We start from the raw sequence: 56151 nt of genomic DNA, 5'->3' as shown, positions 1-56151 counted from the left end.
ACAGGCCGGCGTGCAGTGTTTTGGCAGGCCTCTCGAAGCCGCATGGCCTCCCTCTCGAGACGCTGGCACTCCTGCGCCAGCATGGCGATCTCTCGCTGCTGCTCCGCGATCGCGTCGACGGTACTGCTCTCCCTGATGTTCGACCGCCAGGCCTGCTCCGCTTCCTCTGTGACCAGCTCGCCGGCTCGCATGGGCTTGGACTTGGCGGTGATGCTGTGACCCGGTGTGCCCGGGACAAAGGCTATGCCGAACTGCTCATAGAATCGATCTCGCCTCTCCTTGTTGTTCCCTCCCCAGCAACCCTCTTTCTCGTCTTGCCAGGACAAGTCGATCCGCATGACCTCAGCGGTGGGCCATTGCTTGGCCCATGCCACGATCTCTGCCATGAGGTATGTGCCAACGCGGTGGCCGATAAGGTCGTGCATGCCGATGATGACGTTTCCACCGGGGCGAAGTTGCCCGTCAGTGAGCTTGATGCGCTCGGGCTCCCTGTTGTCACCCGGCGAGTAGCAGGCAGACCAGGAGAACTGGTTGGTGCCAAACAGGGGGTGATTGCCGATGCGCCTCACCTTGAGCGTGAGGCGTCGATCCTGACCCACCTGCTGCTCGGTGCGCTGGATGAGCAGTAGCGCTACAGGGTCGGGGCTATCAGGGTGCTGCGGGTGCCGGACCTCGATCACTCTGTCATCGCTGTGGCTGGCGCCCCTGAGGCCTTCAGAAGGAGGGTGCATGGTGTGTCGCTCTGTCTCCGATTTCGCATGCGAAACTGCACCCGCTACCTTACCACCACGCTCCCGGTCGAGTGTCAGTCCTGCCTCTACCTCCTCTTGAGACCTGCATCCGCAGGAATGTGAGAGAACCAAGAGAGAGAAGCAATCATGAAAACGATCGGCGATCGTCTGGAAACCGTTGTCTTCACCCGCAAGAACGGGAACCACGGAGAGTACCTGGGCACTGAGCCTGGCGTGTTCGCTGTGGTGCGAGTAGATGGCCAAACCTTCAAGGTGCGGTACGGCGTGGATCTTGATGCGCCGTGGTGCTGGGAGGTTGAGCATGTAGCGAGCGGCCTTGCCGCCCGCGGCTGCAAGCGTTGGGATCTTGGCATGGCGACTGAGCGACTGACGCGCCTTGTCATGCGCCAAGGTGCCTGGGAGCCTTCCTGGAGCATGACGGAAGTGCCGATGGAAGCCTTCCTTGCAGCTCAGTCCATGGGGGTGCGTGCTCATGTTTGAGGCTACTGACCTGATCCACTCGTATACCCGTAGCGATGCCATCGCAGATGGGGGTCTGATTGAAGTCAACGAAGCCGCCAAGGAAGCAGGGTTCAAGGTGCCTGTCGCCCTGACTACTGCTGCCTGGCATGAGCTGGTGGCTTGGGACCAAGCTGCTAGGCCACACGGCCCGCTTCAGGATGAGGCAGGCCGCTTGTGGGATGTTCTGTCGCTCGCGGTTCATGCCGCACGCAAGGAGCGAGACTCGCCCGTAGTCGAGTACACGGTGAGAGTCATGGAACCACGGGAGAACGGCCCACGGGTTGTTCCCAAGCGTGCTGTGATGCACATAGGCCCTGGAGACAACCATGAGCCGGTGATCACCATCATGCTCCCTGGGGAGGACTGACGCGCTCGCGTCATGCTCCATCCTCTTCCCTCAAACCCCTGTCAGCCTAGTGCTGTCAGGGGTTTTCTTGTGCGATCGTGGCGATGCGGCCGGGGCATACAGACCGTCGCCACCTTGGCCAGAGTGCAGCGTCAAGAATTCCGCATGCGAAACTGGCGCCATGGAGCAGGCGAGCGACGCTGATGCGATGCTGTTTACTTGGCGTGTGGTAGGGTTCACCTCAACATACGAAGGACACCAGGAGCGGCATTGCCGCGGAGCAGGGTTAGAACGGAACATGACGACAACCAAGCGAACAGAACTTCTTTCAAGACTTGACCAGCTGAGCGCTCAAGAGCTGAAGGCGTGGCTTGCGAAAGAGCTTACACAGAAGCGGCTAGGGCTTTCCTGGGAACGTGATGCCATCGAGCATGACAAGGCTCTGAATGGAAATATGGTTCTCCCAAGGGTTTCAGAAGAGCTGTCTCACTTCCCGAAGGGCGGCCTGACCGGGAATTTAATTATCGAAGGAGATAACTTCGATTCATTACGTCTCTTGCGAAGCACTCACGCAGGAAAGATTCGTGTTATTTATATTGACCCACCTTATAACACAGGGACCAAGGATTGGGTTTATAACGATTCATACGTGTCAAAGACTGACAGGTGGAAGCATTCCAAGTGGCTAGAATTTCTTTACCAAAGGCTACTAATCGCAAGCGAGCTGCTTACCCCTGATGGTGTGATGCTTGTCTCGATTAATGACGAAAATAGGTCTCGCCTCGAGCTGATGATGGATGAGGTAATGCCGGGTCGTCGACTGGGAAGCATGGTCTGGAGGACGCGCCAAGGTTCTAACGCCGACCAGGGTTGCTTCATGAGTTCTGACCATGAACACATATTAGTATATGGGAACCCAGGGTTTGCTTTTCATGGGTTTGAAAAGAGTTACGCCATGTATTCTAATGATGATGGTGACCCGAGAGGTCCATGGCGAACAAGTGACCTGACTCTGGGGTTTTCGTATAAAGAGAGGCCGAATTTATACTACCCGCTAGAAGACAGAAATACGGGTATATTCTATCCTCCCAACCCAGATCGTGTGTGGGTGTATGCGACGGAGAAAAGGCTCAAGCCAGGGCAGAGAGTACAGGCTAAGACAATGGAGGAATTCATTTCTCTTGGTCAAGTGATCTTTCCTGGAGACGGTCAACGGGTCGAAATATGGGAAACAATGGACGATCTGTTAAAGGCAATAGACAGCGGGGATGTTCCGAAGACAGGAAAAACGCCCCTGCTTCGCCGTGGTTTGCCTGACCTAGAGGATTGGGTTGGTGTTCCAGTCGGGTTTGGGAGGCCCCAATTTAAGCGATACAAGGCCGATCTCAAGAATCAGCGCCAACCTTTATCAAGCTGGATTGTCCCTCGGTTTGAGGAGGGCGAATATGAGGCGCCAGGCAGCTTCGTGTCTACAACGAACAAAGAAGGCGCTAATGGCATTGCCGACATATTTGGAAGTCGGATATTTAACTATGCCAAACCTCTAACGCTCATCCGCCATTTGCTGGATCAAGCCACGGCACCAAACGATATTGTGTTAGATTTTTTTGCCGGGAGTGGAACAACGGGCCATGCGGTCATGGATCTGAATGAAAAGGATGGGGGCAGTCGGAAATATATCCTCTGTTCAAGCACTGAGGCAACAAAGCGTGAGCCGGATAAAAATCTATGTCGCGACATTTGTGCCGAGCGTATACGCCGTGTCCTGAAAGCCAAAGAGCGTGATGGTGTAAATCGGACGGATGATGGCTTCGCTTACCTCACCATGGCTCTTGTGGAAGAAGCGGATCTCGACTTTGAAGGTGAGGCTGAGCACGCGCACGCCCTCGTGTCGCTTCGAGAAATGAGAGAAATTCACCAGCAAGCAGATGAGGATGATATTCTGGTTGCCGCAAACGACAACAGCGCATCCATACTGGTTTGTCGCCGTGTTACCGAGGATGTCTTATCCCGGCTCGCCTCGTGGCCTGCGGAGCGCATTGTGGTCTACTCTCCGCGCCCGGACTCAGTGCGCAGCGCAGTAGAAGAGACGCGCACGGTCGAATCCTATCCGCTGGATGATGCCTTCCGCCGCGCTCAAGGTGTTAGGAAAGCCGTTGAGGAGGTTGCCCAATGACCCTCCCCGCGGCGCGCTCACTTTCAGAGGAAATTACCACAGGGCAAGGTGCGTTGCTTGTCCCTGAGGAGTTTCAGACCACTCTTATCGACAACATTACTGATACCATTCAGGGTAGCGGTGAGCCGCCGTGTTTGCTCAGGGCGCCCACTGGATCAGGGAAGACCTTTATACTCTCGCGTGTCTTAGGGAATGTATCAACAAACCATGACGTGATCTGGCTATGGTTTGTTCCTTATGTGACGCTGTTGCAGCAAACACTGGATGCCCTGGCAACCAATGCTACAGAGCTGAGTGGTCAGCTTCTAAGCAATGGGCTCAACCAGCAACCATCTCCAGGTCAAGTGCTTTTGTCGACAACAAGTGGCGTTTCTCGCGCCAGCTGGCGTAAGGCAGGCTATGACATGGGGGGTGGTGAGAGCGCCCGAACGCCCGCGGAGTTCATAGGCCTGGCTCGCTCACTGGGCTATGAAATCGGCGTGATCATCGATGAAGCGCATATAGCTTTGGATGAAGCTACTGAGTTCGGTCATTTTATAAAGTGGCTGGCTCCCAGTTACCTTGCTATGGCGACCGCCACACCCAAAAGTCAGCGTATCAACCAATTTTTGTCGAGTGCCGGAAAATCTAGCTTTGAGTCCTTTGGCGTAAGTCGATCTGATGTGGTAAAGGCCAGGCTGAACAAGGCTTATATCGAGGCCGTAATGTATCAGCTTGGGCAAGCCACTCATGATGTAGCCGACTTGAAAGTTACCGTGATAAAGCAGGCCTGGCGTCGGAATTTGCTTCTTCAGCGTCAGCTGGATGAGATTGGCATCGTGATGGAGCCTTTGCTTCTGGTTCAGGTCGAGAACGGTGAAGGAACCATTGAGGCGGCAGAGAAGATCCTAATGCACGAGTGTGGAGTATCGCCTCATGCGATTGGGAAGCACTCTGCTGATGCGCCAGATCCTGTCATGATGTCTGCTATCGCAAATGATACCACCAAGAAAGTGTTGATATTTAAGCAGTCTGCTGGAACAGGTTTTGATGCTCCTCGCGCAGCTGTCTTGGCGACAACAAAATCTGTCAATGATCAAGACTTTGCTATGCAATATGTCGGCCGTGTCATGCGGGTGGCAAAGCCTATCCGGCAGGCGTTCACGGATGTCGATGACATTCCACCAGAACTCAATACGGCCTATATTTATTTGGCCAATGCTGAAGCTCAAGCGGGCTACCAGGCTGCGGTGAATAGCGCTATGGCCGTCAAGAGTCGGCTTGAAGGTGAAACAGAAAAAATGGTATTGAGGCACACCAAGTCGGGTGCCCAGGCCTTCACGAACCGCCCCACCAGGCAAAAGCCCCTCTCCTACGCTTTTGAAGCTCCCACTTCCCTTGGCCAGGGGGGCGGTGACTCAAGCGGGGACGCTTCAGGCAATGGGGCCGAAAGTCGCCATAGCAGTAGTACCAGCACTGGCAAGCAACCCCAGGGAGCCCTTTTTACTGATGATGAGTTGGACACCATCGTTGAGGGTGATCAAGAGGCAGCGCGGCCCTCGCCGCAAGATGCTTCTACTGAGAAAGAGCTTGAAGAATGTCTGCGGGCTTATGGTATTCGGCTTTACCATTGCCGCCGCCATCTCCCCCAGGTGCCAATTTCAATGAAGCGTGAGAATCGCCCCAGTGCGCTAGATATGGCGAAGATCACGGAACGAGCAGCGACCCAGGTTACGATTTCTCCAGGCCTGATGCGCGAAGCGCAGCTGGCAGCGAGAGACCGCCTCAAAGAAGTCGAGCGTCACGTCGAGCTAACTCAGCAGAAGGTATCAACTCAATCGGTTCGCATTACGATAGACCGTAATGCGCTGGCCAAGCAGGCAAATGCAGTCATGTCACGTCTGCCGAATGTCGAGCAGGAGGACCGCAAGATCCTAGTCAGCGTTATGGCCAGGCAAACTGAGCCGCACATTCGAGAGGCCCTTGAAGATGCCGATCAGGATGTTGATGATGCCACCATCAAGCGGATGTGCCGCTATGCGGCTCATTGGCTCATCCGCGCCAGCGAGTCGAGGCTGGCTGAGGCCTTTTGGTCCGCACTTGCTGAGCACGCTGAAACGGCAGAAGCGGAGCCATTGCCCGATGCTTTGCTATTTGCTGATGGCGTGCCGCTACTGGGCTCAGAAAAGCATCTATATGGCGTCCTGCCACCTGACTCACAGCAGCTCGGAGAGCTTGACCAGCACCTTGAGTACGATGCCCAGCGGCTGATGGATACTTCCAGCTGGAAGCTACAAGACCGGGAGTTTCGCACGGCCCGCTTTGATTTCACCTTCGCTCTCAATAGCGACGAGCTGCGCTTTGCAGAAGCGCTGGACCGTGCTGATTTCATATCGTGGTGGTTCCGTAACCCTGAAAAGAAACGATATGCGGTTCGCGTGGTCCGCGGGGATCACAAAAACTACTTTTACCCTGATTTTGTAGTCTGCCTCTCTCACATTCCTGGCGACGTGCCCATTCAGCGCCTTGTTGAGACGAAGCACGACATCAAGGATGCGATTCGGAAAGCCCGCCACACCCCTCCCCATTATGGAAAGGTCATGTTCTTGACCCAGGATGGAGGTCGATACCACATCATCAATCAGGATGGCAGTATCGGGGAAGAGGTTGATTTTGCAGACCTTGCGGCAATGCGCGAGGAGTTCAAGCGGACGATTGGAACGGTATCCTGAACAGCGCATGAGGCCCACCGAGACCGCCCCTGCTGTGCGCCCAGTTTCGCATGCGAAATCGAGGCTGGCGGTGTCAGGGCGCCCCCTATCTCCCTGTGAGACCTGCAATCCCGCAGGAATGAGAGAGGAGATAGATCATGGGTACTATGTGCATGCCGATGCCGGCCGACCGGAAAGCCTACCTGGATGACAACTACTCCAGCGGGAGTGGTTCCCATGTTGTGCTGAAGTCGAGCTTTGTGGGCTCTACCTACTACGCTGCGGTCCAGATCACCAAGCAAGGTGAGATGGAGGGCGAGTCCCCGGTGGTCTTCACGATCGCCGCGGTCGCCAAAACTAGCAGCGCCCAGGGAGAGTTCTGCTACAAGTCGATGGATGAGACCGTAGGGCCTGGGTTGTCCCAGTGTCCTCCAGGCATCCTGAAGCTGCTCACGCCGATTGACGAGCTGGAGCGCCTTGGGGTGGTGACGGGTGACTCTCTGAAGTGGGCCAGCGAGTGGCGCGAACGCTGCCGCAAGCATGCCGAGGGAAAGAAGCGTCGTGCTCGACTCAAAGAGGGCGATCGCATCAAGCTACCGTACAAGGTGCGGTTCGTTGGTGGCCTGGAAGCCGACACGTTCACCAAGGTGAACTTGCCTCGGCGCCGAAACGTCTTCAGGCCAGAAGGGGATTCCTCGTTCGTGAGGCTTACCTCGCAGCATCTCGACGATGCTGAATTGCTCGCATAACCCTTCCTGCCCCCTCTGCTGTTCGCAGCATGGGGCTTTTTCGTAATGGCCTGTGATAGGTCACCTCCACCCCTATCTCCTAGCGAGGCCGGCTATACAGCTGGTATGAAAAGGAGATATATCATGAGCGTACTTGCCCAACCTGTAAGCAATGCCAAGACAGACGATATTCTGAGCCTTTACCAAAGGCTTCATGATGGGCTATCGGATATGGTGGAGTCTGGGCGATTAACCCAAGCTGACATCCCCGATGATTATGACTGGTTGGTGAATGAAATGCTGGTTCCTCTCGCTAACCACCCTGGTCATAACCGTGGTGAGTCGAACTAGGCCCGGCCGTTTACAGCGGTCGGTGCAGCCGATTCTCACTGCTGCCAATTTACGCGCATAATCCTTCCAGCCCCCTCTGCTGTTCGCAGCATGGGGCTTTTTCATGCCCGCTCCCCGTCGCCGGTCGATCGGACACTGGCCGCCCTACCTCCTCTTGAGACCTGCAATCCCGCAGGAATGAGAGAGGAGAACGATCATGACTACCCAGACGAGCAAGACCACTTGCTGGATTCCCAAGTGCCACCTCCCCGCGCTGCGGGAGAAGGTGGAGAAGCTGGACCGCAAGGCCAAGAAGCTCGGTATGCAGCCCTTCGAGATCAGCGTCCTGGAAGAAGCGGTGAAACCGTGGACCCACGAGACGGTCGACCTCGAAGATCGCATGTCCTACATCCGTGAGGAGAAGATCCTCGCCGTAAAGGTCGCGATCACAGGCGAGCCCCCGAAGATCGACGGGTATCGCATGCTGGCGCGGATCGACATGGCAGCGGCGCAAGCCGTTCGGGTCACGCCCCTGGCCTGGGCTTACAACCGGCTCCCAGAGCCGTATCGCTCAGGTGATGCGACGGGGGACTGCGATCACTGCCACATGCAGCGTGAGCGGCGCTACCTCTTCCTCCTGGAGGAAGTGGAGACCGGCAAGATCCTGGAGGTGGGGAAAACCTGCCTGAAGGATTATGTCGGCCGTCAGGGAGCCGACGCGATGATGCGGCGAGCCCAGCTGTTGATGACCGTGATCAATATGGTCGAGGAAATCGATGAGGTTGGGTTCAGCAACGGTCGTCCGCCTGAGCCAGTGGTAGACCTTCGCTGGCTGATGGCCGCGGCAGTGCGCCAGATCCGCCAACGAGGCTTCGTGTCACGCGCTCGAGCTGAGGAGACAGGTGACCTCGCCACCGCTGAGATAGTGGGGGAGATGGCACGCTCCGGCCGCATGGCCAGCAAGGGCATGAAGGCCTTTTCCTCTGAGGATGTGGCTCGGGCAGACGCTGTGATCCACTGGGCGCGTAAGGTGCTCCCGGAGAAGTCTGACCTCGGCGAATTCGAGTCGATGATCATTCATCATGCTCGATTCGACATGGTTGGCTTGAGGCGTGGCGTCGGCGTCATGGTCGCTGCGGTAACCGCCTTTGACCGCTATGAGGAGCTTGAAGCTGGCGCTGAATCACTGAAGGCCCTCGGGTACGCCGGGGATCTTGGTGAGCGCCTTGAGACGAAAGTTGTGCGGAAACGGTCCTTTTCGTCGGAAACGCGATGGGGCCTGATGTGGAAGCATATCTTTCGAGATCCTGAAGGCCGCCAGATCGTCTGGAAGACTGGCAAGGCCCTCGAGGAGGATAAGGTCGTGTTGAAGGGGCGTGTGAAGGAGCACGGTGAGTACCGGGGGATTCCCCAGACCGTGGTGACACGCTGCTCGATTCGTCCAGCATCATGATTCACTGCCCCCTGCACGCTAAGCGTCAGGGGGCTTTTTCCTGCCCGCATACCCTCAACCCAGGCGATCGCCGATTTCGCATGCGAAATCCGTTTGCCAGCCTCTCGGCGCCAGCTGAGTGGCAGTCCCTGCCCTATCTCCCTCTGAGACCTGCATCACGCAGGAATGTGAGAGGAGAGAGCAATGAACATCGAGCTGATCGTGAACCAGGAAGACGCGCTGGCCTTTGGTCGTGAGTTTGGCGGGCTGCCCCAGGACAGCCTCGAGGAGGATCAGGTGGCATTCGTCATCGACCCTCAGCAAGGGTCGCGATTCGTCCTCCCTCGCCAAGCGGGACGGAGCTGGCGCCAGCCAACGCGGCGCGAGATGGCCAGCCTTGGCACTGATGCCAACGTGGCCTTCGAGGTGTTCTCGCTGAATGACCTGGAGGGCTTCGCGTTCTCCACCGAGGACGGGACTGTGATCCAGGTGCGCCGGCCTGACCGTGAGTTGCACCGGGAAAGCACCTTGCAGTCTATCGACAGCGATGAGGACGTGTTCGTGGTGAGCTTCACCAAGCGGTTCTTCCGCCGCATGTTCCTCAACAACCTGGCGCAATGGAAATTCCTCCAGCCCAGGGCAAAGATCGCACGTCACCTACAGCGGTGATGTTTCCCCGCCCCCTAACTCTTCGAGCTAGGGGGCTTTTCTCGGCCTATCGAAAAAAATCACCAGGAGGCGGCCATTAGTGTCAGTGGTGCCCCTATCCCCTACCGAGACCCATTCGGTGGGAATGTTGAGAGAGAGGAGATTGAACATGTGGGGCAAGACTATCCAGATCGGTCACATCGGTGAGCCTGAAGCACGCACCAACGACAAGGGAAACACCTACGTTCGGTTCGGCATCAACATGGCCAAGAAGTCGACTGATGAAGCCATGTGGCTCAACTGCATCATCGGTGGTCGCTTCGCTGAAGTGATGAAAGACCGCCTGATGCGAGGCCAACTGGTCTTTGTGGAAGGCGCCTTGTCTTTCCGCAAGGCACAAAATGGCACGGTGTACACCAACCTGATGGTCGACACATGCCGCATTCTGCGTGACCCGCGCTCTGCCAATGGCGGTGCAGGTGACGAGGAAGAAGACGGGGAGATTCCCTTCTAAATCATTCATTTACAGCCCCTGGGTAACTCCTGGGGCTTTTTCATGCGTAGACGACAGGGGCAGCCATGAGCGACACCGAACCGAATTCACAGAAGCCCAGAGAACAATCTCCCTTGGCAAGGGTGCTCCCCGTGGTGGGCGGGGCGCTGGGCATTGCCGCCTTCGCCTTGACCGCCATCCCGGTCCAGCTTCCCTGGGCATCGTCCGACGCAGAGACACCGCAGATCGTCACCTTCGATACCGCGAAATACGTGAATGCCCGCCGTGCCGCAGCCAGCAGCCTGCTGGGCGAGGACGGTGAGACACGAGACGCCGCGATCTCCACCCTATCCCGCATCGACAGTGGCGTGCGCCCCGCGATTGAAGAGGTGGCGGATGGCGCCGTGGTGATCGTGCGCCAGGCAGCCGTGCTCGATGGGTCACTCCCGGACATCACCGACACGGTGCTCAGTGACCTCGGCCTTCCGACAGACGCGCCAACGATTGAGACCAGCCTGGATCGCCATGGTGACACCTCTTACAGCTCCTCGGACCTTTATGAAGAGGCCCGTGAGCTTGTTCGCCGAGCCAACCAAGAGGCCCGTGAACAGGCCGCCTCCCGCAGCGAGGCGGACATTGAAGAGCTGCTGCCTTGATGCAGCAGATAGGAAAACCCCGATGTGGCCATGCCCTGCATGGCGAGAGACACGCCAGTTCTGCTGGCGCAAACCTAAGCTCAAGGAGCACACCCATGAAGCACCTCACCCTGATCGCCTCAGCTGTCACCATCGCCTCTGCCCTGATGACCGGCAGCGCCTTCGCCGAAGACTCGAAAGCTGAGGGAGCCAAGGAGCTGCCCAAGGCCGTAGCGGACCTGGGCATTCCGGGCGCCAAGGTGGACAAGACGTTCGACACTGGGCTGGAAGGGATCAATGGCTGGGTTATCAGCGTCGAGAATGACACCAACGTGATCTACACCACCGAGGACGGCAAGCATGCGTTCGTCGGCATGATCCTCGGTGAGGGCGGTGAGAACCTGACCCAGGCGCACATGGAAGAGCACATGGAGAACAGCCCCCTGGCGAACATGCCGGGTCGAGCTGGCGCCAGCCAGGCCGACAACGGCTATTCCGACGACGAAGAAGCCAAGGCGCTGGAGCTGATCCAGGATGCCCCGTTCTACGTCGAAGAGGGCTCTGGCGAGCGCGTGCTGTACGTCATCTATGATACCCAGTGCCCCTACTGCCAGCGCATGTATGAGGCCTCTCGTGATGTCCTCGAGGACGTGACCATTCGCTGGGTGCCGGTGGGCTTCCTGGGAGAGCAGTCGCTGCACGAAGCGGCACAGATCGTGGATTCTGAGAACCCGGCAGAGGCCATGGCCACCATCAAGCAGGGCGGCTCAATCTCCGGGGCCTCAAGCACCGAGGCGATGGACATCGTGAGCCAGAACAGCCAGCTGACTCAGCAGGCGGGCATTGGCGCCACGCCGACCACTATCTACGAGGACGCGAACGGCGAAGCCCAGATCCGCCGCGGTGCCCTGCGTGCTGCCGAGATGCGCAACCTGTAACCTCTTCCATGACCGACCAAGGCGCCCAGGCTCCTCCCGGGGAGCCCGGGCGCTGTGCTAGAGGGCGTCTATGTCACACCATGAACCGCCACGCATCAGTGTTGCTCGACGTGCCCTGGAGGGCATGTTCCCGCAGCTTGCCGTCAACCGCATCTTCCCGCGCCAGCCTCGCAAGGTTGGCCATGGGAATCGCGAGAGGACCATCTATCCCCGCCGCTGGCTGCATCATCCTCTCACCCCGGAGCAGGCCCGCTGGGTAGCGGAGCGCTCTGCTGATTACTGGTTCCGCTGGTTCATTGCATTCGGCGGGTCAATGTTCCTCTCGGTGAAGCTGGGACCACCCTACGGGGCGTTTCTCCACCTGGGCTTTACCATCGTTGCTGGCTGGACGCTGATTGGCGTAGCTGTCGCAGTCGGCAGGAACCGGAAAAACCCGAGGATTGACGCATGACACAAGGCAAGGAGCCCTGGCTGGCAGGGCTGGGCCGGTGGCTCACCGGACGGAAGGCCCCCGCTGGCGAACAGGCAACAGTCGACCCAGGGGATCGCGCCATCACGGCAGCCACTCGCAGCCTGGCGCTGGACATGCTGAACGAGGCTCCCTCCCACGAGCGGTTCGCCCCCAAGGAGGTCGTCGTCTGGAAGTGGGGGATGAAGAACAAGGCCGTGCCCTTGGCTGGGCAAACAGCGTTGGTGATGAAGGTCCGAGAAGAGGCACTGGTCGATGACACCCAGCAGCCGTCATCGACCTACTACATGGAGCCCCTGGATGTCCTAATCGGCGTCTACACCCATGAGGGCATCTTCCGGGAGTTATGGATCGACGGCCGCAGGCTGTGTCATCGCACCGATCGGCGGGCGAAAGCCACCGGCTATGGCACCCCGGGGGAGGCCTCATGAGGGACGAAGCCAGTATCAAGGTCTCCGACACCCCACCGCAGTTCGATGAAATGATGAGCAAACTCGCCCGCCAGCAGTTGGGTCTCGATGCCCGGTACACGGTGTATGCCGTAGCCACCGACCACATCGATGAAATCGAGCTGGACCTGATCGATAGCTCTGAAGACCCCCGCCTTCAGAGCTTCACAGTCCACCTCCCAGCTGGCTTGGCCAGGGTCAGCCTTGCACCCTACGAGGATGGTGTCTGGAACCTCAAGGAGGCCGTCCATGGCGTTGTGAACCTAGGCCACGACGCTCGTGAGGCGCTTGCTGCTGGTAGCTCACAGCCCCGATCCCGGATCGCTCTACCTCCCCGCGGGGGCCGGCACTAGGCATTTGGCCCTTCGCAATCCTATAAATTATCGTCTGGTATTGTTACAATATGGCGCATGCAGATACTCGCCTTGAACAGCTCCGAGAGCTTCCTCTCACGAATGAAGACAAGCGCTACATCACGCACTGCCTCAATGAAGGCAGGGTGGAGGATGCTGAGCCGGTTCTGGCGGCGTATGCGTCATGTTGGGCCACCGCAGCTGACGGAGCCCCAGGCCGAATGCGGGATAATGCCGGCCGGCGAGCGGCCAACACCTTCCTCCGGGAGGCCCTGGGCGTCGATGGGCCGGCGTCCCCCCGGTAGGCAGCATCGCCAGCTGCCTGCGTAGCTGGTGGGGAGGAGGAGTTATACCGTTATCTATAACGTGCCTAGCTCCATGCCTACCCGACACCTGCGCCCCTATCCATAGTCACCACACTGCGATAGGGGGTTACATGTTCGACAATGCTCTGATCTACCGAGCCCACAGCCGCTTCCCTGACACCGACCAGTTGGCCCAGCTGTGCCAGAAGCAGCTGTTCCGGGCCTGCGCCGCGACCGAGGCCAAAAGGGTAGGGTGGTCGACCGTCTGTGGTGACCAGATGGTGCATCCGGTGAACTCGCAATTCCTGGTTCTGCGCTTCAGCCGGCAAGAGCGGCTACTTCCTGCCGCTGCGGTCAAAGAAGAGGTTGAGGAGCGTGCTGCGGCACGCGAGAAGGCGTCTGGATCTCCGTTGCGGCGAGCTGAGAAGCAGATCCTGAAGGAGGAGGTCTACGAGGAGCTGCTGCCCAGAGCGCTGAAGCGCACGGGTCACTTCCTGGTGGCCATCGACACCCAGCGAGGCTGGATTCTGGTGGATGCCGCCAGCCGCAAGAAAGCTGAGGAAGCCCTGGACTTGCTCCGACTGACCACCGGCTCCTTGAAGGTCACGCCTCTCGCCACTCGCGATCGCGCTACTGACCTGATGACACGCTGGCTGGCCAACCCGGCTGAGCGTGCGGAAGGCTGGGAGCTGGGCGAGGCATGTCAGCTTGAGTCTCCATCCGGTGATGAGGGCGTGATCAAAGCCACCGAGGTAGACCTCGAGAGCGACGAGATCCAGCAACACCTCGAGGGCGGCCGAATCTGCTCAGCTCTTGCAGTGGCCAGAACCGACCAGCTGGCGCTGGTTCTCCAGGACGACCTGGCGCTCAAGAAGGTCAAATTCGATGACGCGCTGATCGAGGGTGCCGCCCCCTCCGATGACGATGCCTCGGCCTTCGACACCGAAGCCCATTTGCACATCCCAGCCCTTGCGGCCGTCATCGAGGAGCTGATCGGCTTACTCGGTGGCGAGGTCAGCCCGGTCATCGAGGAGGAGGCGTCCACCGAGGAACAAGAGGCAGCTTAGGCCTCGGCATAACCCTCTACGGCCTGGCGCCCGCTAGGCCTTATTTATGCTCTACCTGTCCCGCCTTATGATCCTTGTCGGCTCACTTTATGTCGACTATTATGTTTCGCATGCGAAATTGGCCTGGCCAGGCCCTGCATCCTGAGCCGGGCAAGGACCAACCATCCTGCCTCCTCTGGAGGCCGGGCAACCGGGGACACCATGACCAAGATCATCAGCTTCGCCAATCAGAAAGGCGGGGTCGGCAAGTCGACCATCTGCCTCCAGACTGTCTTCCATCTACAGGAGGCAGGGTTTCGGGTGCTCGCTATCGACCTGGACCCTCAGGGCAACACCTCCAGTCGCCTGAGCCAGCAGGAAGGCGAGTACACGGGAACCCCCTCCGCGTTCCTGTTCCGGGAAGACTACACCGACATCCGCCCAATGCGGTGCGCCCGTGGGATGGACCTGATCTGGACCGAGAAGAACGACCCTGAGCTGTCGGAAATCGAGTCCATGCCGCTCAACTGCGTCCTCAACCCGATCAACAACCTGAAGGCCAGCGGAATCCTCGAGCACTACGATTATGTAGCGGTCGACTGCCCGCCCAGCCTTGGCCGGAAGCTCGTCGCCGCTCTCACCATGTCCACTCACGTCATCTGCCCGGTCCAAGTGAGCGGCTTTGCCCTGGATGGCGTCGAAGGCCTGCTCAACACCATCATCAACGTCCAGGAGGAACTGAACCCCGACCTGGAGAACACCGGCATGGTGATCAACAACCTGAACCGCAACTTCCCCTCTCACCTGCGGGCATGCGAGCAGCTGCGCGAAGCAGTCCCCGATCTGGTCTACACCGCGGAGATCGGCCTGCGCGGTAAACTGGACGAGGCCAACAACCTCGGCGTCCCCGTATGGAGCATCAAGACGACCTCAGCGCGTGACGCGGCGAAGGACATTCGAGCGGTCATCAACGAACTCATGGAAAAGGTGGGCTGACATGGCACTGGGAAACCTGAGCAACCTACAAAGCCTGTCTCGTCGCTCCAAGGGTGCGAAAGAGGTGCTGATGCTGGATACCGCCGAGGTAGAGCCCAAGCAAGGCCAGGTACGAGAGAAGTTTGCTGGCATCGAGGAGCTGGCCGAATCGATCAAGGTGAACGGCCAGGAGCAGCCGATCATCGTCTACCCCAAGGACGAGAGCGGGAAATACCGCATCCAGAAGGGTGAGCGGCGCTGGCGAGCCTGTAAGCTGGCTGGTGTGCCTGTGGAGGCGATCGTCAACAAGAAGGAGCTGGACGACCTGGATGAGACGGCTGGCGAGCTGATCGAGAACATCCAGCGCGAGAACCTGACCCCGATGGAGATCGCCAAGGGCATCCAGAAATTCATCGATCGCGGCTGGCAGGGCATGGATGTCGCCAAGCGACTGGGCAAGTCCCGAGGGTACGTCTCCTCTCACCTGTCCCTGCTGAAGCTCCCCGATTGCGTGATGCGCCTCTACGATGAGGAGGTTACGTCTGACCCGGAATCGCTCAACACGCTGCGCCAGCTGCACTCTATCGCCCCGGAACAGGCAGAGCGGATCTGCGCCAAGGCCCTGGAGGAAGGTATCAGCCGGAAGGCATGCCGTGAGCTTCTGAAGCAGGCCAAGAAAGGCGGCCTGCCTGAAGATCCCGAGATCCCGTCCCCGGAGAACCCGGCGCCGGCTCCTGGCCCTGGGACCAACGACGACCAACCGAGCCTCCGGGGATTCGAGGAACCCTCTGAGGGCGGCGATGGCGACAAGGTGCCAAGTGCCGGCACCTCCGCGGGCTCGAGCGAAGCGTCATCCAGCCCTTCGCCTGGCCAGGGAGGTTCTGCTGCGGGAGAAGAAGCTGGCGCTGGCGCCGAGCTGCCGCAAGAGGACAAGGCCACTCCCAAGCGGGATGCACGGAAAGACCCCGAGGCCAAGAGCGCCACCCCGCCCCAGCCGGTGCCAACCAAGGAACCGACCCGGGCTCGCATCGTGGTCAGCGTCAGCACCTCAGACGGGCATCGTAGCGGTGTGCTGCAAACCGACCGGATCGACCCTGAAGCGGGCTATTGCTGGGTTCGCTTCGACAATGGTGACGACGAGCCGCTGCGGGCTCGAGTGTCGGACGTACAGCTGCTTGGCGTCGAGGGAGAGGAATAGTACCGATGCCGAGCCTATCGCGAGACACACAGCGCAAGTACGCCATCCTGCGGGCGATCGACACCATGGAGCGGCCGTCGCTTCAGGACATCGCCTCGGAGACTGGCATACCTGCCGGCACCGTCAAACGACAGCTGACCTCGATCCGGGAGGAGCTGAAGGTGAAGATCCTCTTCATCCGAGATCCAAGCTCACCAGAGGGCGCCAACGGGTACTACTCCCTCGAGGGATGGGGCATCCTCGACCCGTCTTCCTTCCGCAATCACTTCGGTTGACGCCGACCGACCACGCGACCCAGGGAGGCCACGGCCTCCCTTTCTCATGTCATGCCGCCTGGCTAGAAGTGGCTCAGAGGCCGGAAGTCAGGGTTAAGATCATCCAGGATGTCTCCCAGATCGGCCAGTGCGTCTCCGTAGCACTCATGGACAACCCCTGAGGACACCCGGTTGGGCATGTCGAGCTGATCGAGCACGACGAGAAGCAGACCCGGCGCCCCGTCTCGGGTTATCACGTCGATGTTCCCCCACAGATTCTCCCGCGAGACCGCATAGCTCAGCATCTCTCTGAAGCGCTCACGGTCATGCAGGATCTGGATGTTTCGCATTCCGGGCTCCTGGTTCATTGTCCCTTCATCGCCTCCTCGAGGCGTCGTTCCGCGCTACGGTCATAGCGCTGCGTGGTCGCTAGGTTCGAGTGCCCCAGCGCATACTGCACGGTCAGCACGTCAATGCCACGATCAAGCAGGTTGGTGGCAAAGGTCCGCCTGAAATCGTGAGGGGCGCATTCGTCTATCCCGGCCTGGGCCGCACGCTCCTTGATGATGTAGTAGACGGCCTGATCGGTCAGCCTCTGATCGCACACCACCCCATGCCGGCGTACTCTGGTGAACAAGGGGCCAGTGTCACGGGCAAGACAGGACTGCCAGGCCTTGAGTCGGTTGAACGTCCGGTCGGGCAAGAAGACCAGCCGCTCCTTATTGCCCTTCCCGACGATCCTGATGGCTTTACGGCTGGTATCGATCGCCTCCAGGTCCACCGAAACGCTCTCCGACCGGCGAAGCCCTGTCGATACCAGCAGCTGGAGCAACGCTGCATCCCTGATGCCCTTGGGGCTGTCGTCAGTTTCGCATGCGGAACTGAGGGCCTGGATCGAGGCTTCATCCAGGTGGACCCCTTTAGGCAGACGGGAGCCAGGGACGCCCTTCAAGTCGCGGATCTGCTGGTAGCTCTCGCTGTCCATGTCACCCATGACCCATGCCTCACGGGCGACACCCTTCATGGCCGACAAGGCAGCATTGACCGTGGCTGGCGCCTTTCCCACCTCGGTCATCATCTCCACGATCGACCGGACATGCTCACGGCGGATCAGCGCCCATGGGCAGCCACGGATGTCATAGCCACCGCTCAGCTTGGCGATGAACTGTAGGTGCGAGCGCATCGTGACCCGGCTGCGACGGGAGTTGAGGTTCAGCAGGTACGAGAGCCCTGCATTGCCTTTGGCCTCCGATAGCGCGTCCTGGGCGCCGGCCGCAAGCGCCAGGGAGCCTTGGGGGCGAACAAGGGTCAGCTCGCTATCCATGACCACCTACCGTCTCGGTCGACACAAGCTGCGTGAGATGGTCGGCTTGGTGACTCGAGCACTGCACAACCCCGTCCAGGTTGCCATGCTGGTGCTTCAGCTCGTAGAAGTCGTCGCCCCCAGGCGCCTCCTCGACATAGACGCGCTGGCGCTTGAGGCCGCCTGGGATGGTGCAGCTCAGGTGCTCCAGGACAGAATCCGCGTCCTCCCGGACGCTCACGATCTCTCCGTGATCGCGAAGGATCACCATGAAGTCATTGGCCAGGACAGCCGAGTAACCGGCTCTCGGCGGCATCGTGATTTGATCTACCATTCAGGTCTCCTGCGCAGATGGTTGGCGGGCTCGCCCGGGCCGCGGCCTCGCGGGCACCGCCAGGTGAATTCAGCCATGGCCATCACTTCCCCTGGCCAGGGAGCGATGAGCAAGGTCTCCCGTGTAGCAGCGCATCGATCGCTACACCTCCTCGAGGCACCATTCAGCAAAGGCCTCCTGCTGATGCTCGCTACAGGGGGCAAAGCCGGTGAAGCGGCCACCCTCGATCCTGATCTCATCGAAGCGCCCCATGGTGTCGCGGTAGTAGACTCGCCGCCGCCCCAGGTCACCCAGCTCAGCAGTCAGGCGGTCGATGACGCCCTGGGCATCGTTGGTGATGGAGCGCGGCCCATCCTGATCGATGATCACCACCAAGGTGTCGCTGACGAGCGCGATCTTGTAGATGGCCTGTAGCTTCATGCGTGAATCCTTCTCCAGTGGCCCTCAGGACAGGCTAGTTACCCCTATCGCCCTTCTCTACTTTCTTAAAGGACCATTTTAATAAGTAGAGATATGGATAGCCAGCCCGAGCTACATTTTTTGTGGATTATAAGCATCACTCACAACCCCGCTCTTAATTCCTATCTTATTGGTATTAAAAGCATTTTCCGGTTTTCCTGTCGGTTTTTAGGCGCCTGTACGCAAAATCTGAGAGGCTTTGCTCGCCATACCCTTGCGGATTTCGCCAGATCGCGCCATTTCGCACGCTCCCCGAGGCCACCCCGAGGGCGCCAGTCTGGTCAACATCATCCAGGCCGTGCCATTGACACCGGACTTCCATGCCGCCAATATGTGCTTTGCACACTTGCCATATTCAGAGGAATCTCGATGAGCATGCTCTCCAGGTACTTCCAGCTCGAGCAGGAAATCAAAACGATACGCAAGAAGATGCAGGATTTAGAAGAGTCTCCTCAGTTCCAGAAAGAAAAGGAATTTCTGGATAAGCTGAGGGAGCTGATGAATGAATATGACAAGTCTCCCGGCGAGATTATTGCCGCACTGGCTCCTGATTCATCACCAGAACCTTCTAGCAGTAAAACAAGGCGGAAGCGCAAACTTAAAGTTTACAAGAATCCAGAAACTGGTGAGATTGTCGAGACTAGAGGCGGCAACCAGAAGACTTTGAAGGCTTGGAAAGAGCAGTACGGGTCAGAAACTGTTGACTCCTGGCTGATTGAAGAGAAATAAAAGGCCACATTTAGCAGCAGGCTGTAGGGGTTTACGATGTCGAAAAAGCGCAGCAATGACAAGGACATACAGGCAATATCGGTGAGCAAGACGCCGCAGCTCGACCTTTTCAGCCTGCTGGATGCTCGTGATAAAGACTACAGCAACAGCATCGACATTTATGACTCTTTGCCCAAATACTCATTAGATAGGCGCCGCCGTTTCACAGATATTCGTCAAGCGGCGGCAAAGGAAAGAGAGTGCCGTGTCGGTGGAAGAGTTATAAAGGTAAAGGTTCGCCCTGCCCTTATCGAAACACGCCCCGGAGAACCGGAGCTTGTTTATCCTGGTGAGCGTGAAGAAATCATTGAAGATGCTCTAAGAAAACTCGCCGTAAACGGCGGAATTGCAATGATCGATGGAAAAGTTGGTGTGCTTTTTACTTTTTACCAGCTTCGCAATGAGCTTAAAAAGAATAATCACGAATTCAAGCTCAGCGAGATAAAAGAGGCCATACTTGTGTGCCGTGGCGCACAGCTTGAGACGGTCTCTGAGGACGGCGAAACAGTAATCTCATCCAGCTTTTTCCCTATGGTAGGGCTCACCACAAGAAAAGACCTGAAACTACGCGAAGGCGATACAAAGTGTTATGTGCAGTTCAATCCATTGGTAACGGACAGCATTCATAACCATACTTTCAGGCTGTATGACTACAAAACTTCTATGGCAATCAAGAGCCCATTGGCTCGCTATATACATAAGAGAATGAGCCACCACTGGAGCCAAGCATCCTCCAGCAACCCCTACACGCCGCGCCTTGTCTCATTCCTCAAAGGGAGCCCAAGGGGCCTCTCTGACCTCATGAAGACGAACGTGAGGGCCATGAAGACAGCTCTTGAAACGCTGAAGGAACACAATGTCATCGAAAGTTACGATGATGGAGAACGAATAAAGGATGGAAAGAAACTGGTTGATATTGTCTACAGGATATACCCCACCAAAGAATTTGTTAAGGTGGTGAAAAAGGCAAACTACAAGAATGGTATAGTTACTGCCAAGAAGGCTTTAACAAACTCTGGGAAGAGTGAATAGACCTCATATAAACTCCTCTAATCAAGCTGGCCGCAGGATGTTTTCTGCGGCCATTTTTATTAGGCGAGAATTTGCTAATACCGAAAACCGCTCCCCTCTCCAGATAGGATAAGTCTGCTGCACCGCTGCCCACCTCGAGCACTGTTCCCGGCCGTGAGGGCATAGGTGGAAACACTGCACCGATGGCTGCCCCGGCCGCCGTCTCCTCGCCGTGCCGGTAGGTGGGAACGCTGTACCGATGGCCGCTCCGGGCGCCAGCACCGGCCCTGCCGATAGGTGGGGATGCTGCGCCGATGTGCACCTCGAGCACCGTCTCCTGGCCGTGCCGGTAGGTGGGAATGCTGCGCCGTAGGCCACCTTGAGCACCGGCTCCAGGTCACATGCTGGCGTAGGTGGGAACACTGCACCGATGGCTGCCCCGGGCGCCAGCACCGGCCCTGCCGATAGGTGGGGATGCTGCGCCGATGGGCACCTCGAGCACCGTCTCCTGGCCGTGCCGGCAGGTGGGAACGCTGCACCGATGGCCACCACGGGCGCCAGCACCGGCCTTGCCGATAGGTGGGAACGCTGCGCCGAAGACCGCCCTGGGCACCGGCACCCGGCCTTGCTGATAGGTGGGAACGCTGCGCCGAAGACCGCCCTGGGCACCGGCACCCGGCCTTGCTGATAGGTGGGAACGCTGCACCGCAGGCCGCCTGCAACGCGCCTGTCTTGGGAGGAGCTGCGAGGATCGCCAGCCGCAGGTGAAAGCACGATCGCTGCCATCGTCCGTGAAAGTACGATGAGCACTGACTCCCGGCCCTGCCGATAGGTGGGAACGCTGTACCGCAGGCCGTCCTGGGCGCCAGCTCCCGGCCGTGCCGGTAGGTGGGGATGCTGCACCGATGGCCACCTCGAGCGCCGGCTCGAGGTCATGCTGGCGTAGGTGGGAACGCTGCACCGCAGGCCGCCCTGGGCGCCAGCACCCTGCCCTGCTGACAGGTGGGAATACTGCACCGATGGCTGCCTCGAGCACCGTCTCCTGGCCGTGCCGGTAGGTGGGAACGCTGTACCGATGGCCACCTCGAGCCCCGTCACCCGGCCTTGTCAGTAGGTGGGAACGCTGCACCGCAGGCCGTCCTGGGCGCCGATTCTCGGCCTTGCCGATAGGTGGGAACGCTGCACCGATGGCCGCCCTGGGCGCCAGCACCGGCCCTGCCGATAGGTGGGAACGCTGCGCCGATGGCCGCGCTGGGCACCGGCTCCCGGCCCTGCCGGTAGGTGGGGATGCTGCACCGATGGCCCCCTGGGGCGCCAGCTGCCGGCCGTGCCGGTAGGTGGGGATGCTGCGCCGATGGCCGCGCTGGGCACCGTCTCCTGGCCGTGCCGGTAGGTGGGAATGCTGCGCCGTAGGCCACCTTGAGCACCGGCTCCAGGTCACATGCTGGCGTAGGTGGGAACACTGCACCGATGGCTGCCCCGGGCGCCAGCACCGGCCCTGCCGATAGGTGGGGATGCTGCGCCGATGGGCACCTCGAGCACCGTCTCCTGGCCGTGCCGGCAGGTGGGAACGCTGCACCGATGGCCACCACGGGCGCCAGCACCGGCCTTGCCGATAGGTGGGGACGCTGCGCCGCATGTGAACGCACGATCGCTGCCACCATCCGTGAAACCACGATGGGCACCGGCCACAGCTCTGCCTCCTCTTGTGCTCAAGCAGGAACCTACGGCTCCCCTACCCTCCATACCTAAGCCCAGGCCAGTCGAGATCCAGCCCATCCCCGCTCTGTCCTCGAGCTGCCGACCTGGGGGCAAGGCATCGCTCCAAATGTTAACGGTATAAAGTGTGTGTGGCCCGTCCCGGTATCCACATTTGTTGTGGGCAACCTTGTGGGTAAGTGCCATTTCGTAGGTGGGGATGCTGCACCGAAGGCGGCCACTTTCGGTGGGGATGTTGCACTGGTTACTTTTTAATCAGTTGGGTGGCTGCTTTTTTCGGTGGGAATGCTGCACCGAAAGGGAGAGCCCAGATGGAGGAGTGACTGTCAATCGGGATGGCGGCCGTTTTCATAGGTGGGAATGCTGCACCGAAGGCGCCACAACCCCATCAAATGTGGACAATTTCGAGTTTTCTGTGGGTATCTCTTGAATAACTTTGGGCCATAGGTGGGGATGTTGCACCGCAGGCGGTGGGGATGTTGCACCGCAAGCGGTGGGGATGCTGCACCGATATTTCGGCAAACATCCATTTAACTCATCAGGTTACCCGCTTTTCTACCGCCCCTATCCCTGTTTTAGCCCCGCCCAAACCCTATAACCCTTTTACTACCTATAACCGCATAGACGGTTCGGGACGATCGACCATCGGCAGGTATGGGCTTCGAGCCATCACCACAGGAGCCCTAACTGCTTCCCAGGCCCATACACTGGCCATGAAAAAACCCCTCCAGCAAAGCTGCCAGAGGGGCTATGAAGCGGCTAGGCCGCTATCGCTACATCAAGCCTCGTTCAGCGAAGCTCGTGCATTCCGTGCCTGCCACGATGATGTGATCAAGCACTCTCACGTCGAGCAACCCAAGAACCTCCTGGATGCGCTTCGTGATCTGACGATCTGCATGACTCGGCTCTGTCGTCGCCGCGGGGTGGTTATGCGATAGGATCACAGCCCCAGCATTCACCTCCAGAGCCCTACGAGCTATTTCACGCGGGTAGACCGAAGCACTGTCCAGCGTGCCCCGGAACAGCTCTTCATGCTCGATCAACCGATGCTGGGAATCCAGCCAGCTAACCGAGAAGACCTCGTAGGGCACGGTGGCATAGCGAAGCGTCAGGTAGTCCAGAACGATGTTCGGCCGAGTGAAAACGGCGTGAAAGTCCTGGTACTTGCCATAGACCCGGCTCTCGATGATCCGCAGAGCCTCTGCGATCACAGCGTCCTCTTCCTTCTTGCGCTGGCCAGGTTCCACTGCAAGCCCCTTTCCAGGGAAGGCATAGACCTCAGCCGGCTCGGATACTGCGAACAGATCCATTTGGTTCGTGCGCTTCATCACATTCTCCTCTCTCTCATACCCGTTGCCGGGCCTCACCCAGAGATAGGGAGATCACTGACCTGGCCGCCCTTCGTGTCACCACCCGCCCTATCTCCCCACGAGACCTGCATTCCGCAGGAATGAGAGAGGAGATGGATCATGAGCAAGAGCAAGCGTGCGATCGACGGCATTCGGGAAGCACTCATCCAGGGCCTGAAGGAAGGCACCGCCCCCTGGCAGAAACCCTGGAAGCCTGGTGACACGGATGTGAGCCAGCCCTACAACGCCTCATCAGGCCGCGTGTATACGGGTTGGTCGAATATCGTGAGCCTCTGGGTCGCAGCAGATCGATTCGGCTACACGAGCCCTGCCTGGGTCACCTTCAAGCAAGCGAAGGATCTTGGCACACACCCTCGCAAGGGTGAGAAGGGCACTCCGGTGGAATTCTGGAAATTCCACAAGAAGCGCGAGAAGGACGAGAACGGCAACATCGAGGAGAAGGTCATCCCGGTGAACCGAATCTTCTACGTCTTCAACGAGCAGCAGCTGGCTGACCCGCTGACGGAAGCTGCCAAGCCCCCCGTCATTGAGGCCCAACCAGAGCCCGTGCAGTTCGTTGCGCGGCTGATTGAGGCCTCAGGGGTAGCTCTGACCTGGGGAGGCGACAAGGCCTACTACCGGCCCTCTACGGACGGTATCCGCCTGCCTCGCCCTGAGCAGTTCCATGAAGTCAGCGAAATTGCGGCGACTGGGCTGCATGAGCTGATTCATGCGACTGGCGCTGCCAACCGCTTGAACCGCGACAAAAGCGATCGCGCTCGAGAGGAGGTAGTAGCGGAAGCTGGCGCCTGGCTTGCTGCCATGCGTTTTGGCTTGCCTGCTACCCCGGAAAACTCCGCGTCCTACCTCACCGGCTGGGCCTCACGGCTTACTGGTGATCAGGCGAAGGAGCTGGACCGTGCTCTGTCGGATGCACAGAAGGCGGTCACCTTCATTGAACAGCTCGCACAAGAGTGCGGGATGCTTGATGAAGACTCGGATTCACCGGCCGCTACTGCGGTTGCGTGACAGCAACACCCATTCAACAGCCTTCCCCCACGGGAAGGCTTTTTTCTGGACGGGCGATTCCCGTGGCGCTATGTATGTATTGTATGTATTATACATACATACAATACATACACCGGGAGAGAGAGGCATGACGATCAAGCCTGAGATCCAACAGCGCATTGTAGCGGCCGCGGAAGAGCTGGTAGCGGAAGGCGTGGACAAGCCCACCAACGAGCAGGTCCGGGAGCGCCTGGGCGGCGGCTCCCTGTCCCATATCTCGCCAGTCATGCGGGAGTGGAGGGAGAGCCAGATGGTCACGGCTGTCGCCATCCGGGACATGCCCAAGGAAATTCGCACGGTCCTCGAGCGCGTTGGTGCTGAGCTGTGGCGTAGCGCCAGCCAGCTGGCGGATGAGGATGTTGAGAGGATTCGCGCCCAGTCGACTGAGCAGCTGAAGGCGGCCCATGACGAACGAGATGAAGCCCTCAGGGAGGTCGAGCGGCTTGAGGCCCGGATCGCGTCCATGCGGGAGGACCACGAACACGAGAAGGCACAGGTTGCACGTCTGACGGAAGAGAACCAGACACTGGCCACCGAAACGGCTACCGCCAAGCAACGCGCCGAGGACGCCATGGAGCGTGTCAACGATCTCCATGGCCAGCTGAGCCGGCAAAGCGACCAGCTGGAGACAGCTCGGGGCCAGGTACAGCAGTTGCAGTCGGCCGTGGATCAGCTGCGCGAGGACAAGGCCTCGATCGGCAACCAGTTGGCCACCGTCGAGAGTGACCTCAAGAGCACCACCAGAGAGCTTGAGGCTGCACGACAGCGGGAAGCACGCCACCAGCAGACCCTGGAAGAGGTCAGCCAGGAGCTGTCCTCGCTCCAGCAGGAGCAGGCCAGCCTGCGCTCGGAGCAAGCCTCGACCGCCAAGCGGAACGACGAGCTGAAGGAAGAGAGCGCCAGCCTACGAAGCACCATCGACCAACTCAGGGCCTCGGCCAGTGAGGCAAACGCCGAGCTGAAGACCGCCCGGGAGCAGATCGAGGAGCTGAAGGGGATCAGGCAAGAGCTGGCCGATACGCGGACAGAACTCGCGGTCTCGCACGCCCGTGAAGAGGTGTTGCGTGGCCAGTTAGACCAGCGCTCCGATGCGTCACAACCGACACGGGGCGATAAATCCTAAGCACGGAGGAACCATGACATTCAAAGCCCCCATCACGATTGCCAGTGCTGTGCTGGCGCTCTCTCCCACCCTGGCGCCAGCCGACATGATCCTGGGTAGCTGGAATGTGCGCCAACTCGGCTGGGACAACGGCAAGGAAGTCGAGAAGGTCGCCCATGTCGCCCAGTCGATGGACCTCATCGCCTTGCAGGAGCTGATGGACGAGAGCGCCCTCGAGGAGCTGGTCGCCCACCTCGAGTCGACAACCGGCGAAGCCTGGGGAGCCATGGCCAGCCATTCCCTTGGCGAGGGGGAGCGTTACCGGGAGCACTACGGCTTTGTCTGGCGCTTGTCGGAGGTGGAGTACGCTGAGGGGGCAGTGGTGTTCCTGGATCATGATGACGTGTTCGCCCGTGAGCCCTACTCAGCCATGTTCCGCGATCGCGAGACGGGGCAGGAGCTGGCGCTGGCCAACCTGCATGTCATCTATGGGGATAGCGTCAGCGAACGTGCGCGGGAGGTGGAGGCCTTGGCCGACTACTGGGGATGGCTGGAGGAGGTCTACCCAGACACGCCGCGAGTCCTGGCCGGCGACTTCAACCTGGAGCCGGACCACGAGGCCTGGGGGCCTCTGCGATCTGCTGGCGCCTCTCCCGCGCTGAATCGTGTGGCGACCACGCTGGCGCATGAGACCGGCGTGTACCGGCACCTCTACGACAACTTCTGGCTCAACCCGAACGAACTCTCCATCAGCGATACTGGTGTGATCCCGTTTCCCACCTTGCTGGGCATGAACCACGAGGAGGCTCGGTCCAGGGTCTCCGACCACGCGCCGATTTTCCTGGCCACCGATGGCGCTGAGATTCAGCTCTATGCCTGGCCTGGCACTGACGCCACACCGAGCGAAGACGTGGCGCCGTCCGACCTGAGCTGCATAGACCTCAACGAGAGCCCGGAGGGTGCCCTGGAGGGGCTGCCCCACATCGGTCCTGCCCGGGCCGAGCTTGTCGCCGAGGGACGCCCCTGGGGCTCTGTGGCGGCGCTGAAGGATATAGATGTGGGAGGAAAATAAAGTATCATCCCTGAAAATAAAGTATCATCCTTGATAATAAAATGTCATCCTAAGCCAGTGTCGGCTATGTTGAATTCAACAACACAAGGCGCTGGCTTTTATGGCTGGAACTTTCAAGGGCCTCAATCAGGCGCAGATCGATAAGCGACTGAAGGAGGGGCGTGGGCAAGGCCGTGGCTCCGACTACAAGCCATTCATATATACCAGGGACGTTTCCTCGCTAGGGCGCTCCCATCGGCTGTTCGGCAGCAAGTGCCAGCGGATGCATCATCTCCTGTCCGATCTCGAGCTTGCGGTCTTCCTTTCGCTGGACTGGTCGCCAAGGGTCGTCGACGTCCGAGAACAGTTTCCCTTGCGGGTTGAGGACACGGTCCGGATCGCCGAAGAAGCCGGCCTTCCTCATGCAAGGTTCAAGGGCACTCCACAGGTGCTGAGCAGCGACTTCCTGGTCGATTTTGATGATTCCGCCAGGCCGGCTATGGCCATCCAGGCCAAGTACAGCAGCGATCTCGAGAAGTCGGAGGTCGTCGAGAGGCTGGAACTCGAGAGGCGGTACTGGGCTGAGAAGGAAATTCCTTGGGCCATCGTCACCGAAAGGGAGGTCTCCAAGACGGCATTCGCTAACATCCAATGGCTCTATCCTGCCCAATCTGAAAATGAGCTCTCCATGGACGAGCTCGATCACTACCAAAAGTTGTATCTGCACGAGTTCCAGCGCGATCCCGACCGGCCGCTTACGACCATCGCCCAAGGTTTGGATATGGCCTATGGGCTGGAACCTGGTCAAGCGCTCTATTGGCTCCGCCAGCTGTTGGCGCAGCACTATTTTCTTTTCGATATCAATAAGCCGTATCGGACGCTCAAGGCGGCGGATCTTACTGGAATTCCCCAAAGCCAATGGCAGGAGGTACTCCGTGCTTCCCGTTAACCAGGTTTTTCGAATTGATGAACATCGTAGGCGCCTGCTCTGGTGTGATGCGGAGCTGGCTATCTGGATCGACATCGATTCGGCCACTGCTCTACCAGCTTCGATTCCAGTCACCGATTTGGAACGGCTGCTCATGGATGGGGCCATTCAGAGAATAGATGATCCCTTCTTGGACAGAACGTTACGGGAAGTAGAAGAAGGCTCCGTTGACCGGCAGAAGCGCGACGCCGCCTGGGCCATGATTACAGAGGCGGTGCTGGATCCCGGTTTGTTCGAGCGCCGGTCCAGGGGGCGAATCGTCACGGCCATCATGCAGCGCCACGGTGTCACCAAGCAGACGGTATACAGGCTCTTGAGGCGTTACTGGCAGCGCGGCATGTGCAAGAACGCCTTGTTACCGGATTACATCAATTCCGGGGGACGAGGGAAGCGCCGTAAACCGGGCCACGTCAAGCTGGGGAGACCACGTATCGTCCGGGATGGCCGAGGAAGCAACATTACTCCTGACATTGAACGTATCTTCCGACGTGTTATCGAGGAGCGGCTGCTCAAGGAAAAGCATCCGTCAGTTACCGATGCCTATGCTGCCGCTTTGAATCTGATCGGGGCCATTCGGCCCGACCTCCCGGCGAAGGAATTACCCACGCTGGAGCAATTCCGCTATTTCTATAGGCGCGAATATCACTTTGTCGACACATTAGCGCGCCGCACTTCCGCCGTCGACTTCGCCAAGGATGTTCGCCCCCTTACGAGTACCTCGACGACCGAGACCCTGGGGCCAGGCCATCGTTATCAAATAGATGCCACCATAGCCGACATTTACCTGGTATCCGAGCATGATCGCAGCCTGATCGTCGGCAGGCCCGTCGTGTACATCGTGGTGGATGTGTTCAGCCGCATGGTGACCGGCATGTACGTTGGTTTCGAGGGACCATCCTGGGTCAGCGCCATGGTGGCCCTGGCTAACACCGTGTTGGACAAGGTGGAATACTGTCGTCAGTACAGCTTGGACATCGATGCCGATGATTGGCCGGTACAGGGCTTACCTGACGTGGTGCTGGCCGATAAAGGTGAACTGAACGGCACCAAGGTCGAGGCATTTTCCCAAGCATTCGGTGTGCGTATAGAAAATGCGTCAGCCCGGCGCGGGGATGCCAAGGGCATAGTAGAGCGCTATTTCAGGACGGCTCAGGATCGTTTCAAGCCTTACGTTAGCGGTGTAGTGGAAGGAACCACCAGCCGCAAGCGTGGCGGGCGTGACTACAGGCTAGACGCCAGCCTGACACTGGCCGAGTTCACCAGGAATATCATCGCCGGCGTCCTTTGGCACAACAACTTCCATACCATGAGCAAGTACGACAGGACCGTCGGCATGCCTGCCAGTCTACCCGCCATACCTGTGAAACTATGGAACTGGGGACTGGCTAATCTGACCGGGCGGTTGCGCACAGCACCAGAGAATTTGGTCCGCATCAATTTGCTGCCTCATGAACAAGCCACCGTATCGGAGCTTGGTATTAGGATCTTCGGCTGCTTCTATACGTGCCAGGAGGCGCTGAAGGAGGGGTGGTTCCACCGGGGACAGGGTCGCAGGCTGCAGAAGATATTGGTGGCCTATGATCCACGCAGTGCCGATCATATTTACATCCGGCCATCCAGCAACCTCAAGGAATACTGGGTTTGCGACCTTGCTGACCGTAGTCGGCGTTTCAAGGGCATGACCTTCTGGGATGTTTGGTTGTTGTCCAGGGCTGAGCGTAGAAGCGATGCTAACGCCGCCATGGAGGCGATGAAGGAAAAAGGCAAACTACTGGAGACGATCGAGTCCATTGCCGACGAGGCAGAACAGAGCAGCCCCGTCCGTTCAGGTATAGCCAGACAGGACCTGGGCGCACAGGTGAGGAAGAACAAGCAGGAAGAAAAGCAGGCTGAGCGCCACACTACTGCCTTCAGGCCTGCCAAGTCGGAGCGGCAGACCGCGGCCGAGGTCGTGCGTATCCACGGCGAGAGTGAAGACGACCACGCCTATCCCGACATGACGGATCTGCTGTTTGGGGAGGATGGTGATGAGTGAGCCATCAACGCAGGGGCAGATCCCCGAGGCGAGTTACCAGGATCCTGGTCTCGAGGAATATCGGGACAACCCCTTGATCTGCGCCCTTCCTCCGGTGATGCCATTAGAGCAGGTGGTATCTGGGTTGCAGCTCAAGCCTCGCTATGACGAGCAGGAACACAATTTGGACGGCAGGCTGAGGGTTCACGCCATCGCCAGGCTGCTTCACTCCTTCTTCCAACCCTTGGGTCATCACCTGCAACTGGAAGCCAAGATCTCCTTGTTGATTCGGCAAGGCTACTTGGGCCGGAACCCGGCGAACGGTTCCTTGTATGCGCACCTACAGAACGGCTTCCAACGTGTGATGACGGAGAACCTGGAGGCCAGAGCTTTCGAAGGTGTCGTATCCACGGCCAATAGCCTGTCCCTGTTCGGATGCTCGGGGTGCGGCAAGAGCCGAACACTCGAACGGATACTCGGTATGTATCCGCAGGCGATCTATCATCCTGAGCATGGTGTCACTCAGTTAACCTACCTAAAAGTTGACTGCCCCATTGATGGCGACCTGGATGAGCTATGCCTGAGCTTCTTTAACCAGGTCGACAAGGTACTGCATACCGACTATAGCCGCAGCCACGGACGCAAGAGGCTCGGTACCAAGCGATTGTTGGCAAGTATGTGCCAAGTGGCCAACCTGCATGCTCTCGGCGTTCTTATCATCGACGAAGTACAGAATCTCAATGAAGCAAGATCCGGCGGCGCAGAGAAGATGCACAATTTTTTTGTGTCTCTGGTGAACACCATCGGGGTGCCGGTGATTCAGGTAGGCACCCATAGAGCCAGGAAATTCTTTCAACGGACGTTCCGGGCTGCACGGCGGGTATCCGGCATGGGCAGCCTCTTCTGGGACAGGCTGCCTAGGGACAAGCAGTGGTCCAAGCTGATGAAACGCCTCTGGCAATACCAGTGGCTACACAATGCTCGGCCCCTGGATGACGAGCTCGAAACCACGATGTACGACCTCACTCAGGGCGTGATGGACATCGTCGTGAAGTTGTTTGTCCTGGCTCAGATCCGTGCTATCGCCACCGGTGCTGAGTGCATTTCTTCGGCTCTGCTGCGTAAGGTCTACGAGGACGAATTGAAGCCGGTGCACCCCATGCTGGCCGCCTTGAGGAGCAACCGACCGGAACTCATTGATCAGTATGACGACCTACAGATGCCGGGGATCGAGACCAGGATGCTTGCCATGGCGGCATCGGTGCCGGAAAAACTGCCGGAAACCAAGGCAGGGCCAAGGGTGAATGATGACAAGGCCAAGCGTCTGCGTGACCTGCTGAATCAGATGGAGATCCCGGAAGATATCGCGGTACCGATGGCTGATGAGATTCTATCCAGTCACCCTGACCTGCCATTGGCCGCCTTGGTCCATAAGGTAACCGCCTATATGGCCGGGACGAAGACCGAGCAACCCAAGGCTAGCAGGGTGAAACGGGCCGAGTGGAAAACTCTACCCGACGGGGATCTACGCCGGGTCCACGTCTCGGGTTCAGAGAGCCAGGCCTACCGGCGGTTCAAGGATCAAGGGTTGGTATTTGACCTTCGTAGCCTTTGGGGGGAGGCGGGCTGATGTACTTCCCCATGCTGCATCAGGATGAACTACTCTACAGCGCCTTGGCTCGTTGCCGGATCCATCTGGGCTTGGACAGCCAAAAGGAGTTGTTGAGACAGCACTTTTCGGACCCTTGGGTGGCTGCTACCACGGATCTGCCAAATCACTTGAGGAAGTTGTTGCAGAACATCGGCAGGCCGTTGGGTCTGGACGCGGCACTCTTGGTTCGTCGTCATACGCTATTCCCGCTGTATGCTCCTTTCATTACTCCAGAACGCCGAGGCCGCCTTGAGAAAGCCATGGTGGAAGATGGCGAGTCAGGTACCTTGGGTCTTTCGGGGATCACCACGGCCGCGGTGAAATGGCCTCCCTGGCTGCGGTTATGTCCCACCTGCCTAGCCAAGATGCACGCTCGGCATGGGGAATACTATTGGCGCCGCGAGTGGCAAGTCATAGGGGCGAATGCCTGTATCGAGCACTTGTGCCGCTTGCGGGATTCCCGTGTACCCTTCCGCCGCATTTCGCGGTATGACTTTCAGGCCGCCTCCCCCTGGAACTGCCCGCACAGGGGGCCACCGGACCCGGCGGATGTAAGCGATCTGCTGATTGCCAGAGGCGTTCGCCAGTTGCTGTCGTCGCCCGGTGCCCCTTCGCCAACGTTTCGCCAGTGGAGTCGTTTCTATCACAGCCTGGCTGTTGAACGAGGAGCGACAACGGGGCACCACGTCCGGATAGACATGCTTTGGCAACGGGTGCTGTCCAGCCACTCCAGTAACTGGTTGGATTCCAATGGTTTGTTGATCTCGAAAGCGCCCTACTGGTTCGTTGCCATGTTCCGCAAGCATCGCAAGTCTTTCAGTTTCCTCCAGCATCTCACTGTCTGGGGCTGCTTCAGGCAGGGACAGGATGCCGGATCACTCTTGCTGGAAGTGGCCCGACTGCCTGATGAAGACAAGTTGAGCGATGAGGTGTCTCAGGTCACTGGTCACACTGATCGGCAGCTTTTTCGGCAGAGGGAAAAGTGGCTCAAAGCGCTGAGTAAGGCCGGGGGAACGAAACGGGCGAGGGAGCAAGGTGGTCAAGCCATCTATTTCTGGCTATACCGTCATGACCGTCAATGGCTGATGGCCACGAATGCCAGCAGGAAAGTCGAACATGGCAACCATTGCCAGATCGATTGGGCCTGGCGAGACCGGCAGTTGGCCAGGCGTTTGATTCGTGTCGAGGGGGAGAGTGCAGAAGACCTGGCTACTCCGCGGCGAAGCCAGACTTGGTTCCTCAGTCAGCTCCCCCATTCTGCTTCGGTAGAGAAGAATCTTCACCGGCTGCCACTCTGCAGTGCCTTCCTCGATAAGTATGCGGAGAGTTTGGGTGAGTACCAGGTGAGGAGGCTGACCAAGGTACTCATCAACGACGCCTTGGCAGGTAGGGCTCGGAACAAGTGGGAATTGAAGCGCCTGTGCGGCCTGCAGTCGTCGCGCACGACCGAGCTGGCCAGGTGTTTCCTACAGGGCCTGGATGAAACATTGTGAAGAAGATTCTTTTCAAGGACATACCGACCGATGCGAAGCTACTGGCCATGGGTAACCACTTCCGGCGCAGCGGTGACCGACAGCCGTGGCGGGTGGCAGCCTATTTCAGGGACGGTCAAGGAGAGGAACTGACTCGTAACCTTGCCGTCGAGGCACTGTGCGTGATGGGATTGGGGCGTCAGTTTGTGCATCTTGAAGATGAGCCCTACAGGAGTGGCGGCTTTAAGCAGGAATTTTCCCTGCCACCGGTGGCTTCTTGGCAGGAACGGCGCTTGGGAGACTGTCCCCGTCTCTCGAGGCGACTGGCCGCGAGGCGGGAAGTGGCCGAGCAGAAATGTTTCGTCTTCGATACCGAGGGGATCACCGTCTGGCTTCCCAAGTTCGAGCTAGCCCGGAAGTTGTTCTTCCATGCTGGATTCCTTGTCAGGGCAGCATACCACCCCAGTGGTTTGGATATTATCTTCAACGTCAAACTGGATGATGAAGAGGCTATCCACATTCATACGCCTGCTAAGACCGGTGCCCCAGTCAGCACCTTAAAGAAGAAGGCTTACCGCAACCTGTTGGCTTGGCTCCTGCTCAACGAAGACGTGCGCCGATCCTTTGATTCCATCTGGATGCTTCTGAACCGTGATCTACGAGAACGTAATGGCTATCAGCGGTGGCAGTTTGATTTTGATCCACCCATTACTCTGGATGGTGTGAAGGTTAACGTTAGGGGCCCCTATGATAGTGATGATAGGGAAATGCTTATCTGGGAAATATCTGGCCTACAGGGCTTGAATGCAAGAACTAGCGAGCAGGAAATTTACTTCCACCATCCCAGCCTGAAGCTGCCGGTCAGAGGGACTGGTGGAGATCGAGGAAGCTCTGGAGCACAAGGTGCCGACGATATAGAGGTGGATACGGAGCAGGAACCGGATGAGGCCAAGGAAAGGCAATTGATAGAACTCCCGATGGAGGATATCGTCTTCTCTAACACCGCTACTACGAAGCTTGCTTATAATGGCAAAAAGGCTGGCATTCTAGGGCAGGAAGTTCAGGGTGAGCTAGAAGGCCCCAATAACCCTAAGGTTTTGGGCATTGGCGATGACGTCATCGGTGGCAGCATCGCTCCGGGAGAATATCAGCAATTAGAAGCGGAAGAGCAGCAGTACTCAAACCGTTTTGTGATGCTCAAAAAGATCATAAGACAGATAGCTGGGGAGTCGGGTGGAAAGATAAGTCTTCAGGAGCTAAAAGTACAGCCGCTGCCCCAGCTTCCGCGTTGTAGCTACCATAAAATGAAAGATGAGCAGCCGCGGTGTTATTTAACAGCGAGATTCAGGTTGGAAGATGGGCGAGAGCGCTATATTTTGGAGGTTGATACGTCAGACAATAAGAAAAAGATGTCCACACGAATAGTGGGTTTTAAGAGTGGGTTGGAAATAGATAATCGTATCGAGAAAATTTTTAAAGGTGTTGTGAAAAACTCGTTGAGTTGGCCAGGTAGCATGTGTAGAAGCTGTGAGGTGTTGTATTCGGTGCATCATCCGAAAGATAGCGAAAGTGATAAGTGTGAAGATAGAATGGCAAGTTGGAGACTTAGGATCAATTCTCGTTTGAAATGACCTCTTGTTTCTTTTAGTCTCTTCAAAAATACCACCGTTGCTGTCATCTTATAATTCGCGATTTTTCTCTGGGAGGTTTGTCGATAGTAATATTGGGGCTCGTCGGGCATCTGGGAAAATACGGGTATCCGGAATAGATGGTTGATGTCCGCCCAGTACAGGTATAGAGCACAACATTGCCACTCCGAATTTTCTGGTTGATAAGCCTTGCAAGCCAGCACCTGAGGAACTTCAGCTTCAGTTTCCATTACCGGATTTAAAGTGGCCGATAGTGGCATCGTCACAAGAGAGACTTAGAGACATATGGGAAAGATGCCGGTGATCGAGATAGGTCTGGTGCTGTATCCGGGGGCACAGCAGGCGGCTGTCCTGGGCCTGACCGACCTGTTCCGTGTGGCGAACCGCATGGCCCTATCGCGTCTTCAGCAATCCGAGCCGCCACTGCGGGTAACGCATTGGCAACAGGCTACTTCCGATGCAACGCCGGTACGCATCTTCGATAGTGGCTCAAACGCGCCTTCCGTGCTGTCGGCGCTGATACTGCCGCCCACGCTTAACGAACCGGTCGGGGCGGATGAAATCTCGTCTCTGACGGCCTGGTTGCGCGAGCGACATACGGATGGCGTCGCCTTGGGATCGGTCTGCGCCGGCGCCTTCCCGCTGGCGGCCACCGGCCTGATGGCGGGCCGCAAGATGACAACCCACTGGACGCATGCCGAATTGCTGCAACAGCGCTATCCCGATGTACACGTGGATGCGGATCAGCTGATCATCGACGATGGTGATGTCATGACGGCCGGAGGACTCATGGCCTGGACGGACTTGGGACTCAAGCTAGTGGATCGACTACTGGGGCCCACGATCATGATCGAGACGGCGCGCATGCTGCTGGTTGATCCTCCCGGCCGGGAACAGCGCTACTACAGCGTGTTTTCTCCCCGATTGACCCACGGGGATGCGGCGGTGCTCAAGGTGCAGCACTGGCTGCAGGCCACCCAGGCCAAGGAGGTCGCACTGCCGACCCTGGCTGCTCAAGCCGGACTGGAAGAGCGCACCCTCCTGCGCCGCTTCCAGAAGGCCACCGGTATGACGACGACCGAATACTGCCAGCGTCTCCGCGTGGGCCGGGCCCGCGAGCTGCTCCAGTTCGGCAACGCTTCCATCGACTGTGTGGCCTGGGAAGTCGGCTACAGCGATCCCAGCGCCTTCCGCAAGGTGTTCACACGCATCGTCGGCTTGTCCCCCAGTGAGTACCGTCGCCGCTTTAGCGCAAGCGCTCATGGCACACACGGATAAGCATCGAGGGCATGGTCTCCTAAGACGGTGGGGAATCGGTGTCGATATCGACACCGAAAATGTCCTTGGCGCCACTTCTCGCCATGTCGGATACCGGCGACCATAGCGGCTATCCATCCACCCAAGGAGCTACACCATGAAAAAGCGTGGTCTCATCGTCATCGATCTGCAAAACGAGTACCTGCCCACCGGCAAGCTGCCCCTGTCTGGCATTGAGGCGGCCGCCGATAATGCCGCCAAGGTGATCGCCGATGCCCGGGCCAAGGACATCCCTGTCTTCCACATCCGCCACGAGTTCGCCAATGGTGAGGCGCCGGTGTTCGTGCCGGGCACGGATGGCGTCGAGATCCAGCCTGATGTCACCCCGGTCGGTGATGAGCCGGTCATCGTCAAGAATCACATCAACGCGTTTCGCGACACGGATCTCAAGCAGCTGCTCGATACGCACGGGGTTGAAGAAGTGGTGATTGTCGGCGCGATGAGTCATATGTGCGTCGACGCCTGCGTGCGCGCAGCCGTTGACATGGGTTACCCAGCCACCGTGTTGCACGATGCCTGCGCTACGCTCGATCTCGAATTCGGTGGCGTCACCGTGCCTGCAGCCCAGGTGCATGCGGCGATGATGGCCGCCTTCGAGTTCGGCTACGCTACTGTGACGTCGACGCAGGCGTATTTAGCGGCGTAAACCACGGCGCCCCAACCCGTGGTAAACCCATGCCCCGGATGCCTGTCTCGCACAAGCACCGGGGGCATGGCAGTTGGTAGGTCGCCTGGTTACTGGCCGATGTTCGACGGCAACCCGAGTCCATCGGCAATGAGCTCGGTCGAGCGGTAGATCGCGTGAGGGGAGTGTCCGAGGTTCAGGATCATCAGTTCATCCGCCTCGACGCGGCCTTGCCGACGATCACGGCTGGTTTGACGGGTGAAATTGATTCCTGAAAGTTATGGAAAGGCGATAGAACGTTAGTATACGGGTATGACACAGCGGGCTATCAAGGTTTCGATACCGTCCCTGATGAGAGAAGCCAACGGCCAGCCATCTCAGATCGCCCGGTCAGAGCCCTCGTGAATGAGGCGAGGTAAGAGAGCTTAGCCGTTCTTCGTGAACCGCCGTATACGGAACCGTACGTACGGTGGTGTGGGAGGGCGCCGGGGGTGACCCCGGCCCCTATCCGATTGATTATGACGTGGCGCTTGCGAGTCGAGCTGAAAATCCAATGAAGAATGTGCCTACTAATGCATTTCCGATGGCAGATAATCTGCGGTTACCCTTAAGACGGCTAATCAGGTATGAGCCGCAGAAAGCTAGAAAACCAAAATATAAGAGGGTAATTGCGAACATCACTGCCGCGAGAATAATAAACGCCACCCAGGAGTCCTCGGCGTGAACATTAATGAACTGTGCAAAGAAGGAGATATAGAATAGCAGCGTCTTGGGGTTCAACAGCGTAACCAGCATACCGCGCCCGATTATCCGTCGGCCATCAGCGTTAACCTTCCTTTCTTCGCACGCTTCGACGGCAGGCTTAAAAACGTCACATATTGTCTGTAAACCCAGATAGAAAAGATATGCAGCGCCTGCATATTGTATAGCGTTGAACAAGGCAGGCGATGAGCTTATGACCGTAGCAAGCCCGCACCATGCCAGAAAAACCAGAATGACGTCACTCAGGAGAATGGAAAATATTGCAGCAAAGCCTCGTTTGATGCCGCTACTGATGCTCGTTTTAATCACAAACATAGTTTCCGGACCTGGCGCCAGGACAATTAGTGTTGCACCGATCAAGTACGTCCAGAAATTTATAACACCAAAATCAGCAAACATACCCCCCCCCTCCAATTTTTTAAGCTTCAACACGTCTGTTTTTACGTAATCATTCGTTATGAAAACGCCTAAGCCAAGTTGCCACTCATTCCATGCAGATTCCAGATAACAGAAAGTCAGCTTATGATCTCAACTGATATTTCAACTTTTCCCAAACCCGGACATCTAAACTTAGCTTTGACATCCTGAATTCATAGAATAACCGCAGCACTTTGGACCACGCGGTAGCGGTAGGAGGGCCAGCGCCGGTTCCCTCCCTGCTATACCGACCAAAGTGAAGCAAAGCATGGGATACCGATAGCTGACCCAGACCCAACGATACCATATCCACGTCCACTATGACTTAGGCATCAGTCACCGCCAGCGGCTACGACCCCGAACAGGCGCAGGCCCGTAGTGATCACCGGCGGTACACCGCCTGGAAGTGGACGAAGCACTTGCCCAGCATGATCGCCACCGTCGTTGACCGGCTGCACACCTGCACAGGTACTTCTGGGGCAATACTCAGGAGCCCTGAACACCATAGGTGCTGCGCTTATTGCTTAAATTCAGGCATTCGACTGGATGAGGCCCGGGGTATAGGGCACGTGACGTAGGCGCAGGTCTAAAAAATTGCTTGAATTCAGGATCGGGAGTCGACGGTTATTCTTGTGCCTCACGAATCATGTTGCGTGAGATGATCACCTGCTGGATCTGGGTCGTTCCCTCGTACAGGCGGAAGAGCCTGACATCACGGTAGAACCGCTCGACAGCGTACTCACTGATGTAGCCGGCGCCGCCATGGATCTGGACGCCCCTGTCGGCGACTCGGCTGCACATTTCCGTGGCAAACATCTTGGCACAGGACGCCTCGGTACCGACGTTTTGCCCTGCGTCGCGCTTGCGAGCGGCATCTAGGACCATGCACCTGGCGGCGTAGATCTCCGCCTTGGAGTCGGCCAGCATCCCCTGGATCAGCTGGAACTCGGCGATCGGCTTGCGGAATTGCTTGCGTTCAATAGCGAAGCGAAGTGAGTCCTCTAAAATACGCTCGGCAGCACCAACTGAAATAGCTGCAATATGCAGGCGACCCTTGTCCAGCACCTTCATCGCGGTCTTGAAGCCAACACCTTCCTGTTCGCCTATCAGAGCTTTAGCTGGAACACGGACATTGTCGAAGATGACATCTGCAGTGTGAGCCCCCTTCTGGCCCATCTTCTTATCGCATTTTCCAATGGTGATGCCGGCAGTATCCGCATCTACAATGAAAGCGCTGATGCCTTTTGCGCCTTTGATATCCGGGTTGGTACGTGCCATGACGGTGAAGATACCGGCATGTGGTGCGTTGGTGATGTAGCGCTTTGTACCATTGATAATGTATTCATCACCTTCCTTTACAGCGGTAGTCCTTAATGACGCTGCATCGGATCCTGAGTCGGGTTCTGTCAGGCAGAAAGAGCTGAGAATTTCCCCGCTGGCTAGACGTGGGAGGTACCGTGATTTTTGCTCATCTGTACCGTCGAGAAGAATACCAATTGAGCCGATACCGTTGTTTGTTCCGATGAAGGAGCGGAAGGCGGGTGAGGTTCTGCCAAGTTCGAAGGCGATACTAACTTCCTCCTCCATTGTTACTCCGAGGCCACCAAACTCCTCCGGAATGGTAAGTCCAAACATTCCCATATCTCGCATTTGAGATACGATGTCTTCAGGGATTTGGTCGGTCTCGGCAACTTCTTCTTCTCGTGGAATAAGCTCTTCGTCGACAAAGCTTCTGATAGAGTTGAGAAGAATCTGCATTGTTTCCTGGTCGCGAATCATGATTTCACCTCGCTGATGTGCTGGCTTGCTGGTCAGTGCTTATCCCGCTGTCTACGAGATCTGGGTATTGATGTCATTCACCATCTGTACCAGCCGTGGTCCAATAAAATCCTCAAGCTTCTCGCGAGAAACCTGAAATTCGGGGCCTCCACAGTTGAACGCCAGTACGCCTAACAATGGATGGTTCATAGGAACCGCAACCGCATTTACCTTTTTCTGCCAATCGCCCATCGACAGGCAATAGCCATATTCTGCGTACTCTTTGAAGGCACCATCCAGTGCTCTGCGAATGTCCGGCCACTCGACAGGGTGGCTTTGCTGAAGATGCTCCATGATCACCTCGGCTTCTTCTCGTGGCATAGCGGCCAGGCAGGCGCGACCGGCAGAGCTTTGATGAATCGGGAGGCGTGTTCCGATCTGCCGGCGAATAGTGGAGCGAAGGGCACTCTGGACAACGTCCAGGTAGACCATATCTAAACGGTCACGTGCGGACATAGCCACGGTGGCGCCGACTTCATCGGCGAGGTTCACCATCAAAGGCTGTGCAACGGAGCGAATCGGCAGGTTGGAGATCATGGAGTAGCCAAAGGACATCACGCCTACGTCCAGTTGGTACTTCCCGCGCGGCAGGGGGCGGAGATAGCCAAGTCTGGCCAGGGTGTGGGTCAGCCGGCTTACGGTGGGTCGTGGCAGCCCTGTCTTTCTAGCCAAGTCTAGGTTGCTAAGCATGCTATCGCGCGGTGTGAAGCAGCGCAGCAGCTCCAGCCCCCGCGCCAACGAAGTCACGAATTGTCGATCCTTCTCCTGCTCTTCCATTGCATGGATAGGGTCCACCACGATTTGAAAATCGCTCTGGCTGTCTTTTTTATTCACTGTGTCTTCGCTCCCAGGGCGGATAGCAGTCATGAAAGTATGCACACGCCGCCTTTATGATGTCAACTATGCAGTCTTATAGTTCGCTTAGCGAACATTATGAAAGATTGTGATCGCCATAGGGCCGACGCGAGCGCTGTTTCTACATCCCTCCCCGAAGACCACAAGGCCACGCATGGGCTGCACTGCGATGTCGTTGACAGCTTTCCGCCAAACTGTGTAGGTTAACGAGTATAGCAAAATAAATGTCCGTATGGCGATCATTTTTACTGTGAGGTGGTGCATGAACGACAAGCAGCAGCCCGCCGAGGTATATCTTGCCTCGCTCGACGAAGGGGTGGCGGTGGTTCGCATTGATCGGCCATCCGCCAAGAATGCCCTCAACGGCGCCGTCAGGCGTCAGCTTGCCGAGTTGTTCTCCTCCCTGGCTCGGCGTGATGACGTGCGGGCTATCGTGCTGACAGGAGGTGAGCAGGTGTTTGTGGCCGGTGCTGACGTCAAGGAGTTCGCCATGGCGTCGCCGACCGAGATGCATTTGCGCTACAACGAGCGGTTCTGGGAGCCCATTGGGCATTGCCCCAAGCCGCTGATTGCTGCGGTCAACGGCTTCGCTCTGGGCGGCGGCTGTGAGCTTGCCATGCACTGCGACATCATCGTGGCCGGCGAGTCTGCTCGGTTCGGGCAACCTGAAGTCAAACTTGGCCTGATGCCTGGCGCTGGAGGGACCCAACGCCTGGTACGGGCGGTGGGCAAGTTTCAGGCGATGCGCATGCTGATGACCGGCTGCCTGGTATCGGCGCCCGATGCACTGCGTATGGGGTTAGTCAGCGAGGTCGTCCCCGATGAGCAGGCGCTCGAGCGTGCCAAGGCATTGGCTCAGGAAATTGCACATCTGCCGGCCTTAGCCGTGGAGCAGATCAAGGAGACGGTGCTCGCCGGTGCCGACCTGCCGCTTGAGAGTGCGCTGCTCCTCGAGCGGAAGGCCTTCCAGATGCTGTTCGACACCAAGGATCAGAAGGAAGGGGCTGCCGCCTTCATCGAGAAGCGCAAACCGGCCTATCGGGGGGAGTCATGAATGCAGGACAAGTGAATCGGCTGGGGATCGTTGGCACTGGTGTGATGGGCGCAGGGATCGCTCAGATCGCAGCTCAGGCCGGTCTCGAGGTCGCGCTGTTCGACAAGCGTGACGGGGCTGCCAGAGCCGCACGTGATGGCCTGCAGGTGACATTCGACAAACTGGTGAGCAAGGGCAAGCTTTCTCGTGAGTCTGCCGAGGTGGCCTTGGCCCACCTATTCGTCGTCGACTCGATGATGGCCCTGGCGGATTGCGACTTGGTCATCGAGGCAGTCGTCGAGGACCTTGGCGTCAAGCAGGCTCTGTTCGCCGAGCTGGAGGCAATAGTGGCCCGCGATTGCATTCTAGCGACCAATACCTCGTCACTTTCGGTCACGTCTATTGCCGCGGATCTAGCTTGTCCTGGCCGAGTTGCCGGCTTCCACTTCTTCAATCCCGTGCCGCTGATGAAGGTCATCGAGGTGATTGGTGGGATCGATACCGACGAGACTGTTGTTGACGCCCTGCTGGTGTTGGCAAGCCGGCTCGGACACACCGGCGTGCGTGCCCAAGATACCCCCGGTTTCATCGTCAACCATGCAGGACGCGCTTACAGCACAGAAGGGCTGAAGATTCTTGAGGAGCGGGTAGCGCCACCAGAGGACATCGATCGGATTCTTCACGAGGAGGCCGGGTTTCGGATGGGGCCGCTCGAGCTTTTTGATCTGACCGGCTTGGATGTCTCGCATCCTGCGATGGAGTCGATCTTCGAACAGTTCTATCACGATCCGCGTTATCGACCTTCCTCTATCTCCCGGCAGATGCTGAATGGTAACCGACTGGGGCGCAAGACAGAGGTTGGCTTCTACCGCTATGAGGCAGGCAGGAAAATTGAGGCATTGACGCCACAGCCGGTACCAGATGTCAGCGAGTTACCACCGGTCTGGGTGGGGGGTGAGGATGCCGACCTGCGTGCAGAAGTCGCGACGCTGCTGGAGTCACTCGGCGGGCGAGTGGAGCCGACAGACTCACCCTCTGAACAGTCGCTCTGCTTGTTGCTCCCCTTTGGTGACGATGCCGTGAGTGCGAGTCAGCACTTCGGCGTCGACCCCGAACGTACACTCTGCCTCGATGTCTTCCTGGGGCTTGAGCGTCATCGCACGCTAATGATGACACCGGTCACTCGACAGGAAATGCGTGACGCGGCTCATGCGCTACTGGCATCGGATGGTAGCGGAGTGACGGTCATTCGTGACAGTGCTGGATTTGTCTCGCAGCGTGTGCTGGCGTCAGTGGTCAATTTGGCCTGCGAAATCGCTCAGCGCGAAATTGCTACTCCTGTCGATATCGATAATGCCGTCAGGCTAGGGCTCAACTATCCTCAGGGGCCCCTGGCTTGGGGAGATGGGCTGGGAGCGAAGCGGGTGCTTGGGATATTGGATCGTATCCACACATTGACTGGAGACCCTCGTTATCGGCCAAGCCTTTGGTTGCGCCGTCGAGCCACGCTTGGTGTTTCACTGCTTCACGTGGCGCCAATTGGTCGATGATATTGGAGACTCACCATGTTGGTGACAGTGGGGAGAGTTCTATGGGAGCACTAACGGGAATTAGAGTGCTTGACTTGAGTCGTGTGCTGGCCGGCCCTTGGTGCAGCCAGATACTGGCTGACCTTGGCGCAGATATCGTCAAGGTAGAGCGTGTTGATCATGGGGATGATACCCGAGCCTGGGGCCCCCCTTATATGAAAGATGCTCAAAAAAATTGGACGCAGGAATCTTCATACTATCAGTCTACTAACCGAAACAAACGGTCTGTGGCTATTGATATTGCCACCAAGAAAGGCCAAGAGATCATCCGTGCTTTGGCCACAGAGAGCGATGTGCTTATCGAAAACTTCAAGGCAGGATCATTGAAGAAGTACGGGCTTGATTATGAATCAATCTCTAAGCTCAACCCCAGGCTAGTTTATTGCTCCATTACAGGCTTCGGTCAGACAGGGCCTCGCGCTCAGGAGCCCGGCTATGATTTCATCATCCAGGGCATGGGAGGATTGATGAGCATCACCGGGGAGCGTGATGGCCTCCCAGGTGGTGGTCCGCAGAAGGTGGGAGTAGCCGTCACCGACGTAATGACGGGTCTTTACTCTGTTATTGCTATCCAGGCTGCTCTGCTGGCACGTCAAAAGACGGGCCGTGGCCAGCATTGCGACATGGCGCTGCTGGATGTGCAGGTAGCCGCACTGGGGAACCAGAGCCAGAACTATCTCAGCACCGGTGTTTCACCTGGACGTTATGGTAACGCGCATGCCAACATCGTTCCTTATAACTCTTTCCATGCGAGCGACAAGGACTTCATCATCGCTTGTGGCAATGATTCACAATTTTCGGCTTTATGTGAAGCCATTGGGTTGCCAGAACTGTCCGCAGATCCCCGGTTTTCGAAAAATGAAAATCGCGTCAGAAACCGAGATGCGATCACCAAAATTCTTTCGGAACATTTCAAATTCGATGCCGCTGAGGTGTGGGTAGAAAAGATAAGCAAAGTCAAAGTTCCGGTTGGAGTCATTAACAATGTCGCCGATGCTCTTGCCGAACCTCAGGTGGGTGCACGTGGAATGCTGGTTAATATACCCCACTCTATGAACCCTGATTTCACGATGGTCGGCAGCCCGATTCATCTGTCTGATACTCCGGTGGAGTACAAAAGACCTGCGCCACTTCTGGGGCAGGATACTGACGATGTGCTGGCCGAATACCTTGATCTCTCCCCAGAGAAGTTGTCGCAACTCAAAATCGACGGTGTGGTGGGTTAATTTTTTCCAAGAGTTTTGAGAATTACTGAGGAGTGCTGATGAAAGTCCTCATCGCGGTCAAACGCGTCATCGACTACAACGTCAAGATCCGGGTCAAGCCAGATCATTCCGACGTCGACCTCACCAATGTCAAGATGGCCATGAACCCCTTCTGCGAGATCGCAGTGGAAGAGGCAGTGCGCCTGAAGGAGAAGGGCGTGGCCACCGAGGTGGTCGTCGCTTCCGTTGGGCCCAAGGCCACCCAGGAGCAGCTGCGTACCGCGCTGGCACTGGGCGCCGATCGCGCCGTACACGTCGAGACCGACGAGCGGCTCGAGTCGCTGGGTGCCGCCAAGGCGCTGGCCAAGATCGTCGAGGAGGAGCAGCCGGGCCTCACGATCCTCGGCAAGCAAGCCATCGACACCGACAACAACCAGACCGGCCAGATGCTGGCGGCGCTGACCGGGCTGCCCCAGGGCACCTTCGCTTCCGCGGTAGTCGTCGAGGGCGAAAAGGCCAAGGTGACCCGCGAGATCGACGGCGGCCTGCAGACCGTCGAACTGACCCTGCCGGCGATCGTCACCACCGACCTGCGCCTCAACGAGCCGCGCTACGCCAAACTGCCCGACATCATGAGGGCCAAGAAGAAGCCGATGGACGTCAAGACCCCGGCGGACCTCGGCATCGAGGTGGCCTCCAAGGTCAAGCTGGTCAAGGTCGAGCCGCCGGCCGAGCGCCAGGGCGGCATCAAGGTGGGCTCCGTCGATGAACTCGTGGACAAACTCAAGAACGAAGCCAAGGTGATCTCATGAGCATTCTCGTCCTAGCCGAACACCATGACGGTGCCCTGGCCGGCGCCACCGCACACGTGGTCGCCGCGGCTAAAGAGATCGGTGGCGACATCGACGTGCTGGTGGCCGGTGAGAACGTCTCCGCCATCGCCGAGGCGGCCGCCAAGCTCGACGGCGTGAGCCGCGTTTGCGTCGCCGACCACGCCGTCTATGCCCACCAGCTCGCCGAGCCCATGGGCGCGCTGCTGGCCGAACTGGCCGACGACTACAGCCACCTGCTGGCAGCGGCCTCCACCGCCGGCAAGAACGTGCTGCCGCGGGTCGCGGCGCTGAAGGACGTGGCGCAGCTCTCCGAGATCATCACGGTCGAGAGTGCCGACACCTTCAAGCGGCCGATCTACGCCGGCAACGCCATCGCCACCGTGCAGAGCGACGACGCCCTGAAAGTGATCACCGTGCGCGCCACTGCCTTCGATGCGGTCGCCGAGGGCGGCAGCGCCGTCATCGAAGCCGTCGACGTCGTCGCCGACAACGCCCAGTCCACCTTCGTCAAGGAGGAACTGGCCGAGAGCGACCGGCCCGAGCTGGGCGCCGCCAAGGTGGTTGTCTCCGGCGGCCGCGGCATGGGCAGCGGCGACAATTTCAAGCTCCTCGAGGGCATCGCCGACAAGCTGGGGGCGGCGATCGGCGCCTCGCGCGCCGCGGTGGACGCCGGCTTCGTGCCCAACGACATGCAGGTCGGTCAGACCGGCAAGATCGTCGCCCCGGAGCTGTATATCGCCGTGGGTATCTCGGGTGCCATCCAGCACCTGGCGGGCATGAAGGACTCCAAGGTGATCGTCGCCATCAACAAAGACGAGGAGGCTCCAATCTTCCAGGTCGCCGACTATGGCCTGGTCGCGGATCTGTTTGAGGCCCTGCCAGAGCTGGAAAGCAAGCTGTTAGGGCGAGCTTGATTCAGTAGTACTCTCTCCGATTGTCGGTGGTAGCGCGTGCCGTCGCCGCCGACTTTTTTCTCCAAGGGGGCAGAACATGGCGTCAGAAAACGAACGCGAGTCCATGGACTTTGACGTGGTCATCGTCGGCGCCGGGCCGTCGGGCCTGGCCGCGGCCTGCCGCCTGATGCAGCAGGCCCAGGAGGCCGAGCAAGAGCTGACCGTGTGCGTGGTAGAGAAGGGCTCCGAGGTCGGCGCCCACATCCTCTCCGGGGCGGTCTTCGAGCCCCGCGCCCTGCAGGAGCTGTTCCCCGACTGGAAGGAGCGCGGCGCGCCGCTGACCACCCCCGCCATCCGCGACGAGCTCTACCTGCTCAAGGACGCCGAGAAGGGCCAGAAGCTGCCCAACGCCCTGGTGCCCAAGAGCATGCACAACACCGGCGGCGACCTCACCCGCTACGTGATCAGCGCCGGCAACCTGTGCCGCTGGTTGGCCGAGCAGGCCGAGGAACTCGGCGTCGAGGTGTTCCCCGGCTTCGCCGCCCAGGAGCTGATCATCGAGGACGAGGTGGTCAAGGGCATCCTGGTCGGCGATATGGGCGTGGGCGCCGACGGTCAGCCCAAGGACGGCCATATGCCCGGCATGGAGCTGCGCGCCAAGTACACCCTGTTCGCCGAGGGCGCCCGGGGCCACCTCGGCAAGCGGCTGATCGAGCGCTTCGACCTGGCGGCCGGCAAGGATCCCCAGCACTACGGCATCGGCCTCAAGGAGCTGTGGGATATCCCCGCCGACAAGCACGAACCGGGCCTGGTGCTGCACGGTTCCGGCTGGCCGCTGGACAAGCACACCCAAGGCGGCTGGTTCCTCTATCATGCCGAGAATGCCCAGGTGGTGGTCGGCCTGATCATGGACCTCTCCTACCAGAACCCCTGGCTGTCGCCCTTCGACGAGTTCCAGCGCATGAAGCACCATCCGGTGCTCAAGCAGTATCTCGAGGGCGGCAAGCGGGTCGCCTACGGGGCCCGGGCCATCGCTAAGGGCGGGCTCAACTGCCTGCCGAAGATGACCTTCCCCGGCGGCCTGTTGATCGGCTGCGATGCCGGCACCCTGAACTTCGCCAAGATCAAGGGCCTGCACACCGCCATGAAGTCCGGCATGGTGGCCGCCGAGACGGTCTTCGAGGCGCTCAACGATAGTGACGCAAACGCGGCCGGCGACGAGGGCGGCGCCGATCTGACCACCTTCGAGGGCAAATGGCAGGCCAGCTGGGCCTACCAGGAACTCGACGAGAGCCGCAGCTTCGGACCGGCGATCCACAAGTACGGCACCGTGCTCGGCGGCGCCTACAACTTCCTCGACCAGCTCGTCGGCGGCAAGTTGCCGACCCTGCACGACACCACCCCGGATCATGCGACGCTCAAGAAGGCGGCCGAGTGCGAGAAGATCGACTACCCCAAGCCGGACGGCACGCTCTCCTTCGACAAGCTCTCCTCGGTGTTCCTCTCCAACACCAATCACGAGGAGGACCAGCCCTGCCACCTGAAACTCACCGATCCGGAGCTGCCGATCCGCGATAACCTGCCCGAGTACGCCGAGCCGGCTCAGCATTATTGCCCGGCCGGGGTCTACGAGGTGGTCGAGGACGACGACGGCACGCCGAGGTTCCAGATCAACTTCCAGAACTGCGTGCACTGCAAGACCTGCGACATCAAGGACCCGGCCCAGAACATCACCTGGGTGGCGCCGGAGGGCGGCGGCGGGCCCAACTATCCGAATATGTGAGCACACATCTTCATCGAATGGAGCGTGTTATGACCGACGTTTACCTCTGCCATCCGCGGAGAACCGCCGTGGGCCGCTTCGGTGGCACCCTTTCCAGCGTGCGCTCCGACGATTTCGCTGCCACCATCTTCAAGGCGGTGCTGGCGCAAGCGCCCGAGCTGGACCCTGCTGCCATTGAAGAGGTCTTCATGGGCTGCGCCAACCAGGCCGGCGAGGACAACCGCAACGTGGCGCGCATGGCGTCGCTACTGGCGGGCCTGCCGTCCTCGGTGCCCGGCACCACCCTAAATCGCCTGTGCGGCTCCGGCATGGACGCGGTGGGCACCGCCTTCCGCGCCATCAAGGCCGGCGAGATGGGCCTGGCCCTCGCCGGCGGCGTGGAGTCCATGTCCCGCGCTCCCTACGTGCTGGGCAAGGCCGACGGCGCCTTCTCCCGCGGCCAGAAGATCGAGGACACCACCATCGGCTGGCGCTTCATCAACCCGCAGATGAAGCAGGCCTACGGCGTCGACTCCATGCCGGAGACCGCCGAGAACGTGGCCGAGCAGTTCAGCATCTCCCGCGAGGACCAGGACGCCTTCGCCCTGCGCTCCCAGCAAAAGGCCGCCGCCGCGCAGGCGGCCGGCCGCTTCGCCGAGGAGATCACGCCGATCAAAGTTCCCCGGCGCAAGCAGGAACCGCTGATCTTCGATAAGGACGAGCACCTGCGCGAAACCAGTCTCGAGAAGCTCGCCGGCCTGCCCACGCCCTTCCGCGAGGGCGGCAGCGTCACCGCCGGCAACGCCTCCGGGGTCAACGATGGCGCCGCCGCCATGCTGGTGGCCAGCCAGGCGGCGGTTGAGCAGCATGGCCTGACGCCCATGGCGAGGATCCTCGGCATGGCCACCGCCGGGGTCGAACCGCGCATCATGGGCTACGGCCCGGTGCCGGCGGTCAACCGCCTGCTAGCGAGGACCGGCGTGTCGCTCGATGAGATCGACCTCATCGAGCTCAACGAGGCCTTCGCCGCCCAGGCACTGGCCTGCATGCGCGACTTGGGGATTGCTGACGACGACCCGCGGGTCAACCCCAATGGCGGCGCCATTGCCCTCGGCCACCCCCTGGGCATGTCCGGTGCGCGTCTGCTGATGACTGCCGCCCATGAGCTTCAGAAGAACGGTAAGCGCTACGCACTGTGCACGATGTGCGTCGGCGTGGGGCAAGGTATCGCTATATTACTTGGTGCGCCATAGCGTGATCCGAAGTTCATGATTAGGTGTTTCTAGGGGAGTGCTAAGGCGACATAGGCACAACAGGTGCTGCACTTATTGCTTGAATTCAGGGTTCACTGCCTGGGCTAGAGAGATCTGCTTTATCGGTTGGCCCGGTCAGGTGACAGCAGGGTAACCATATTTACCCCGCCGACAGCTGCCAGGCAGCTGCGGCGGGATTGATAAAGCATTCCCCTAGATGATCAAGTAGTGGACATTTTTCGGCGTGCAGTCCGCGCCATTTACGGGCGTGACGTCCATTGGGCATGCAGATAGTACAAGGATACAGTCAATAAGGGCAGTGAAAACTATATAATCATTGGGCTTGCTTGTTGGATGGCTAATTTTTATATTCCGATTCTCTGTAACTGGGACGTTCATCCAAAGATTAAGAGGGTTTGGAACAGTCGTAGCGTCAAATCCTGCCTCAAAAAGAGCTTCAAAAAAATTGTCACGGCAATTGCGGTGGCCAGCCTGGCATCCATAATTTTTATAGAGCCATTTATCACAACATGCATATAACATGTCGTGGTTGCCAGGAGAAGTGTCCTCTTCAATAAGAATCATTTTTGTTCGCCGATTGCTGAAAAGACAGTCGCTGGGCTCGGGAAATAGCCTGCCATTCATCCTGCGCGTATGCTCTACTGAAAGATACTCGCTGGTATCGTTTAGATTTAGCGCCCAAGTATCCACAACTTGACTACCGTAGGTGTTTATGAGTTTTATTTTCTGACCTTTTCGAAGGGTAAGCGCCTTGCCATACCCGCCGGCGATTTCGTTTATAGCTTGCTCGGAATTCATGTGTTTACTCCTCTTGATTTAGACAGAATTTTTTCTGTGATCTCTGCCAGGAACAGGAGAGACTCTTCGTTCAGCGATGCGCTCATGAGGCTAAGCCCGACTGGCCACTGGCTTGGATAGTGGCAGGGTAATGTAACGCTTGGAAGATCAAAAATGTTTGCAAATACTGTGTGTCTAAGTAGTTTGTTGTTAAGCTCGAGGAAGCTTTCTTCGTTTTTGATGTTGTCAACCTCTGGCGCTATGATTGGGCAGGTTGGAAAGAGGACAGCATCATAGGAGGCAAGCTGTTCTTGCGCTTTAGCAATATGGAGTTGTCTAAGCTGGAGGAGGTTGATGTAATTTTCTGCTGAACACTCTTTCCCGAGACGAAGTCGGGAAAGTGTGACTTTCTCATACCGGTCATATCTTTTTTCGAGCTGTGATTTATGGAAAGAATATGCCTCCGATGCAATTATTCCTCCGTTGCGAACAATCTTAAAAGCATCTGTGAATAATGATAACTCGCCGCGCACTATGTCCCATCCTTCATGACGCAGTGTAGTTAGCGCCGCCTCGAATGCATGAGAAGTTTCCGCATCTAGATTTTCGAAGAAGTGGACAGGTAACAAAAGGCGTGGGTGGCGGCTTGGAGATAATCTTTCTCCATCTTCGCTTGAGATCGCGGCAAAAACTTTTCTTACAGCATCAACGGTGGGCGCAAGAATCCCTACGCTATCAAGGGAGATGGACAGAGGAAGAACGCCTTTGGTTGGCACACGGGCCTGACGCGGGCGAATACCCACGAGCCCACACAGAGCGGCTGGAATACGAACCGACCCAGCCGTGTCGGTCCCAATCGAGGCATCACCCCAACCTTGGGCGAGCGCGGCAGCAGCCCCTGTAGACGAGCCTCCGCAAAGCCTCAGGGTGCCGTCACTGAGGCTCGGATTCAGTGGCGTTCCGAAATACCGGTTGATCCCGGGTGTTGAGTAGGCGATTTCCGTCATATTGGTCTTGCCAAATATGATACTTCCGGCGGCTCTCAATCGGGAAACTATAGTTGCATCACTTGTCGCCGGCTTTTCGTCTAAAAAGGCGGCAGAACCTGCTGTAGTCGTGAAGTTTTCCAGATCGATGTTGTCCTTGATCGAAATCAGCCATCCATCAACCGATGACCTCCCTCGCACATGTGCCCTGCAGGCCTGCGAGGCCTTCTGTCTCGCTCCAGTGAAGTCTAAAAGTGTAAAAACTTTGTCCGCGTTAAGTTGGTCAGCCTGAACTGCTTCGACGAGTTTTTCGAGCCGTGAATAGCCGTCTACCTGCATAAAAGGGCTCCTAATATTACGATAGACCACGTAAGTTATAGTGCTTTCATATTATTCGATTAAAAATTGACTCTGATCAGTTTTTAAAAACTTAACCAAGAGCTCTTGTTGAATGTTTTCAACATCGATCCTTTAAAGTTTTTTTCGCCTTTAAAAACTCTATATACACCAAACGGAAATAAATTCCACACTAGAAAAGAAAGTTGGGCAGCCACAGGGCGATCCTGGGGAAAGCCACGATCAACGCCAGCCCGAGGACCTGTAGCCCCACAAACGGAAGTGCTGAGCGGTAAATATCGACAATACTTATCGACTTCGGTGAGACCGACCTCATATAGAAGAGGTTGTAGCCGAAGGGGGGAGTGAGGTAGGCGGACTGCATGCTCAGGATGAACAGCACTGCAAACCAGATGGTATCGAAGCCCAGTTCGCGCACGATGGGCACGTAAACAGGCACCGTAATGAAGAGGATGGCGAAATCGTCAAGGAACATACCCAGCAGGAAGAAGCTGAAGAGCATGAAGATGATCACGGTGTAGGGTGACAGGGAGAAGTCGCTAATCAGATCACTAAACACCATTCCGGCTCCCAGGCCCATGTAGATGCGGCTGAAAAAGACTGCGGCAATGGCGATCCAGATCAGCATGCCTGTGATTTTGGTGGTATTGAGCATCACGTAGCGCAGCAGGTTCCAGCTGAGCTTGCCATGCATGGCGGCGATCAGTAGAGCACCCGCTGCGCCCACCGCTGATGCTTCGGAGGGAGAGGTCACGCCACCAATGATGCAGCCTAGTACGGTTACCACCAGCAGCCCCGGCGCCACGATATGTCGCAAAGACTGCAGCTTCTCCCTAGCCGAGTAACGTTCTGCGGGCGGCGTAGCAGGTCCGAGCTCCGGTTTGAGCCGGCAGCGGATCAGGATATAGGCCATGTAGATACCAGCCAGCATCAGGCCCGGCATCAGGCCGGCCGCAAACAGCTTTCCTACCGACTCCCTGGCCAGGAAGGCGTAGACGATCATCAGCACGCTGGGCGGGATCAGAAAGCCCAAAGCCCCCCCCGCCATGATGGTACCGGTGACCAGCCGCTTGTGATAGCCGCGCTTGAGCATGGCGGGTAGGGCGATGATACCCAAGCTCACCGTGGCCGCGCCGGAGACGCCGGCCATGGCAGCGATCAGCGCACAGATTAGCACCGTGCCCACGCCGAGGCCCCCAGGAATGCTGCCCATCAGTTTGTGGATCATCCCGAAGAGGTCATCGGTAATGCCCGACCTTTCGAGTACCAGGCCCATGAAGATGAACAGCGGCAGTGAGACCAGCAGGAAATTGTCCATGGCGCTGTAGGCCGAGGCTAGCAGCAGGTCTAGACCACCCGGGCCAAACATCAGATAAGCGCTGCCCATGCCTGATATCATCAGGGCTATGGCCAGAGGGGCTCCCATCGCCATGAGCACCAGCATGGAGAAGAACATGATGGCGGTAATTGTCAGGGGCTCGAGTTCAATCATAATAAAGCCCTACTTTCAGCATGCTCAGCTGGCATGCAAGGAGTGTGGAGGTTCGCAATGTGACGTTCATGGGGCTGTACCGTCCGGGTCGTCGCGGGGGTCCTGATAGGTGACGCCGGCCAGGCGCAGAGCGGCGCGTACCAACTCGGCCAGGCACTGCAGCATCAGCAGGCCCACAGCTAGGGGGATGGTAGCTTTGATTGGCCAGAGCGGTGGGCGCCAAACGCTGCTGTTGGAGAACTCGCCGATCTCCCAAGAGAGGTACGCGAAGTCCACTGCCATCCGTAGAACCACTGCCAGCACTACTAGGGCAAGGGTGAATATCACTAGGTCGCAGAGAGCCTGGGCACGCCTAGGTAGCAGACGATAAATGACGTCGCTGCGCACGTGACCTTGATGGCGAAGGGTGTAGCTACCCGCCAGGATGCCGAGTGCACCGAAGAACATGGTCGAAAGTTCATGCCCCCAGATAGTGGGGGAATTGAGAATATAGCGAGCCATAACTTCGAAGATAAGCACACCGATGATCCCTAGCGTCAGCCAGGAGATGGCCCTCCCGACCCAGTCAGAAAGACCATCTTGCACCCTGATATAGAGGGTGACTTTACTCACTCAACCGTCCTTGCTCGATGGCGTTGTTGATCAGGATTTCCACTGCGCGGGCGTTGCGATCAGATTTCTTAGCTTCCGCTTCCCAAATAGGCAGTGAAGCCTCAGTCAAGCGCCGGGAATCTTTTTCCGGAAGCCTAGCGAACTCGAAGAGCTCACCTTCGTTAATAATGCGCTGATTGCCCTCTTCCAGCCAGTTGTGGATATCCTCAAGGTACTTTGAAATCGCACCTTTAAGGATCTCCTTTTGCTCTTCGGTTAGACGCTCCCAACTACCAGGGTTGATTAGTACACTCTCGGTCCACCCCGGGTTGAGCAGGTTGATATCAGTATAGTACTGGGCAACCTCGTGGAGCTTAAGCTGTTCATAGTCCAACGGCCCGCCATAGATGGCACCGTCGACTAAGCCGGTCGAAAGGGCGACATAGAGCTCCTCAGCTGGTAAGAATGTTGTTGGAATATCAAAGTTCTCCAACACAGTTGCGATTGAGCTGGTGGAGCGAATACGCATGTCGCGTAAATCAGCCAAGCTGGTGACCGGCTCGCTGGTTAACAGGCCGTAATCGCTGCCGTAGCCACGACCGATTAGCTTGACCCCTTGTTCTTCATAGGCTTCTGCAACTAACTCATCTAACCCCTGATTGGTGAAGATATCGCGCGCCTCTTCGACGCTAAACCAGGCACCAGGCAGACCGCTTTCGATCGTGCCGATACCTACTCGTCCTGGCCAGTAGCTGCCCACGCCGTGGGCAATATCAATGGTTCCACGTGCCACTGCATCCACAAACTGGTCACTATCAACAAGCTCGCCGCCGCGTAGAAATTGGATGCGAATGGAGCCATCACTAGCGTTGCTCACATAGTCGCGAAAATCTTCGGCTATTGAGTCAAGCTCTGTCCCGTAAAAGGTGTGCATGCGTAGACGAACGTTTTCGGCATATGCCAGTTGGCTGATAAAAATGGAGCTGACTACCGAAGTGGAAAGAATGCTCTTGAGAAGGAGTGAGAGTTTCATATAGTCCTCTTCGTGATCATATTGTCATTTTCTGAAAACTAGTCATTGCTAATTTCAGGTGCGGATGAATAGTTGCGCTGAATCAATCCACGTTTGATTAAGGGACCCAGCATGCGGAATTCTATGGGTATGCCTTAAAAGTCTGCTATGCGGACATATGATTCGCAAAACAATTTCAGCTTAATGTGCCTAGCGACAGGGCTGATATGCGACTTTAGTATAGATTCTTGGGCATTCCGGTCCCTTGTGAGCAAGCGGCCATTGCGGCGTGTCATTTCTCGATGTCAAGTGACACCAGAAAGTGACCTCCTTGCGACAGTTGAATCTGCTCCCCCTTACCCTCTGACGACCTGTTCGTGATGGTGGATGGAATCAGGCCAGCCCAGCCCAGCCCAGCCCAGCCCAGCCCAGCCCAGCCCAGCCCAGCCTTGCGCTTGGCCCGCAGTCAGTAACTGTCACCTCCGATGGTGATGACGTGACTGTGATGTAGTAGCCGGTCGAGGATGGCAGTGGGAACCACATCATCACTGAGCACCTCTCCCCCACTAGCTGTCCGTACAGTTGCTGGTGACCAATAGGCTGCCGGGTTAGTAGCGCCGGGTGACCAGTTGGAAGAACAACAGGTTGGCCGCCCCCGGTTCCAGCGGTAGGTAGCTCAGCTTGGCGATGATCAATAGCTTGGGCTGGCGAAATGCCTCAACCGCTCCTCAAGGACACCATTGCATGGGTCTGGACCAATTGGGTGATCAGTGCCGTGGCGGTGGTGAACGGCACCGAATAGCTGGCCTTGAACGCTCCCGACCCAGTGCCACGGCGAGGTGGCTATTGCCCATCCCCGGCGGGCCTAGCAGCAGCAGGGCATCGCCGTTGGCGATCCAGCGTCCACAGGCTAGTTCGAGGATCTGACCGGGATCGACGGCAGGCTGGGCGCTGAAGTCGAACCCTTCCAGGCCAGTAGCCGACGATGCCCTGCAGGTGCTCCGGCAGGCAGCGAACCTGGCGGCGCCCGCCCAGCTTTGGGTCGCGGGCCACCTCGCGGCCAGCGTGGTTTACCCGCAGTTCACCGTCGGTCACGTTGACTTGGACCGGCTCGCCGATCAGGCGCCAAGGCACGCTGTAGTGGTCGGTGTCGACCTCCATGGTAGAATCGCGTTGAACCCGACGGCTCTGTTATCGGGCCTGCTCGAAGGGTGCCCAGTCGTTCAGCCGCTGCAGCCTGGCTTGCTCGGCGATGATGCGCACCGACGGTAGCTCTCAGGGGGTCCGTGTACCCGCTGGTTGGCGATCTCGCGCATCCACCAGATCAGGTGGGCCTCCATCGCCGCCCAGGAGGCGAAGGTCCGGCCAGCGATGGCGTTGCGCTTCACATAGCCAACGCCGCGCTCATCCTTGCCCTTGGTACGGGCGCGGTACGGCGCACAGGCCACCGGCGGAATCCCCAGTAGCTGTGGGGTTCCGGATGAACAACCTACCGAGAGATCACAACTAGCCGAGGGTGCCGACAAAGAGGAAGACCTTAAGGGTCTCATCACCGATGCTGATCTGTTCTGGTCAAGTCAGAGCGGACACATTTTCAAGCCGCAGCTGCCAATTCAATCTCCCTCGGCGTCTGGTAGCCCAGGGTGGAGTGGAGCCGGCAGCTGTTGTACTCCATCTCGATGTATTCGATCACGTCCCTGCGTGCGGCCTGTCGGCTCCAGTATCGCTGGCCAGCCAGCCATTCGCTTTTCAGTGAGCCGAAGAAGCGCTCCATGACAGCATTGACGCTCCTATGTCAAGGCGAAGTGCTGGCGGCCTGCAAATCCTTGATGATCAGTGGGTAGAGTTCACGCACGATGTAGCGCTTGAGACAACGGTGGATCTCTTTCGTTGAGCG

General features: G+C 58.1%; 55 protein-coding genes and 3 pseudogenes (1 of these 58 only partly in view). 38 read left to right on the top strand and 20 right to left on the bottom strand.

Going from position 1 to position 56151, the window contains the following annotated elements:
* A protein-coding gene (locus tag ACPF7Z_RS08490; RefSeq protein ID WP_425192830.1) for a hypothetical protein crosses the window boundary here: on the bottom strand, nt 1–731 show its 5' portion. It extends 97 nt beyond the left edge of the window; the window shows 731 of its 828 coding nt (coding positions 1–731); its start codon is at nt 729–731; the stop codon falls past the left edge of the window.
* A gap of 147 nt (nt 732–878) precedes the next feature.
* Here ACPF7Z_RS08490 and ACPF7Z_RS08485 point away from each other — a divergent pair, with 147 nt between their 5' ends.
* The 18 genes from ACPF7Z_RS08485 (at nt 879) to ACPF7Z_RS08400 (ending at nt 16739) form a co-directional block, all read left to right on the top strand.
* Nucleotides 879–1232 carry a hypothetical protein gene (locus ACPF7Z_RS08485; protein ID WP_425192829.1) on the top strand — a complete coding sequence of 118 codons (354 nt, stop codon included), beginning with the start codon at nt 879–881 and terminating at the stop codon, nt 1230–1232.
* The gene (locus tag ACPF7Z_RS08480; protein ID WP_425192828.1) at nt 1225–1620 is read left to right on the top strand and encodes a DUF6573 family protein; all 396 of its coding nucleotides are present in this window, start codon (nt 1225–1227) and stop codon (nt 1618–1620) included. Before ACPF7Z_RS08485 ends, ACPF7Z_RS08480 begins: the two co-directional genes overlap by 8 nt.
* A gap of 277 nt (nt 1621–1897) precedes the next feature.
* The gene (locus ACPF7Z_RS08475; RefSeq protein ID WP_425192827.1) at nt 1898–3775 is read left to right on the top strand and encodes a site-specific DNA-methyltransferase; all 1878 of its coding nucleotides are present in this window, start codon (nt 1898–1900) and stop codon (nt 3773–3775) included.
* A complete protein-coding gene (locus ACPF7Z_RS08470) occupies nt 3772–6486 on the top strand; it encodes a DEAD/DEAH box helicase family protein (RefSeq protein WP_425192826.1) in 2715 nt (904 codons plus the stop codon). Before ACPF7Z_RS08475 ends, ACPF7Z_RS08470 begins: the two co-directional genes overlap by 4 nt.
* 137 nt (nt 6487–6623) lie before the next feature.
* Nucleotides 6624–7214: a DUF6927 domain-containing protein gene (locus ACPF7Z_RS08465; protein ID WP_425192825.1), complete on the top strand. Its 591-nt coding sequence runs from the start codon at nt 6624–6626 to the stop codon at nt 7212–7214.
* Between the two features lie 123 nt (nt 7215–7337).
* Nucleotides 7338–7544 carry a hypothetical protein gene (locus tag ACPF7Z_RS08460; RefSeq protein ID WP_425192824.1) on the top strand — a complete coding sequence of 69 codons (207 nt, stop codon included), beginning with the start codon at nt 7338–7340 and terminating at the stop codon, nt 7542–7544.
* Between the two features lie 196 nt (nt 7545–7740).
* Nucleotides 7741–8976 (top strand): hypothetical protein, encoded by a 1236-nt coding sequence (locus ACPF7Z_RS08455; RefSeq protein ID WP_425192823.1) that lies wholly within the window; start codon nt 7741–7743, stop codon nt 8974–8976.
* Nucleotides 8977–9159: 183 nt separating this feature from the next.
* Nucleotides 9160–9624 (top strand): hypothetical protein, encoded by a 465-nt coding sequence (locus tag ACPF7Z_RS08450; RefSeq protein ID WP_425192822.1) that lies wholly within the window; start codon nt 9160–9162, stop codon nt 9622–9624.
* Between the two features lie 148 nt (nt 9625–9772).
* The gene (locus ACPF7Z_RS08445) at nt 9773–10117 is read left to right on the top strand and encodes a single-stranded DNA-binding protein (RefSeq protein WP_074211802.1); all 345 of its coding nucleotides are present in this window, start codon (nt 9773–9775) and stop codon (nt 10115–10117) included.
* Nucleotides 10118–10182: 65 nt separating this feature from the next.
* Nucleotides 10183–10752 (top strand): hypothetical protein, encoded by a 570-nt coding sequence (locus ACPF7Z_RS08440; RefSeq protein ID WP_230834758.1) that lies wholly within the window; start codon nt 10183–10185, stop codon nt 10750–10752.
* 95 nt (nt 10753–10847) lie between these two features.
* A complete protein-coding gene (locus ACPF7Z_RS08435; RefSeq protein ID WP_425192821.1) occupies nt 10848–11669 on the top strand; it encodes a thioredoxin fold domain-containing protein in 822 nt (273 codons plus the stop codon).
* Between the two features lie 70 nt (nt 11670–11739).
* A complete protein-coding gene (locus ACPF7Z_RS08430) occupies nt 11740–12120 on the top strand; it encodes a hypothetical protein (protein ID WP_425192820.1) in 381 nt (126 codons plus the stop codon).
* Nucleotides 12117–12569, top strand: coding sequence for a hypothetical protein (locus ACPF7Z_RS08425; protein ID WP_230834756.1), 453 nt, complete (start codon nt 12117–12119; stop codon nt 12567–12569). The genes ACPF7Z_RS08430 and ACPF7Z_RS08425 overlap by 4 nt, the downstream gene beginning before the upstream one ends.
* Nucleotides 12566–12940, top strand: a complete 375-nt coding sequence (locus tag ACPF7Z_RS08420; protein ID WP_230834755.1) for a hypothetical protein — start codon at nt 12566–12568, stop codon at nt 12938–12940. The genes ACPF7Z_RS08425 and ACPF7Z_RS08420 overlap by 4 nt, the downstream gene beginning before the upstream one ends.
* Before the next feature lie 436 nt (nt 12941–13376).
* Entirely contained in the window at nt 13377–14312 is a 936-nt protein-coding gene (locus tag ACPF7Z_RS08415) for a recombination-associated protein RdgC (protein WP_425192819.1), read from the top strand.
* 201 nt (nt 14313–14513) lie between these two features.
* Nucleotides 14514–15287: a ParA family protein gene (locus ACPF7Z_RS08410; protein ID WP_022524305.1), complete on the top strand. Its 774-nt coding sequence runs from the start codon at nt 14514–14516 to the stop codon at nt 15285–15287.
* A 1-nt stretch (nt 15288) separates the two neighbouring features.
* Nucleotides 15289–16464: a ParB/RepB/Spo0J family partition protein gene (locus ACPF7Z_RS08405; RefSeq protein WP_425192818.1), complete on the top strand. Its 1176-nt coding sequence runs from the start codon at nt 15289–15291 to the stop codon at nt 16462–16464.
* A gap of 5 nt (nt 16465–16469) precedes the next feature.
* The gene (locus ACPF7Z_RS08400; RefSeq protein WP_074211810.1) at nt 16470–16739 is read left to right on the top strand and encodes a helix-turn-helix domain-containing protein; all 270 of its coding nucleotides are present in this window, start codon (nt 16470–16472) and stop codon (nt 16737–16739) included.
* A gap of 62 nt (nt 16740–16801) precedes the next feature.
* Here the strand turns inward: ACPF7Z_RS08400 and ACPF7Z_RS08395 are convergent, their stop codons facing one another.
* The 4 genes from ACPF7Z_RS08395 to ACPF7Z_RS08380 form a co-directional block, all read right to left on the bottom strand.
* A complete protein-coding gene (locus ACPF7Z_RS08395) occupies nt 16802–17068 on the bottom strand; it encodes a hypothetical protein (protein WP_179931224.1) in 267 nt (88 codons plus the stop codon).
* A gap of 14 nt (nt 17069–17082) precedes the next feature.
* Complete coding sequence (locus tag ACPF7Z_RS08390; RefSeq protein ID WP_425192905.1) at nt 17083–18042, bottom strand: tyrosine-type recombinase/integrase; 960 nt, start codon at nt 18040–18042, stop codon at nt 17083–17085.
* Complete coding sequence (locus ACPF7Z_RS08385) at nt 18035–18355, bottom strand: hypothetical protein (protein WP_425192817.1); 321 nt, start codon at nt 18353–18355, stop codon at nt 18035–18037. The genes ACPF7Z_RS08390 and ACPF7Z_RS08385 overlap by 8 nt, the downstream gene beginning before the upstream one ends.
* Before the next feature lie 141 nt (nt 18356–18496).
* Nucleotides 18497–18775: a hypothetical protein gene (locus tag ACPF7Z_RS08380; RefSeq protein WP_022524309.1), complete on the bottom strand. Its 279-nt coding sequence runs from the start codon at nt 18773–18775 to the stop codon at nt 18497–18499.
* Nucleotides 18776–19183: 408 nt separating this feature from the next.
* On the opposite strand from ACPF7Z_RS08380, the gene ACPF7Z_RS08375 reads away from it, so the two are divergent.
* Complete coding sequence (locus tag ACPF7Z_RS08375) at nt 19184–19543, top strand: histone-like nucleoid-structuring protein, MvaT/MvaU family (protein ID WP_425192816.1); 360 nt, start codon at nt 19184–19186, stop codon at nt 19541–19543.
* Between the two features lie 36 nt (nt 19544–19579).
* The gene (locus ACPF7Z_RS08370; RefSeq protein ID WP_425192815.1) at nt 19580–20614 is read left to right on the top strand and encodes a plasmid replication protein; all 1035 of its coding nucleotides are present in this window, start codon (nt 19580–19582) and stop codon (nt 20612–20614) included.
* A gap of 376 nt (nt 20615–20990) precedes the next feature.
* On the opposite strand, the gene ACPF7Z_RS08365 is transcribed toward ACPF7Z_RS08370, so the two are convergent.
* Both ACPF7Z_RS08365 and ACPF7Z_RS08360 read right to left on the bottom strand, forming a co-directional pair.
* Nucleotides 20991–22172, bottom strand: a complete 1182-nt coding sequence (locus ACPF7Z_RS08365; protein ID WP_425192814.1) for a hypothetical protein — start codon at nt 22170–22172, stop codon at nt 20991–20993.
* Nucleotides 22173–23085: 913 nt separating this feature from the next.
* Nucleotides 23086–23640 (bottom strand): JAB domain-containing protein, encoded by a 555-nt coding sequence (locus ACPF7Z_RS08360; RefSeq protein ID WP_425192813.1) that lies wholly within the window; start codon nt 23638–23640, stop codon nt 23086–23088.
* Nucleotides 23641–23781: 141 nt separating this feature from the next.
* Here ACPF7Z_RS08360 and ACPF7Z_RS08355 point away from each other — a divergent pair, with 141 nt between their 5' ends.
* The 10 genes from ACPF7Z_RS08355 (at nt 23782) to ACPF7Z_RS08310 (ending at nt 36619) form a co-directional block, all read left to right on the top strand.
* A complete protein-coding gene (locus ACPF7Z_RS08355) occupies nt 23782–24690 on the top strand; it encodes an ArdC family protein (protein WP_425192812.1) in 909 nt (302 codons plus the stop codon).
* Between the two features lie 127 nt (nt 24691–24817).
* The gene (locus ACPF7Z_RS08350) at nt 24818–25852 is read left to right on the top strand and encodes a DNA-binding protein (RefSeq protein ID WP_425192811.1); all 1035 of its coding nucleotides are present in this window, start codon (nt 24818–24820) and stop codon (nt 25850–25852) included.
* 13 nt (nt 25853–25865) lie between these two features.
* Nucleotides 25866–26903 carry an endonuclease/exonuclease/phosphatase family protein gene (locus tag ACPF7Z_RS08345; RefSeq protein WP_425192810.1) on the top strand — a complete coding sequence of 346 codons (1038 nt, stop codon included), beginning with the start codon at nt 25866–25868 and terminating at the stop codon, nt 26901–26903.
* A gap of 262 nt (nt 26904–27165) precedes the next feature.
* Nucleotides 27166–27831 carry a TnsA endonuclease C-terminal domain-containing protein gene (locus ACPF7Z_RS08340; RefSeq protein ID WP_425192809.1) on the top strand — a complete coding sequence of 222 codons (666 nt, stop codon included), beginning with the start codon at nt 27166–27168 and terminating at the stop codon, nt 27829–27831.
* Nucleotides 27818–29905, top strand: coding sequence for a Mu transposase C-terminal domain-containing protein (locus ACPF7Z_RS08335; RefSeq protein ID WP_425192808.1), 2088 nt, complete (start codon nt 27818–27820; stop codon nt 29903–29905). The genes ACPF7Z_RS08340 and ACPF7Z_RS08335 overlap by 14 nt, the downstream gene beginning before the upstream one ends.
* Entirely contained in the window at nt 29898–31514 is a 1617-nt protein-coding gene (locus tag ACPF7Z_RS08330) for an ATP-binding protein (RefSeq protein ID WP_425192807.1), read from the top strand. The genes ACPF7Z_RS08335 and ACPF7Z_RS08330 overlap by 8 nt, the downstream gene beginning before the upstream one ends.
* On the top strand, nt 31514–33028 hold the full coding sequence (locus ACPF7Z_RS08325) for a TnsD family Tn7-like transposition protein (protein WP_425192806.1): 1515 nt from the start codon (nt 31514–31516) through the stop codon (nt 33026–33028). Before ACPF7Z_RS08330 ends, ACPF7Z_RS08325 begins: the two co-directional genes overlap by 1 nt.
* A complete protein-coding gene (locus ACPF7Z_RS08320) occupies nt 33025–34638 on the top strand; it encodes a Tn7-like element transposition protein TnsE (protein ID WP_425192805.1) in 1614 nt (537 codons plus the stop codon). The genes ACPF7Z_RS08325 and ACPF7Z_RS08320 overlap by 4 nt, the downstream gene beginning before the upstream one ends.
* A gap of 303 nt (nt 34639–34941) precedes the next feature.
* Complete coding sequence (locus tag ACPF7Z_RS08315; RefSeq protein WP_425192804.1) at nt 34942–35934, top strand: GlxA family transcriptional regulator; 993 nt, start codon at nt 34942–34944, stop codon at nt 35932–35934.
* Nucleotides 35935–36070: 136 nt separating this feature from the next.
* Nucleotides 36071–36619 (top strand): cysteine hydrolase family protein, encoded by a 549-nt coding sequence (locus ACPF7Z_RS08310; RefSeq protein ID WP_425192803.1) that lies wholly within the window; start codon nt 36071–36073, stop codon nt 36617–36619.
* Between the two features lie 495 nt (nt 36620–37114).
* Here the strand turns inward: ACPF7Z_RS08310 and leuE are convergent, their stop codons facing one another.
* Nucleotides 37115–37759 (bottom strand): leucine efflux protein LeuE, encoded by a 645-nt coding sequence (gene leuE, locus ACPF7Z_RS08305; RefSeq protein WP_425192802.1) that lies wholly within the window; start codon nt 37757–37759, stop codon nt 37115–37117.
* Between the two features lie 301 nt (nt 37760–38060).
* On the opposite strand from leuE, the pseudogene ACPF7Z_RS08300 reads away from it, so the two are divergent.
* Nucleotides 38061–38232: pseudogene (locus ACPF7Z_RS08300) on the top strand (IS30 family transposase); the annotation flags it as partial.
* Between the two features lie 169 nt (nt 38233–38401).
* Here ACPF7Z_RS08300 and ACPF7Z_RS08295 read toward each other — a convergent pair.
* Nucleotides 38402–39556: an acyl-CoA dehydrogenase family protein gene (locus ACPF7Z_RS08295; RefSeq protein ID WP_045992696.1), complete on the bottom strand. Its 1155-nt coding sequence runs from the start codon at nt 39554–39556 to the stop codon at nt 38402–38404.
* A 51-nt stretch (nt 39557–39607) separates the two neighbouring features.
* Nucleotides 39608–40429, bottom strand: a complete 822-nt coding sequence (locus ACPF7Z_RS08290; RefSeq protein WP_425192801.1) for an IclR family transcriptional regulator — start codon at nt 40427–40429, stop codon at nt 39608–39610.
* Between the two features lie 283 nt (nt 40430–40712).
* On the opposite strand from ACPF7Z_RS08290, the gene ACPF7Z_RS08285 reads away from it, so the two are divergent.
* The 7 genes from ACPF7Z_RS08285 to pcaF all read left to right on the top strand — a co-directional run bounded on the left by ACPF7Z_RS08285 (nt 40713) and on the right by pcaF (nt 49018).
* Nucleotides 40713–41504: an enoyl-CoA hydratase gene (locus ACPF7Z_RS08285; protein ID WP_425192800.1), complete on the top strand. Its 792-nt coding sequence runs from the start codon at nt 40713–40715 to the stop codon at nt 41502–41504.
* The gene (locus ACPF7Z_RS08280) at nt 41501–43033 is read left to right on the top strand and encodes a 3-hydroxyacyl-CoA dehydrogenase (protein ID WP_425192799.1); all 1533 of its coding nucleotides are present in this window, start codon (nt 41501–41503) and stop codon (nt 43031–43033) included. Before ACPF7Z_RS08285 ends, ACPF7Z_RS08280 begins: the two co-directional genes overlap by 4 nt.
* Before the next feature lie 41 nt (nt 43034–43074).
* Nucleotides 43075–44298: a CaiB/BaiF CoA transferase family protein gene (locus ACPF7Z_RS08275; protein ID WP_425192798.1), complete on the top strand. Its 1224-nt coding sequence runs from the start codon at nt 43075–43077 to the stop codon at nt 44296–44298.
* Nucleotides 44299–44336: 38 nt separating this feature from the next.
* Nucleotides 44337–45089, top strand: a complete 753-nt coding sequence (locus tag ACPF7Z_RS08270) for an electron transfer flavoprotein subunit beta/FixA family protein (RefSeq protein ID WP_425192797.1) — start codon at nt 44337–44339, stop codon at nt 45087–45089.
* Nucleotides 45086–46024, top strand: coding sequence for an electron transfer flavoprotein subunit alpha/FixB family protein (locus ACPF7Z_RS08265; protein ID WP_425192796.1), 939 nt, complete (start codon nt 45086–45088; stop codon nt 46022–46024). Before ACPF7Z_RS08270 ends, ACPF7Z_RS08265 begins: the two co-directional genes overlap by 4 nt.
* Nucleotides 46025–46100: 76 nt before the next feature.
* A complete protein-coding gene (locus ACPF7Z_RS08260) occupies nt 46101–47786 on the top strand; it encodes an electron transfer flavoprotein-ubiquinone oxidoreductase (RefSeq protein ID WP_425192795.1) in 1686 nt (561 codons plus the stop codon).
* A gap of 29 nt (nt 47787–47815) precedes the next feature.
* Complete coding sequence (gene pcaF, locus ACPF7Z_RS08255; RefSeq protein WP_425192794.1) at nt 47816–49018, top strand: 3-oxoadipyl-CoA thiolase; 1203 nt, start codon at nt 47816–47818, stop codon at nt 49016–49018.
* Nucleotides 49019–49231: 213 nt separating this feature from the next.
* Here pcaF and ACPF7Z_RS08250 read toward each other — a convergent pair whose 3' ends face one another.
* The 10 genes and pseudogenes from ACPF7Z_RS08250 to ACPF7Z_RS08205 all read right to left on the bottom strand — a co-directional run.
* Nucleotides 49232–49837, bottom strand: coding sequence for a DUF1989 domain-containing protein (locus ACPF7Z_RS08250; protein WP_425192793.1), 606 nt, complete (start codon nt 49835–49837; stop codon nt 49232–49234).
* The gene (locus ACPF7Z_RS08245; RefSeq protein WP_425192792.1) at nt 49834–51141 is read right to left on the bottom strand and encodes an amidase family protein; all 1308 of its coding nucleotides are present in this window, start codon (nt 51139–51141) and stop codon (nt 49834–49836) included. Before ACPF7Z_RS08245 ends, ACPF7Z_RS08250 begins: the two co-directional genes overlap by 4 nt.
* A 190-nt stretch (nt 51142–51331) precedes the next feature.
* Nucleotides 51332–52651 carry a TRAP transporter large permease gene (locus ACPF7Z_RS08240; protein ID WP_045992687.1) on the bottom strand — a complete coding sequence of 440 codons (1320 nt, stop codon included), beginning with the start codon at nt 52649–52651 and terminating at the stop codon, nt 51332–51334.
* Nucleotides 52652–52717: 66 nt separating this feature from the next.
* A complete protein-coding gene (locus tag ACPF7Z_RS08235) occupies nt 52718–53263 on the bottom strand; it encodes a TRAP transporter small permease subunit (protein WP_425192791.1) in 546 nt (181 codons plus the stop codon).
* Nucleotides 53256–54275 carry a TRAP transporter substrate-binding protein DctP gene (gene dctP / locus ACPF7Z_RS08230; protein ID WP_425192790.1) on the bottom strand — a complete coding sequence of 340 codons (1020 nt, stop codon included), beginning with the start codon at nt 54273–54275 and terminating at the stop codon, nt 53256–53258. Before dctP ends, ACPF7Z_RS08235 begins: the two co-directional genes overlap by 8 nt.
* 445 nt (nt 54276–54720) lie before the next feature.
* Nucleotides 54721–54795, bottom strand: a complete 75-nt coding sequence (locus ACPF7Z_RS08225; RefSeq protein ID WP_425192904.1) for an ATP-binding protein — start codon at nt 54793–54795, stop codon at nt 54721–54723.
* A 226-nt stretch (nt 54796–55021) separates the two neighbouring features.
* A complete protein-coding gene (locus ACPF7Z_RS08220; protein ID WP_425192903.1) occupies nt 55022–55177 on the bottom strand; it encodes an ATP-binding protein in 156 nt (51 codons plus the stop codon).
* Nucleotides 55178–55277: 100 nt separating this feature from the next.
* Nucleotides 55278–55430, bottom strand: a pseudogene (locus tag ACPF7Z_RS08215) (Mu transposase domain-containing protein); the annotation flags it as partial.
* Nucleotides 55431–55477: 47 nt separating this feature from the next.
* Nucleotides 55478–55702 carry a hypothetical protein gene (locus ACPF7Z_RS08210; RefSeq protein ID WP_425192789.1) on the bottom strand — a complete coding sequence of 75 codons (225 nt, stop codon included), beginning with the start codon at nt 55700–55702 and terminating at the stop codon, nt 55478–55480.
* 146 nt (nt 55703–55848) lie between these two features.
* A pseudogene (locus ACPF7Z_RS08205) lies at nt 55849–56037 on the bottom strand (IS3 family transposase); the annotation flags it as partial.
* Nucleotides 56038–56151: the final 114 nt, after the last annotated feature.

The organism is Halomonas sp. GXIMD04776, assembly GCF_049808615.1.
Lineage (GTDB): Bacteria > Pseudomonadota > Gammaproteobacteria > Pseudomonadales > Halomonadaceae > Modicisalibacter.
The sequence above is the reverse complement of the archived record's forward strand: the minus strand, read 5'-3'. Positions and strand labels throughout refer to the sequence as shown.

Excerpts from the sequence above, each read along its gene's own strand:
- ACPF7Z_RS08485 (WP_425192829.1), top strand. The coding sequence starts at position 879 with ATGAAAACGATCGGCGATCGTCTGGAAACCGTTGTCTTCACCCGCAAG.
- ACPF7Z_RS08480 (WP_425192828.1), top strand. The coding sequence starts at position 1,225 with ATGTTTGAGGCTACTGACCTGATCCACTCGTATACCCGTAGCGATGCC.
- ACPF7Z_RS08475 (WP_425192827.1), top strand. The coding sequence starts at position 1,898 with ATGACGACAACCAAGCGAACAGAACTTCTTTCAAGACTTGACCAGCTG.
- ACPF7Z_RS08470 (WP_425192826.1), top strand. The coding sequence starts at position 3,772 with ATGACCCTCCCCGCGGCGCGCTCACTTTCAGAGGAAATTACCACAGGG.
- ACPF7Z_RS08465 (WP_425192825.1), top strand. The coding sequence starts at position 6,624 with ATGGGTACTATGTGCATGCCGATGCCGGCCGACCGGAAAGCCTACCTG.
- ACPF7Z_RS08460 (WP_425192824.1), top strand. The coding sequence starts at position 7,338 with ATGAGCGTACTTGCCCAACCTGTAAGCAATGCCAAGACAGACGATATT.
- ACPF7Z_RS08455 (WP_425192823.1), top strand. The coding sequence starts at position 7,741 with ATGACTACCCAGACGAGCAAGACCACTTGCTGGATTCCCAAGTGCCAC.
- ACPF7Z_RS08450 (WP_425192822.1), top strand. The coding sequence starts at position 9,160 with ATGAACATCGAGCTGATCGTGAACCAGGAAGACGCGCTGGCCTTTGGT.
- ACPF7Z_RS08445 (WP_074211802.1), top strand. The coding sequence starts at position 9,773 with ATGTGGGGCAAGACTATCCAGATCGGTCACATCGGTGAGCCTGAAGCA.
- ACPF7Z_RS08440 (WP_230834758.1), top strand. The coding sequence starts at position 10,183 with ATGAGCGACACCGAACCGAATTCACAGAAGCCCAGAGAACAATCTCCC.
- ACPF7Z_RS08435 (WP_425192821.1), top strand. The coding sequence starts at position 10,848 with ATGAAGCACCTCACCCTGATCGCCTCAGCTGTCACCATCGCCTCTGCC.
- ACPF7Z_RS08430 (WP_425192820.1), top strand. The coding sequence starts at position 11,740 with ATGTCACACCATGAACCGCCACGCATCAGTGTTGCTCGACGTGCCCTG.
- ACPF7Z_RS08425 (WP_230834756.1), top strand. The coding sequence starts at position 12,117 with ATGACACAAGGCAAGGAGCCCTGGCTGGCAGGGCTGGGCCGGTGGCTC.
- ACPF7Z_RS08420 (WP_230834755.1), top strand. The coding sequence starts at position 12,566 with ATGAGGGACGAAGCCAGTATCAAGGTCTCCGACACCCCACCGCAGTTC.
- ACPF7Z_RS08415 (WP_425192819.1), top strand. The coding sequence starts at position 13,377 with ATGTTCGACAATGCTCTGATCTACCGAGCCCACAGCCGCTTCCCTGAC.
- ACPF7Z_RS08410 (WP_022524305.1), top strand. The coding sequence starts at position 14,514 with ATGACCAAGATCATCAGCTTCGCCAATCAGAAAGGCGGGGTCGGCAAG.
- ACPF7Z_RS08405 (WP_425192818.1), top strand. The coding sequence starts at position 15,289 with ATGGCACTGGGAAACCTGAGCAACCTACAAAGCCTGTCTCGTCGCTCC.
- ACPF7Z_RS08400 (WP_074211810.1), top strand. The coding sequence starts at position 16,470 with ATGCCGAGCCTATCGCGAGACACACAGCGCAAGTACGCCATCCTGCGG.
- ACPF7Z_RS08395 (WP_179931224.1), bottom strand. The coding sequence starts at position 17,068 with ATGCGAAACATCCAGATCCTGCATGACCGTGAGCGCTTCAGAGAGATG.
- ACPF7Z_RS08390 (WP_425192905.1), bottom strand. The coding sequence starts at position 18,042 with ATGGATAGCGAGCTGACCCTTGTTCGCCCCCAAGGCTCCCTGGCGCTT.
- ACPF7Z_RS08385 (WP_425192817.1), bottom strand. The coding sequence starts at position 18,355 with ATGGTAGATCAAATCACGATGCCGCCGAGAGCCGGTTACTCGGCTGTC.
- ACPF7Z_RS08380 (WP_022524309.1), bottom strand. The coding sequence starts at position 18,775 with ATGAAGCTACAGGCCATCTACAAGATCGCGCTCGTCAGCGACACCTTG.
- ACPF7Z_RS08375 (WP_425192816.1), top strand. The coding sequence starts at position 19,184 with ATGAGCATGCTCTCCAGGTACTTCCAGCTCGAGCAGGAAATCAAAACG.
- ACPF7Z_RS08370 (WP_425192815.1), top strand. The coding sequence starts at position 19,580 with ATGTCGAAAAAGCGCAGCAATGACAAGGACATACAGGCAATATCGGTG.
- ACPF7Z_RS08360 (WP_425192813.1), bottom strand. The coding sequence starts at position 23,640 with ATGAAGCGCACGAACCAAATGGATCTGTTCGCAGTATCCGAGCCGGCT.
- ACPF7Z_RS08355 (WP_425192812.1), top strand. The coding sequence starts at position 23,782 with ATGAGCAAGAGCAAGCGTGCGATCGACGGCATTCGGGAAGCACTCATC.
- ACPF7Z_RS08350 (WP_425192811.1), top strand. The coding sequence starts at position 24,818 with ATGACGATCAAGCCTGAGATCCAACAGCGCATTGTAGCGGCCGCGGAA.
- ACPF7Z_RS08345 (WP_425192810.1), top strand. The coding sequence starts at position 25,866 with ATGACATTCAAAGCCCCCATCACGATTGCCAGTGCTGTGCTGGCGCTC.
- ACPF7Z_RS08340 (WP_425192809.1), top strand. The coding sequence starts at position 27,166 with ATGCATCATCTCCTGTCCGATCTCGAGCTTGCGGTCTTCCTTTCGCTG.
- ACPF7Z_RS08330 (WP_425192807.1), top strand. The coding sequence starts at position 29,898 with ATGAGTGAGCCATCAACGCAGGGGCAGATCCCCGAGGCGAGTTACCAG.
- ACPF7Z_RS08325 (WP_425192806.1), top strand. The coding sequence starts at position 31,514 with ATGTACTTCCCCATGCTGCATCAGGATGAACTACTCTACAGCGCCTTG.
- ACPF7Z_RS08315 (WP_425192804.1), top strand. The coding sequence starts at position 34,942 with ATGGGAAAGATGCCGGTGATCGAGATAGGTCTGGTGCTGTATCCGGGG.
- ACPF7Z_RS08310 (WP_425192803.1), top strand. The coding sequence starts at position 36,071 with ATGAAAAAGCGTGGTCTCATCGTCATCGATCTGCAAAACGAGTACCTG.
- leuE (WP_425192802.1), bottom strand. The coding sequence starts at position 37,759 with ATGTTTGCTGATTTTGGTGTTATAAATTTCTGGACGTACTTGATCGGT.
- ACPF7Z_RS08295 (WP_045992696.1), bottom strand. The coding sequence starts at position 39,556 with ATGATTCGCGACCAGGAAACAATGCAGATTCTTCTCAACTCTATCAGA.
- ACPF7Z_RS08285 (WP_425192800.1), top strand. The coding sequence starts at position 40,713 with ATGAACGACAAGCAGCAGCCCGCCGAGGTATATCTTGCCTCGCTCGAC.
- ACPF7Z_RS08280 (WP_425192799.1), top strand. The coding sequence starts at position 41,501 with ATGAATGCAGGACAAGTGAATCGGCTGGGGATCGTTGGCACTGGTGTG.
- ACPF7Z_RS08275 (WP_425192798.1), top strand. The coding sequence starts at position 43,075 with ATGGGAGCACTAACGGGAATTAGAGTGCTTGACTTGAGTCGTGTGCTG.
- ACPF7Z_RS08270 (WP_425192797.1), top strand. The coding sequence starts at position 44,337 with ATGAAAGTCCTCATCGCGGTCAAACGCGTCATCGACTACAACGTCAAG.
- ACPF7Z_RS08265 (WP_425192796.1), top strand. The coding sequence starts at position 45,086 with ATGAGCATTCTCGTCCTAGCCGAACACCATGACGGTGCCCTGGCCGGC.
- ACPF7Z_RS08260 (WP_425192795.1), top strand. The coding sequence starts at position 46,101 with ATGGCGTCAGAAAACGAACGCGAGTCCATGGACTTTGACGTGGTCATC.
- pcaF (WP_425192794.1), top strand. The coding sequence starts at position 47,816 with ATGACCGACGTTTACCTCTGCCATCCGCGGAGAACCGCCGTGGGCCGC.
- ACPF7Z_RS08250 (WP_425192793.1), bottom strand. The coding sequence starts at position 49,837 with ATGAATTCCGAGCAAGCTATAAACGAAATCGCCGGCGGGTATGGCAAG.
- ACPF7Z_RS08245 (WP_425192792.1), bottom strand. The coding sequence starts at position 51,141 with ATGCAGGTAGACGGCTATTCACGGCTCGAAAAACTCGTCGAAGCAGTT.
- ACPF7Z_RS08240 (WP_045992687.1), bottom strand. The coding sequence starts at position 52,651 with ATGATTGAACTCGAGCCCCTGACAATTACCGCCATCATGTTCTTCTCC.
- dctP (WP_425192790.1), bottom strand. The coding sequence starts at position 54,275 with ATGAAACTCTCACTCCTTCTCAAGAGCATTCTTTCCACTTCGGTAGTC.